Below are 55,913 nucleotides of genomic sequence, written 5' to 3' on the forward strand. Positions count from 1 at the left end.
ATTGGTTCCATGCAGGCTCGTTTTGGTCGACGGCAATGTGACCAATCGCAATCATAAAATCTACATAAAAATGAAAACAATCTTCACTGGTGAGAAATTTGATCCGATTTGCGTGCAATCGCCGCCTATGGCGAGGTTGTGCGAGTCTTTGACGCAATAAAATTGCTTAATCCAAAACAAAGGCGGGTTCCGTCGGATAGCGCATGGTCCTATGCAAACGACCGCGATGACCGATCCAATTCGCTGGATGATACCGCGAACAGCGGGCTGAATGGCATGATCCGGCCTGCGGAATCGGCATTGCATAGTACCAAAAACATACCTATCAGAGGGGCGTGTCCGCATCGTCCGCCTCCGCCATCGTTCGTTCGTCCGCCCCGGTTAGCGGCGGTACGGCCTTTTCCGAGCGGGTCGGGCAGTTGCGCGGCGATGCCCACGCGCCGCTCTATGTCCAGTTGCAGCAGCTGGTGCGCAGCGCGATCGAGCGGCGGATCCTGTTGCAGGACGACGCCATCCCGCCCGAGCGCGATCTGGCCGCCGAATATGCCGTATCGCGGATCACCGTGCGCAAGGCGATCGAGGGGCTGGCGAACGAGGGGCTGGTGGTGCGTCGGCGGGGCGCGGGCACCTTCGTCGCGGCGCGGGTCGACAAGAGCTTTTCGAAACTGTCGTCCTTCTCGGAGGATATGGTCGCGCGCGGACGGGTGCCGAGCAGCGCATGGGTGGCGAAGTCGGCCGGGCTGGTGACGCCCGAGGAATCGATGTCGCTCGGCCTGTCGCCCGGTACGCCGGTCTATCGGTTCCAGCGCATGCGCTTTGCCGACGATGTGCGGATGGCGGTCGAATATTCGGCGATCGCCGGCCATTGCCTGCCCAGCGTCGATGCGGTCGGCGAGTCGCTCTATGCCGCGCTGGAGGTCACCGGCTGTCGCCCGGTGCGTGCGCTGCAACGGTTGCGCGCCATGGCGTTTCCCGCCGAACAGGCGAAGCGGCTGGGCGTCGAGGTCGGCCATGCCGGGCTGTTCATCGAACGGCGCGGCTTCCTGGCCGATGGCGACACGGTCGAATTCACCCAATCCTATTATCGTGGCGACGCGTACGACGTCGTCGCCGAACTGAACGCAAGCTGATCCGGCGCCGGCCGGGTCCAAGAGGGGGTTCATGACGTCTATCGCCGAAGCCGGGCCGAAGCCGGTCGCAGCCGGGCACACCGCCATGCACCGCGAGGCGGGGGAGGGCGGCGCAGCGGTCGCCCGCTTCCTGTCGCGCAACGCCGACACGCTCGCCGCGCTGGGGCAATCGCTGCGCGCCGACCCGCCGGCGCTGGTCGTGACCTGTGCGCGCGGATCGTCGGACCATGCCGCGACCTATGGCAAATATCTGGTCGAGACATTGTGCGGCGTTCCGGTCGCCTCGGCGGCGCCGTCGGTCGCGTCGGTCTATGCGACGCGGATGGAGCGGATGAACGCGCTGGTGATCGCGGTGTCGCAATCGGGCCGCAGCCCCGACCTGCTGCGCACCGTCGAAAGCTACAAGGCAGCCGGCGCGCGCGTGGTGGCGCTGGTGAATGTCGAGGATTCGCCGCTCGCAGCCCTTGCCGACACGGTGCTGCCGCTGTCGGCGGGGGCGGAGACCTCGGTCGCGGCAACCAAGTCATTCATCACCTCGCTCGCCGGCCTTGCCGCCATCGCCGCGCATTGGAGCGAGGATGCGGCGCTGCTGGCGGCGCTCGATAACCTGCCTGCTCAGTTGGAAGCGGCGTTCGACCTCGACTGGAGCGCAGTCGCCGATACGCTGGTCGATGCGCGCAATCTGTTCGTGATCGGGCGCGGCTACAGCTTCGGCGTGGCGCAGGAGGCGGCGCTGAAGATGAAGGAAACCTCCGCGCTGCATGCCGAGGCATTCAGCAGCGCCGAGGTCCGCCACGGGCCGATGGCGATCATAAACGACGGCTTTCCGCTGCTGGGCTTTGCCACCTCCGACGATGCCGGCGACGATGTCCGGGCGGCGGCGGCGGAGTTTGCCGGGCGTGGTGCGGCGGTGCATCTGGCCGACGCGGCGAGCGACGACAGCCATCCGCCGGCGATCCGCAGCCATCCCGCGATCGAGCCGATCCTGATGATCCAGAGCTTCTATCGCATGGTCAACATGGTGTCGTTGCGGCGCGGGCTGAACCCCGATCAGCCGCCGCACCTGCGCAAGGTAACGGAAACCCGATGAGCAGTTTCGTTGTTCGCGGCGGCCGCGTGCTCGCCGATCATTGTACGCAGGACAGCTGCGCGTTCCGCGTCGAGAACGGCGTCATCGCCGACTTCCATGCCGGTGCCGACGCGGAGGTCATCGACCTCGACGGCGGCTGGCTGGTGCCGGGTTACGTGGATACGCAGGTCAATGGCGGGGGCGGCGTTCTCTTCAACGACCATCCGACGGTCGAGGGCATTCGTGCGATCGGTGCGGCGCATGCGAAGTACGGCACCACCGCCTTCCTGCCGACGCTGATCAGCGATTCGCTGGATATCGTTGCCGCCGGTCTCGACGCGGTCGATGCCGCGATCGAACAGGGGGTGCCGGGCGTCGTCGGCATCCATGTCGAGGGGCCGTTCCTGAACCCGGCGCGCAAGGGGATTCACGACGACAAGCATTTCCGCGCACTGGACGATGCGGCGATCGACCTGCTGACGCGCCCCCGCAAGGGCGTGGTGATGGTCACGCTGGCGCCCGAGCGCAACGACGTTGCCGCGATCGAGCGGCTGGTCGCGGCGGGCGTGATCGTCAGCATTGGCCATAGCGATGCGAGCTACGAACAGGCGCGCGCGGCGATCGATGCCGGTGCGCGCGGCGTCACCCATCTCTACAATGCCATGTCGCCCTTGAAGCATCGCGATCCCGGCGTGGTCGGCGCGGTGCTGGAGGACCGGAATATCTATGCCGGACTGATCGTTGACGGCGCGCATCTGCACCCGGCGGCGATCCGCGTGGCGCTGGCGGCGCGGCCGATCGACCGGTTCATGCTGGTGACCGACGCGATGCCGACCGTCGGCGCGGCGTCGAAGGAATTCGTGCTCAACGGCCAGCCGATCCATGTCGAGAACGGCGTGTGCGTCGATGCCAACGGCACGCTGGCCGGCTGTGACCTCGATATGGCCACCGCGGTCAGGAACACGGTCGAACTGGGTGTCGCGTTCGAGGATGCGGTGGCGATGGCGTCGGCAAACCCGGCCGCCTTCCTGCGCCTGTCGCACCGCATCGGCAGCATCGATGTCGGCCACAGCGCCGATTTCGTCTGGCTCGCCGCCGACCTGAGCGTGCGCGGCACGTGGATCGCGGGCAACCGCATCGTCTGATGATCCGGCCCGGTGAGCGCAGCAGGCGCGGCCGGGCCCTTGACCCAAGGGGGCATTGATGACCGCCATCCAGCTGACCGCGCCGCTTCACGGGTGGGCGGCCGCGCTCGACGATGTGCCCGATGCAGTGTTCGCGGGACGCATGCTGGGCGACGGTGCGGCGATCGATCCGCTGGGCACCACGCTGCATGCGCCCTGCGATGGACAGGTGCTGACGCTGCACGCCGGCGGCCATGCCATCACCCTGCGCGGGGAGGGCGGGGTCGAGCTGCTGATGCATATCGGCATCGACACCGTGCAGCTGGGCGGCAGCGGCTTTACCGCGAAGGTCGCGGTCGGCGACATGGTGACGCGCGGCCAGCCGCTGATCGACTTCGACCTCGACGCCTTGGTGCAGGCCGCGCCGTCGCTGATGACGCCGATCATCGTCACCAATGGCGACGCGTTCCGGATCGTCGATCGCACCGGGGGCCGCGCGGTCGCGGTCGGCGATCCGCTGCTGACGCTGGAGCCGCTGGGTGCGGTAGCGGTCGATACGCAGGCGTCGGGCGGCGAGCGGGTCGTCGCCGATGTCCGCGTGCCGCTGGCACACGGCATCCATGCCCGCCCGGCCGCGCGGATCGGCGAGGTCGCGAAGGGCTTCGCCGCGACCTGCTGGCTGGCGAAGAACGGCACGGAGGCCCGGACATCGGGCGCGGTCGGCCTGCTGGGCCTCGGCATCCGCCATGGCGATACGATCAGCGTCATCGCCAGCGGACCGGATGCGGCACAGGCGGTGACCGCGCTGGTCGACCTGATCGAGGGCGGCATGGGCGAGGGCGTGGGCGAAGTGCCCGCCGCACCGATCGCCGCCCCGCCGCCCGCCCAGCCCGTCGACCTGCCAGAGGGGCAGCTGGCCGGAACGCTCGCCGCGCCGGGCTTCGCCATCGGCACAGCGCGCTGGCTGCGCGTCGCCGACATTGCCGTGCCGGTCGACGGACAGGGGCCGGGCGTGGAGGCTGCGCGGCTCGACAGCGCGCTGGCGGCGGTGCGCGACCGGTTATCGGCGGAGGACGGCACGCATGCGGGCGCGACGATCCGTGCGGCGCATATCGCGTTCCTCGACGATCCCGAACTGCGCAAGGCCGCCGACCGCGACGTGGGCGCCGGGCGCGACGCCGGCCACGCATGGCGACAGGCGACCCGCGCACAGGCCGAGGTGCTGCGTAGCCTCGGCGATGCGCGGCTGGCCGAACGGGCCGACGATCTGCTCGACCTCGAACGGCAGGTGCTGCGCGAACTGACCGGGGCGGCGGACGATGCGTTGGCGTTCGCGCCGGGCACGATCCTGCTCGCCGACGACCTTTTGCCGTCGCAGGTGATGGCGCTCGATCCCGCCTGCGTGGTCGGCCTGGTGGTCGAGCGGGGCGGCCCGACCTCCCATGTTGCGATCCTTGCGGCGACGATGGGCCTGCCCGCGCTGGTCGCGGTGGGTGCGCCGCTGAACGAGGTGGCGGACGGGGCGACGCTGATCCTAGATGCCGACAATGGCGTCCTGCACGTCGCACCCGACGACGCGACGCTGGCGGAGGCGCGGACGCGGATGGAGCGCCGCGCCGCCGATCGCGCCGCCGCGCTCGCCCAGGCGGCCGAGCATTGCGTCACCGCCGATGGCGTCCGCATCGAAGCCTTTGCCAATCTGGGATCGGTCGAGGATGCGGTCGTCGCCATGGCGAACGGCGCGGAAGGATCGGGGCTGCTGCGCACCGAATTCCTGTTTCTCGAGCGCGATACCGCCCCCGACGCCGCCGAACAGGCCGCACTCTATGGCAACATCGCCGCCACACTGGAGGGGCGGCCGCTGATCGTGCGGCTGCTCGACGTCGGCGGCGACAAGCCGGCCTCCTATCTGCCGATCGCGCCGGAGGAAAATCCGGCGCTCGGCCTGCGCGGCATCCGCGTCGCGTTGGCCATGCCGGACATCCTTGAGGCACAGCTGCGCGGCATCCTGTCGGTGCAGCCGGTCGGGCAATGCCGGATCATGGTGCCGATGGTCGCCAGCGTCGACGAGATTACCGCCGTCCGTGCGGTCGTCGACCGGCTGCGCGTCGAGATGGACATTACGGAGCGGGTCGAGGTCGGCATCATGGTCGAAACCCCGGCGGCGGCGGTCACGTCGGCGACGTTGGCCGCCCATGCCGATTTCCTGTCGATCGGCACCAACGACCTGACCCAATATGCGCTGGCCATGGATCGCGGCAATCCGGCGGTCGCCGGCGGTGTCGACGGCCTCCACCCGGCGGTGCTGCAACTGATCGCGCATACGACCGACGGGGCGAAGCGTCACGGCCGCTGGGTCGGTGTCTGCGGCGGGCTTGCCTCCGACCGGTTGGCGGTGCCGTTGCTGATCGGCCTCGGCATCACCGAATTGTCGGCTTCCCCGCGCTTCGTCCCCGAATTGAAGGCGCTGGTCCGCCGGCTCGATACCGCCGCCTGCCACCGCCTTGCCCTCCGCGCGCTGGCGGCATCGTCGCCGCGTGAGGTCCGCGCCATGGCCCGCGAATTTTGTCAGGAGCTTGCCGCATGAGGTCCGTCGTCGAAGCGTTGCAACCCATCGGCCGCGCGCTGATGCTGCCGATCGCGGTCCTGCCGGTGGCGGGGCTGCTGCTGCGGCTGGGCCAGCCCGACCTGCTCGACATCGGCCTGCTTGCGGCGGCGGGCGATGCGCTCTTCAACAATCTGGGGCTGTTGTTCGCGATCGGCGTCGCTTGCGGCATCGCGCGCGACGGCAACGGCGCGGCGTGTCTTGCCGGGGTCGTCTGCTATCTGGTCGTCAAGAATGGCGGGCCGGTGTTCCTGACCGTGCCGCCGGAGATCACGCGCGGCTTCGACGAAGCGACCGCCGCGACCCTGTCCGCGGCGTGGAAGGTAAAGGCCTTCGCCAAGCTCGACGTGCCGATCGGCATCGTCTCCGGCCTGATCGGCGGCAGTTTCTACAACCGGTTCGCGACGATCAAGGTGCCGGAATATCTCGCCTTCTTCGGCGGTCGCCGTTTCGTGCCGATCGTCAGCGGGCTGGCCGGCATCGCCATCGCCGTGCTGGTGGGGCTGAGCTTTGCGGGGATCAGCGCGGCGCTCGACCTGACCAGTCGCGCCCTGGTGGCATCGGGCAGCATCGGGCTGTTCGGGTTCGGCCTGCTCAACCGGCTGCTGCTGGTGACCGGGCTGCACCATATCCTCAACAATGTCGCATGGTTCGTACTGGGCGACTTCAACGGCACCACCGGCGACCTGCGGCGCTTCTTTGCCGGCGACCCCAATGCCGGTGCGTTCATGGCCGGGTTTTTCCCGATCATGATGTTCGGCCTGCCCGCCGCATGCCTCGCCATGTACCGCTCGGCATTGCCCGACCGGCGCAAGGCGGTGGGCGGCATGCTGCTCAGCCTAGCGTTAACAAGTTTCCTGACCGGTGTGACTGAGCCGATCGAATTCTCCTTCATGTTCCTCGCCCCCGTGCTCTACGCGATCCATGCGGTGCTGACCGGCGTGTCGATGGCGGTGATGGATGCGCTGGGCGTGCGGCTGGGCTTCGGCTTTTCGGCCGGGCTGTTCGACTATGTGCTGAATTATGGAAAGGCGACGCAGCCGCTGCTGCTGCTGCCGATCGGCGCGGTCTATTTCGCGGTCTATTATGGCGTGTTCCGCTTCTTCATCGTCCGGTTCGACCTGAAGACGCCGGGGCGTGACGCCAGCGCCGCGCCGATGGGCGGGGCGCCGGCCGAGGGGGGCGTTCGGGGACGGGCGTTCCTGGCGGCACTGGGCGGCAGCGCGAACCTCGCCAGCATCGGCGCCTGCACGACGCGGCTGCGACTGGTGGTCGCCGATCAGGCATTGGTCGACGAAGCTGCGCTCAAGTCGCTCGGCGCGATGGGCGTGATCCGACCGTCGGACCGGGCGGTGCAGGTGATCGTCGGCCCGATCGCCGATCAGGTGGCGGAGGAAATCCGCGCGGCCGGGGCGGGCGCGCCGATGGCTGCCGTCGCTTTCCCGTCTTCCGAATCGGCGGGGGCCACGGCCGACCTGCCGCCGGCGCTCGTCGCCGCATTGGGCGGGGCAGGGGCGATCCGCGAAGCCCGGACGCTGGCCGGCCGGGTACGCGTCGAACTGCGGGACGCACGCCCGGTCGATGTCGCGACCCTGCCGGGGGTGCGCGGCGCGGCGCAGTTGACCCCGACCACGCTGCACCTGCTGGTTTGAGAACGTTCCCGGTGTGTTGCTCAAATAGCACGCCGGGCAAGCAATACGATCGGCATGGATGAAAAACGGTTTCAGATGATATTGACCTGACTGCTCGCTGGCGGAAAACTGTCTCACAGGTGAAATAATCGCGCCTTGTGACGCGGCACCGACAGGGGGACTACATGAAGCCGATCACCATGCTGCTGACGACATCGTGTCTCGCGACCATGCTGGCGGGAACCGCCCATGCCCAGGTCGTGCCGGTCGAGGCGCTGCCCGACACCAACGCCGCATCTACCACGACCGACGAGGATGCGGACAAGGCGATCGTCGTCACCGGCACGCGCATCGTGCGCCCGAACAACAAATCGGCTGCGCCGATCGCCACCGTCACGTCGCAGGAGATCCAGGCGCAGGGCGCGACCACGATCGAGGAGGTGCTGAACCGCCTGCCGCAGGTCGCGCCGAACGCCGAACAGAATTATGCGGAATCGAGCGGCCGCCAGCGGATCAAGCTGCGCAGCCTCGGCTTCGAACGCACGCTGACGCTGGTCGACGGCCTGCGCCTCGGCATCCAGAACGGCATGGACGTCGGCATCATCCCGGCCTCGCTGGTCGAACGGATCGACGTGCTGAGCGGTGGTGCGTCGTCGGTCTACGGGTCGGACGCGGTGTCGGGCGTCGTCAATTTCATCCTGAAAAAGAATTTCGACGGGGTGGAATTGAACGGCAATTACAGCTTCTACAACCACCAGAACCGCGAAAACCCGGTGACCGACGCGGCGCGTCGCGCCTTTTTCCAGACGCCGCTCGGCATGACGAACGACGGCGCCCGGATGGACGTCACGATGACGGCGGGCAAGTCGTTCCTCGACAACCGCGTCAACCTTACCGGCTTCTTCAGCTACCGCCAGTCGGACCTGCTGCCGCAGGGCGCACGGTCGTGGTCGGCATGCGAAGTGACCCAGCCGACCAAGGACTCGGCGCTCACCTGCACGCGCAGCCAGTATACGCAGGTCGGCACGATCATTCCCGGCAGCGGGGCGAATGCGGGGCGGGTGCTGGTCAACAATCCTAACGGGTCGGGCAATCTTATTCCCTGGGGATCGGTCGCCGGGGCGGCCGCCAATCCATTCGACGAATTCGCCGCGCAGCGTGAGTTCAACCGCATCAACGCCGGCGGCTTCCTGACGATCGACCTGTCGGAGGCGGCCGAAATCTATTCGACCTTCCTCGCCTATCGCGACCGGTCGCAGAACCCGACGCCGCTGCGCGTCTATCCCTCGGGCATCTACGGTTCGACGCCCTATCAGGTGAATTGCAACAACCCGTTCCTGTCGGCGTCGCAGGGGCAGACCCTGTGCGGCGGCGCGGCCGGCACCAACACGCTGGTGCCGTTCAACCTGCTCTATCGCTTCGACGGACTGCCGCCGGCGTACAACAAGTTCGAGAACCTCGGCTACCGCGTCACCGGCGGCATTCGCGGCAAGGTGCTGAAGGCGTGGAACTACGACATTGCCGGCGTCTATTCCGCCAACCGGTCGACCGACAGCTACCCGCCCTTCCCGAACGAGGACCGGCTGCGCCAGTCGCTGATCGTCGATAACGTGGGCGGCGTGCCGACCTGCCGGACCGGGGGCGCCGCCTGCGTGCCGTTCAACCCGTTCCGGCCGTACAACAACGCCGCAGCCTTCGTCGATTCGGTCTATGAAAGCGTCGACGGTCGCCAGATCAGCAAGCCCAGCATGTGGCAGGTGCTCGGCACGGTGTCGGGCGATCTCGGCGAATATGGCATCAAGTCGCCGTTCGCCGATCAGGGGGTGGCGATCGCCGCCGGCGTCGAGTTCCGCGCCGAACGCTTCATCTCGACCGCCGATGCGCAGTTCCGCCTGACCAATGGCGGCACCGACGCGCGCTTCACCCAGAATGTCGTCGAAGGCAACGTCGAAGCGCAGCTGCCGCTGGTCGAGGACCAGAGCTGGACCCAATTGCTGCAGGTCAACCTCGGCTATCGCAAGTCGAAGTACAACCGGCTCGACGGCGCGTTCGACACGTGGAAGGTCGAGGGCCTGTGGGCGCCGATCGACGACATCACCCTGCGCGGATCGATCAACAAGGCGCAGGCCGCGCCGTCGCTGATCCAGGCGGTGCAGGCGAGCAACATCAACTATGTGACGGTCGGATCGCGCAACGATCCGTGCGCCACCACCCCCGATCCGCAGAATCCGGGTCGCTTCCTGGCGCCGACCGCCAGCATCGAAGCGTGCCGTGCGACCGGCCTGCCCGACAATCTGTACGGCAGCCAGACGCTGAACTGCCCGGACGCGCTGTGCACGATCCGCAACGGCGGGTTCAACCTGACGCCGGAAACCGCGTACACCAAGACGTTCGGCGTCGTGCTGCGTCCGCGCTTCCTGCCGGGGCTGACCGTCTCGATCGACCGGTTCCTGATCGATCTGAACGATTCGATCAGCTATTTCAGCGCGGGCGATTTCGTGAACGGCTGCGTACAGACGCAGAACCCCTATTATTGCCGCGGCATCGTGCGCAATCCGGGCAGCTACACGCTGTTCAGTCCGGCGGCGAGCAACCCGACGACCGGGTTCATCATCCAGGGCACCAGCAACGGGTATAAGAGCGACTCGCACGGCTGGGATTTCCAGGGGCAGTATGCGCTGAACCTCGACACGGCCGGACGGCTCGACCTGAGCTTCAACGGGACGCTGATGACGTCGATCGGCAGCCAGGAATCGCCGACCGTCACCGCACGCCAGTGCGTCGGCTATTATGGTCCGTTCTGCGGCGAAGGCTTCCCGAAATGGGTGCACGGCCTGCGCACGACCTGGTCGACGCAGGACAATGTCGTGAACATCTCGCTCAACTGGCGCCATCAGGGGCCGATGACGATCACGTTCAATGCGGACGCGGACACCGGCATTCCGTACGGCCCGGCGAACCGTCGTTCGACCTACAACCGGATCGAGGCCTATGATTATTTCGATCTGGCGACGACGTTCAACGTGGCCAAGCGCTTCGTCCTGCGCCTCGCGGTCAACAACCTGTTCGACCGCGATCCGCCGCTGATCCCGAACTCGCGGTCGGAGCTGGGGCTGCTGCGCAACAACACGGTGTTCCGCTACGACCTGCTGGGTCGTCAGATCGTGGCCGGCGCGACCGTCCGCTTCTGATCCCGGCGAACGGACAGGAAAATAGGCCCGCTCCCATGATGGGGGCGGGCCGTTTTCGGTTCAGCCCTTTCGCAGGCTGGCCGATGGCAGCACGGTGCTGCGCCCGTCGTCGCCGGTGACGGCATAGGTGAAGCCGGGCAGGATCGCGAAGGCGCCGACCTGTCCGTTCCGGTCCATCGCAAGGAAGCCGACCTGTACCCCGTCGAGCGCCGACCCGCGTAAGCGGGCGATATGCTCGACTGCCTCGCGACACGCGTTCATCGGCGTCATGCCCGCGCGCAGCGACGATACGACGCGGGCGGTGCCGGCGATACGGGTGACTTCCTCACCCAGGCCGGTGGCGGTGGCTGCACCCACGCCCGCCTCGACGAACAGGCCGCTGCCGACCTGCGGGGAATCACCCACCCGGCCGTGCAGCTTGAACGCCATGCCCGATGTCGTGCAGGCACCCGCCAGCTCGCCGTTTGGCGCGCGGGCGATCATGCCGATCGTGTCATGGTCGAGCGGCCCGCCCAGCGGCGCGCGCGCATTCTCGCTATTGGCGACGGGCTGGTATTTCGATGTCTTCAGCCATTTGCGCCATTCGGCCTCGGCCTCCGGCGTCAGCAGCTTTTCGGCGGTGAAGCCATTGGCCAGCGCGAACTGCCGTGCGCCGTCCCCGACCAGGAAGGTGTGCGGCGTGCGCTCCATTACCGCGCGCGCGACCGAGATCGGGTGGGCGATGTCCTCCATCGCCGCGACCGCGCCGACATGGCCCTTGTCGTCCATGATGACCGCGTCCAGCGTCACCCGGCCGTCGCGGTCGGGATAGCCACCCTTGCCGACCGAATGGTTGGTCAGGTCGGCCTCGGGCACTTTCGCGCCGGCCTCCAGCGCGTCGATCAGGCTGCCGCCGCTCCTGAACCGCGCGACCGCCGCATCGTTGGCGGCGGCGCCGAAGTCCCAGGTCGAGGCGACCCGCAGCGTCGAGGTCGCGCGGGGCTGCGCGGGCAGGCGGGCCGCGCCGGTCGCGGCGGCGAGGCCGGCGATGGCGGTGCGGCGGGTGATGGTCGGCATGAAGCGCCCTCTTTTCACTGGTGATGCGCGGTTGTGCGCACTCCCGGCGAAACGGGCAAGGGGATCAGACGGCGATCTCGCGCAGCACCGCGTCGAGCACCGGAATCCCCGCCGGGGTCAGCGCCAGCCGGTCGCCGTCGCGGACCAGCAACCCCTGTCGCGCCAAGAGCGATACCGCATCCGGCCGCACGACCGCATCGATCGGACGCTGGCCCAGGCGCGCGATCCGGGCGAGATCGACGCCCTCGCGCATCCTGAGGCCCATCACCAGCGCCTCGGTCACGCGCTCGTCGGGGGTCAGCGCATCCTCCCGCTCGATCCCGTGACCGTTGCGCTCGACCGCGGCGATCCAGTTCTCCGGCTTCTTGCGGCGCACGGTTGCGAGGCCGGAGCGCCGCCCATGCGCGCCGGGACCGATCCCGGCATAGTCGCGATAGCGCCAATAGGTCAGGTTGTGGCGGCTCTCCGCCCCCGGCCGGGCATGGTTCGACACCTCGTACAGCGGCAGGCCGGCGGCAGCGGTCATCGCCTGCGTCGTTTCGAACAGGTCGGCGGACAGGTCGGCATCGGGCAGCGTCAACTGCCCCTTGGCCGCCAGCGTCGCGAAGCGGGTGCCCGGCTCGATGGTCAGCTGGTAGAGCGACAGATGCTCGGTCCCGAACGACAGCGCGCGGGCGAGTTCCGCCTCCCATGCGGGCAGCGACTGGCCCGGCCGGGCATAGATCAGGTCGAAGCTGACCCGTGCGAAATGTCGCTGCGCCACGCCCAGCGCCGCCAGCGCTTCGTCGACGCCATGGGCGCGTTCGAGGAACGCCAGCGCATCGTCGTGCAGCGCCTGCACGCCCAGCGACACGCGATTGACCCCGGCGGCGGCGATGTCGGCAAAGCGCGCCGCTTCGACCGAGGACGGGTTCGCCTCCAGCGTGATTTCGATTTCGTCGGTCGGCGGCCAATAGCCGCACGCCGCCTCGATCACCGCCGCCACCGTCGCAGGCGGCATCAGCGACGGGGTGCCGCCCCCGAAGAAGATCGATGCCAGCCGCCGGCCGGGCAGGGCGGCCGCCTCATGCGCCAGATCGGCCAGCAGCGCCTGCATCCATGCCGCCTGGTCCACGCTCTCGCGAACATGGCTGTTGAAGTCGCAATAGGGGCATTTCGACACGCAGAACGGCCAATGGACGTACAGTGCGAGGGGTGCTTGGTCGGGCTGCATCGCCGTCCCATATGGGCGCGATGCGAGCGATACAAATGCTGATGGCGGCGCTGTTGCTCGGCGCCTGTTCCGCCGGACCCAATCACGTGCCCGAGCGGGTGGTCGAACCCCGTGCGTTCGACGGCAGCGCGCCGCGCGGGCCGGCGCTGCTGCGCCAGGCGATGGAGGCCGGGCATCGCGCCGCGCGGGCGCAGGCGGGCCTGCCGCCGCTTGCCTGGGACCCGGCGCTGGCGCGCGATGCGCAGGCCTATGCCGACACGCTCGCCACGACCCGCCGTTTCGAACATTCGCCGCAACCGCGCGGGGTGCCCGAACAGGGCGAGAATCTGTGGACCGGCACGCGCGGCGCCTATCGCTATGCAGAAATGGTCGGGCATTGGGTCGCGGAAAAGCGCGACTATGTCCCCGGCATCCTGCCGGCGGTGTCGCGCACCGGCCGGTTCGAGGATGTCGGCCATTATACCCAGATCATGTGGCGCGCGACCCAGCGGTTCGGCTGTGCCGAGGCGAGCAGCGCGAAGGACGACTATATCGTCTGCCGCTATGTCCCGGCCGGCAATTATGTCGGGCAGCGCGCCTTCTGATCCGCGTCAGGGATTGCGGACGACCGCCAGCTTGTTGCCCGCCGGATCGCGGAGATAGGCGGCATACCAGTTGGGGCCGTAGGCGGGGCGTGGCCCCGGCGGACCTTCGTCGCTGCCGCCCTGTGCCATCGCGGCGGCGTGGAAGGCGTGAACCTCCTCCCGGCTGTCGACGAAGAAGCCGATCATCGCGCCGTTGCCGGGCGTGGCGGGGCCGCCGTCGAACGGCGTGGCGGCCCACAGGACGAAGCCTTCCCCGCTGCCGCCCTTCGAATAGCCGCGCCAGCCGGGGAAATCGGCATGGCTGCTCCACCCGATCGTGGCCAGCACCGCGTCGTAGAATGCATGGGACACCGCCGGGTCGACCACGCCGACCGTCGCATATACGCTCATCGTCCATCCTCCCGTTATTATGCGGGCAGGATAGACTTGTTACGCGAACGTATCAAGAACGAATGTGGATCATCCGCGCGCGCCGGCGATCATCTTCGCGGCGATATGGCGTACCGCATCGTCATTCTTGTCGCCGCCATGGGTCGGGTCGCCCAGCTTGTCGAGGCTGGCCTCCAGCGAGTCGAGCAGGCCCGGATGCTGCTGTTCGACATAGCGCATCGTCCAGAACAGGAGATGCTCGACCGCGATCTCGCGGTGGCGGGTTTCGGTGATCGCGTCGGACATCGGATTTCCTTTCGGGGCGTCCAATGTTCGGGGCGGGGCGGGCGTTCCAGCCTTGCGGTAATCAGGCTGTTTGTACCCCCGCGCAGGCGGGGGTCCAGAGCCATGGACGTCGTCCTCTGTTACCCTGGACCCCCGCCTGCGCAGGGGTACGGTTCGGATGACATCAAAACACCGCCTTCACCAGCTGCGCGAACGCATCGGCGCGGTGGCTGATCGCATGCTTGTGGTCGGGATCGATCTCGCCATAGCTCTGGTCCATGCCGTCCTGGACGAACATCGGGTCGTAGCCGAAGCCATGGTCCCCGCGCGGCGGCCATACCAGCTGTCCGTCGACGCGGCCCTCGAACCATTCGACGTGCCCGTCGGGCCATGCCAGCGCCAGCGCGCAGACGAAATGCGCGGCGCGGCTGTGCTCCGGCCCGGTCGCCTGCATCCGTTCCTCGACCAGCCGCATCGCCGCGTCGAAATCCTTCGACGGGCCGGCCCAGCGGGCGGAAAAGATGCCCGGATCGCCGTTCAGCGCCTCGACGCACAGGCCGCTATCGTCGGCGAGCGCGGGCAGGCCCGACAGGTCGGCGGCCTGCAACGCCTTCAGCTCGGCATTGGCGACGAAGGTCGTGCCGGTTTCCTCCGGTTCGGGCAGGTCGAGTTCGCCGGCCGAAATCGGGGTGACGCCGTACGGGCCGAGCAGTGCCGCGATCTCGCGGATCTTGCCCGGATTGTGGCTGGCGATGACGAGCTTGCCGGGGGTCAGCTTGCGGATCGCCTGCGGCTCCTTGCCCTCGCCGCTCATCGACCGGTCGCCCGCAGTTGTTCGGCGAAAATGCGCCCGCAGCCGATGCGGGCGAGGCGCAGCAGACGCAGCAGCGCCTCCTCGTCATAGCACGCCCCTTCGGCGGTCGCCTGTACCTCGGCGATGTTGTTGTCGCTGGTCAGCACGAAGTTCGCATCGGCATCGGCGGCCGAATCCTCGATATAGTCGAGGTCGAGCACCGGCGTGCCCTGATGAATGCCGCAGCTGACCGCGGCGACCTGGCGGCTGATCGGATCGACTTCCAGCTTGCCTTCGCGCAGGAGGCCATCGACCGCGAGGCGCAGCGCCACCCATGCGCCGGAGATCGAGGCGGTGCGGGTGCCGCCATCGGCCTGGATCACGTCGCAGTCGAGCGTGATCTGCCGTTCGCCCAGCGCCTTCAGGTCGACGACCGCGCGCAGCGAACGCCCGATCAGCCGCTGGATCTCCTGCGTGCGGCCCGACTGCTTGCCCTTGGCCGCCTCACGGCTGCCGCGGGTATGGGTGGCGCGGGGCAGCATGCCGTATTCGGCCGTGACCCAGCCTTCGCCCTTGCCGCGCAGCCACGGCGGTAGCCGCTCTTCCAGCGAGGCGGTGACCAGCACCTTGGTATCGCCGAAGCCGATCAGGCACGAACCCTCCGCATGGCGGGTGAAGTTCGTTTCGATCGTGATGGCACGCATTTCGTCGGGGGTGCGGCCGGATGGGCGCATGGGAGTCTCCTGAAATTTCCTCAGCCCTAGCCGTCCGTTCATCGCCGCGCCAGCCACGGCGCGTTAGGCAAAGGGAACGGGGTCGCAACGAATGGCCCCGGAACAGGGAGCGACTGATGCGAAAAATGGCGCTGGCGATACTGCCGATGCTGGGCGGGTGCGTGATGGCGGGCGGCAATACGACCACCCAAACGGCCCCGGTGGCGATCGAGCGCGAGACGATCAGCTATGAAACCTCGCGCTGTTTTGGGACCTGTCCGGTCTACCGCGTTACGGTCCAGCCCGATGGGACCGGTGTGTTCGAAGGGCGCCAGTTCACGAAGGTCGTCGGCACCCGCAACTTCCGCGCCACCCCGGCGCAATATCGTGCCTTCGCCGCGAAGCTGCAGCCCTATCGTCCGCAAGGCGAGCAACTGATCCAGCCGGGCCAGCCGGGATGCGGGCAGGTGGCGACCGACATGCCCTCGGTCGATATCCGCTGGAACGAGCCCTCGGGCGCGTCGCAGCATCTGTCGCTCTATTATGGTTGCCGGATGCACGATCAGGCGATGAACGAAGCGCTGCGCTCGGCCCCGAACGAGCTGCCGATCCGCGAGTTCATCGAGGCGCCGTAAGCTCCTCCCCATGAATGGGGAGGAACCGGGTTCCGCTCGCGGCTTCGTCGCCCTACATTCCCCCCATGGCCCAACCGATCCATGAACTGACCGACCGCGCACGCGACGTGTTTCGGATCGTGGTCGACAGCTATCTCGCCACCGGGGCGCCGGTCGGATCGCGCACCATCGCGCAGCTTTCGGGTTTGAACCTCTCCCCCGCCTCGATCCGCGGCGTGATGCAGGACCTCGAGGAGGCCGGGCTGCTCGCCGCGCCGCATGTCAGTGCGGGACGGATGCCGACCGAAACGGGCCTCCGCCTGTTCGTCGACGGCATGATGCATGCGATGGAGCCATCGGCGCAGGAGCGCGCGACCATCGCCGCGCAGGCGGACAGTGCGGGGCCGGTCGAGGAAGCGCTGGCCGGCACCGCCGCTGCGCTCTCCGGCCTGTCGGCGAGTGCCGGCGTCGTGCTGGTGCCCAAGCGCGAGCCGGTGCTGCGGCAGGTATCGTTCGTGCCGCTGTCGGGCACGCGCGCTCTGGCGGTGCTGGTCGGTGCCGACGGTTCGGTCGAGAACCGCGTGCTGGAAACGCCGGGTGCCAGTCCGGCCGCGCTGGTCGAGGCGGGCAACTACCTGACCGCACGGCTGTCGGGTTTGACGCTCAGCGAGGCGCGATCCCGCATCCTGCGCGAGATCGGGCAGGAACGCGCCGAACTGGATGCCGCCGCCCGTGCGCTGGTCGAACGCGGGCTCGTCATGTGGAGCGAGGATGGCGATCACCGCCCGGTGCTGATCGTGCGCGGGCAGGCGCGGCTGATCGACGATGCCGCCAGCCACGACCTCGACCGGGTGCGCCAGCTGCTGGATGAACTGGAGGGCAAGGAAGAGATCGCCCGGCTGCTCGAATCGGCGCAGGATGGCGATGCCGCACGCATCTTCATCGGGTCCGAGAACAAACTATTCGCATTGACCGGATCGTCGGTGATCGCCAAGCCGGTCCGCGCGCTGGACGGGCGCGTCGTCGGCGTCGTCGGCGTGATCGGGCCTGTCCGGTTGAACTATGCCCGTGTCGTGCCCATGGTGGATTTCACCGCAGCGACGCTCGCGCGCCTGCTGGGCTGACCAGACGAAGAAGAGACCGGAATGAACGACATCCCCGCCAACGACGATACGAACGACCTGCGCGAAGCCACCGCAGAGGCCGCCCCCGAAGTCGCCGAAGCGGATCGCCATGCCGAACTGGAGGCGAAGCTCGCCGATGCGCAGGCCGAGGTGCTCTATGCCCGTGCCGACCTGCAGAATGTCCGCCGCCGCGCCGAAAAGGAAGTGGCCGACGCCCGCGCCTATGCCGCGACCGCGTTCTCGCGCGACATCCTGTCGGTCGCCGACAATCTGTCGCGCGCCTTGTCGGCGATCCCCGACGACCTGCGCGGCGACGACCGGCTGAAGGGCCTGATCACCGGCTTGGAAGCGACTGGCCGCGAGCTGGAAAGCGTGTTCGGCCGTCACGGCATTACCAAGCTGGTATCGGTCGGCGAACCGCTCGACCCGAACAAACATCAGGCGATGTTCGAAGTGCCGTCGGCCGATGCGAAGCCCGGCACGGTCGTGCAGGAAATCCAGACCGGCTACATGATCCGCGACCGGCTGCTGCGCCCGGCGCTGGTCGGCGTGGCCAAGGCGCCGGAGGGCGGGGCCTGAACGACTCGGTCCAGCCCGACCTCGCCACCCCGCCGCGGTTCGAACGCATCGTCCATCCCGAGGCGATCGTCGACCGCGGCGCGTTGAATGCGGCACTTTCGGCACTTTCCGGCGAGGGACAGGACGGCGTGGCGCTGCGGCGCGCGGCGACCGCGGTACTGCGCGACGCCATGGCGCAGGGCCGTGCGGAGATCGAGCGGCGGCTGCGCGCCAATCCCAGCCACGGGCTGGAGACGGCGGCCGCCTATGCCTATCTGACCGATGCGATCCTCGTCGCGCTGATCGGCTTCATCGTCGAGCGCGTCCATCCCAACCACAACCCGACTGCCGCCGAGCGGATGACGCTGATCGCGGTCGGCGGCTATGGCCGGGGTGAGATGGCGCCGCATTCGGACGTCGATATCGGCGTGCTGACCCCGTGGAAGCAGACGCCCTGGTCGGAACAGGTCATCGAATCCACCCTGTACGCGCTATGGGACCTGGGGCTGAAGGTCGGCCATTCGTCGCGCTCGCTCGACGAAATGGTGCGGCAGGCCAAGGGCGACGTGACCGTGCGCACCGCATTGGTCGAGGGGCGCTATGTCTGGGGCGACACCGCGCTCTATGCGGAGGCGGCGCAGCGCTTCAAGACCGAGGTGCAGGAAGGGACCGCTCGCACCTTCATCGCCGAGAAACTGGCCGAACGCGACGCGCGGCACAAGAAGCTGGGCGACACGCGCTATGTCGTCGAACCCAATGTGAAGGAAGGGAAGGGGGGCTTGCGTGACCTGCACGCCCTCTTCTGGATCGGCAAATATGCCTATAACGTCCGCCGCGCCGCCGATCTGGTGCCCGCCGGACTGCTCAGCGCGCCGGAGCTTCGCAAGTTCAACCGGGCCGAGGATTTCCTGTGGGCGGTGCGCTGTCACCTGCACCTTATTACCGGGCGTGCGGAGGAGCGGCTGACCTTCGACGTGCAGACCGAGATCGCGACGCGGATGCGCTATAGCGACCGGGTCGGCAAGTCGCGCGTCGAACGCTTCATGCAATATTATTTCCTGCAGGCGAAGCGAGTCGGCGACCTGACCGGCATGTTCCTCAGCCATCTCGACGAAACCTATGCCGCGCGGGGCAGCCGGTTCGGCTTTCCCCGGCTGCGGCGTCGTCCGCGCCGGCTGCACGGCTTCGTGCTGGATCGGGGGCGGCTGGCGCTGCCCAAGGATGATTTCTTCGCCGAGGACCCGGTTCGCCTGATCGAGATCTTTGCGCTGGCCGATCTGCACGGGCTGGAAATCCATCCGTTGGCGATGCGCGCGGCGTCGCGGGATGCACGACTGGCGGCGCAGGTCCGCTCGCACCCGCGCGCCAACCAGCTGTTCCTCGACGTGCTGACCTCCCCGCGCGATCCCGAGCTGGTGCTGCGCTGGATGAACGAATGCGGCGTGTTCGGCCGCTTCATTCCCGATTTCGGCCGCATCGTCGCGCAGATGCAGTTCGACATGTACCACCATTATACGGTGGACGAGCATACCATCCGCATGATCGGGCTGCTGTCGCAGGTCGAGCGCGGCATCTGTCGCGAAGAGCATCCGCTGGCGACCGCGCTGTTCGGTGGCATCGTCCAGCGCCGCGCGCTGTTCGTCGCGGTGCTGTGCCACGACATCGCCAAGGGGCGCGGTGGCGACCATTCGATCCTGGGCGCGGAGGTCGCCGAGCGGCTGTGCCCACGGCTCGGCCTGACCCCGGCCGAGACCGAGACGGTCGCGTGGCTGGTGCGCTATCACCTGCTGATGTCGGCGACCGCGTTCAAGCGCGATCTGTCGGATTTCAAGACGATCCTCGACTTCACCAGCATCGTCCAGTCGCCGCAGCGGCTGCGCATGCTGCTGGTGCTGACCGTGGTCGATATCCGCGCGGTCGGGCCGGGGACGTGGAACGGGTGGAAGCGGCAGTTGCTCACCACCCTGTTCGAAACCGCCGAGGAGGTGCTGCGCCTCGGCCATAAGCAGCGCGGCCGGGACGAACGCATCGCCGAGAAGCAGGAAACCCTGCGCCGGACGCTGGGTTGGGACAAGGACACGCTGGCCGCCTATGTCCGGCATCTCCCCCCGGCCTATTGGATCGCCGAGCCGGACGACGTCATCGCCGCCAATGCGCGCATGGTCGACCAGTCGGGCGACACCCGCCTGACGATCGATACCAGCGTCGACGAGGATCGCGGCGCGACGCTGGTGACGGTCCATGCCGCCGACCATCCGGGGCTGTTCTATCGCATCGCCGGCGCGATCCATGCGGCGGGTGGCAACATCATCGACGCGCGCATCCACACGACCCGCACCGGCATGGCGCTCGACAATTTCCTCGTCCAGAATCCGCTCGGCGGGCCGTTCGACGAAGCCGGGCAGTTGCAGCGGCTCAAGACCGCGATCGCCGACGCGCTGGCCAACCGCATGAAGCTGAACGACCGGCTGGCGGCCAAGCCGCTGTCGCGGCCGCGTGCCGAGGCGTTCCCGATCGAACCGAACGTGTTGATCGACAATGCGGCGTCGAACCGCTTCACCGTGATCGAGGTCAATGCCCGCGACCGGCCGGCACTGCTCCATCACCTGGCACAGGCGCTGTTCCAGTCGAAGGTGACGCTGCATTCGGCGCATGTCGCGACCTATGGCGAGCGTGCGGTCGATACCTTCTATGTCACCGACCTGACCGGCGACCGCATCACGGGCCAGCTGCGGCTGAAATCGCTTGAGCGGCGAATGCTGGACGCGGCGGCGGGCAAGGAATTTGCCGGCTTCGTGTAATTCCTTGTAGGTCGGTATGGATTAGGCTAGCTTCCGTCGCATGGACTTCCTGATCCTGCTGTTCCTTGCAGCTGCCGTCGTGATGGTGATCGCTGCCATCGCCGCTACCGCCAACCCTCGGACCCGGCGTCGAACCGATGGGGGTGTCGACGGAACAGGATGGTTCGATTTTGGGGACAGCGGCGGGTCATCGGACTGCGGCAGCAGCGATGGCGGCGGTTGCGATGGCGGGGGCGGCGGCGACTGACCCGTCGCCGCATCCCAATCACGCTCTCTGACGGACCCGAGCGCCGCAGGACAACTCGGCGCGGATCGCCGCCACTTCCTCCAGCAACCGGTTGATCTGTGCTTCGGCGCGCAGGTTGGTTTCATAATCCATCCGCGCCTCCAGCCGGTCCTTCGCCGCCTGCCGGTTCTGGCTCATCATGATGATCGGCGCCTGCAACGCTGCCAGCATCGACAGCATCAGGTTGAGGAAGATGAACGGGAACGGGTCGAACGCCCCCGTGCCGAGGATGATGGTGTTGAGCACCGACCATCCGACTAGGAACAGGCAGAAGGCGGTGATGAAGCCCCACGACCCACCGATCGCCGCGACGCGGTCGGCCAGGCGTTCGCCCAGCGTCATCGTATCGTCGAACGCGGTGTTGGGATCGCGCACCGAACCGGTGCGGCGGAAGGGTTCGGTCAGGAACCGGATGGTGGTGTTCATGCTATGCACCTCGCGCGATGCGACCGGCCGCGCCGGCCGATCCCCCGCGAGGCGCCCCAACGATCAGGCGATACGCGGTGACGGCCGGTGCGGCTCGGTCGATCGACTGGAATCGTTGTTGGACATGGACCCTGTCTCGGGACGTTGGCGGAAAGGGACGGTCGGATCGTCCGAGCGCGCGGATGCGCCTGTCGGGCGAGTCGGTCAAGGCGGAGAAACATGAAAAAGCCGTCATGTTCGCGGAGGGAACATGACGGCTTTTGGTGTCGGCAAACTTGCCCTGTTCGTCACTCCCGCGGAGGCGGGAGTCCATGAACGCTATCATCGCGGCTCCTGCCGAACCGTTGGCGTGTATGGATTCCCGCCTTCGCGAGAATGACGAGTGGAGAAACGTGCCCCGCCGTTACTTCGGTGCCAGCACCATCAGCATCTGGCGGCCTTCCATGCGCGGATAGGCTTCGACCTTGGCGATTTCCTGCGTCGCTTCGGCGACACGCTGCAACACCGCCATGCCGAGCTGGCCGTGGCTCAGCTCACGACCGCGGAAGCGCATCGTGACCTTCACCTTGTCGCCCTCGGTGATGAACTGCTCGACCTTCTTCATCTTCGTATCATAGTCATGATCGTCGATGTTCGGACGCATCTTGATCTCCTTGATCTCCTGCGTCTTCTGGGTCTTGCGGGCGAGGTTCGCCTTCTTCTGCGCCTCGTACTTGAACTTGCCCACGTCGAGGAACTTCGCGACGGGCGGGTCGGCGTTCGGCGACACTTCGACCAGATCGAGCCCGACCTCGGCCGCCTGCGCGATCGCTTCGCGCGTGTACATGACACCCAGATTCTCGCCCTCGTGATCGATCACGCGGACCTTCGGGCTCTGGATGAACTCATTGAATCGGGGGCCGTTCATCGGCGGCGGCGCATTCGGGCGACGCATCATGGGCGGACGGATAGGTGCTGCTCCTGTAGTTGTCGAAAGTCCTATATAATCAATCTTGCGCGGTTACGAAAGGTTCCGCGCAAGATCGGGGGCAAGTGCCTCTGCCTTCAGCATCGCGACCAGCTTGTCGAGGCCGATGACCTGCTGCCCCTGGCTGCCGAGGCGACGCAGCGCCACGGTGCGCTCCTCCGCCTCGCGCTTGCCGACGACGACCAGCGCCGGAACCTTGGCGAGCGAATGTTCGCGCACCTTGTAGTTGATCTTTTCGTTGCGCAGATCGGTTTCGACGCGGATTCCGGCGGCCTTGAGCGCTGCGGCGACCTCGTTCGCGTAATCGTCGGCGTCCGAAACGATCGTCGCGACCACCGCCTGCACCGGCGACAGCCACATCGGCATTCGCCCGGCATGATGTTCGATCAGGATGCCGAGGAAGCGTTCGAACGTGCCGAGGATCGCGCGGTGGAGCATCACCGGGCGGTGGCGGTTGCCGTCCTCACCCACATAGGTCGCATCGAGTCGTTCGGGCAGCACGCGGTCCGACTGGATCGTGCCGACCTGCCACGTCCGCCCGATCGCGTCGGTCAGGTGGAATTCCAGCTTCGGCGCATAGAAGGCGCCTTCACCCGGCAGTTCCTCGAACTTGTCCTTGATGTCCTGCGACAGGTTCGACGACAGCACCGCCTCGCGCAGCTCCGCCTCGGCCTTGTCCCACATCGCGTCCGACCCGAAGCGCTTCTCGGGGCGCAGCGCCAGCTTCACCGCATAATCGGTGAAGCCCAGATCCTGATAGACCGAGTCGAGCAGTTCGCAGAAGTCGCGGACTTCCTCGATCAGCTGGTCCTCACGACAGAAGATGTGCGCGTCGTCCTGCGTGAACTGGCGGACGCGCATGATGCCGTGCAGCGCGCCATGCGGTTCGTTGCGGTGGCAGCAGCCGAATTCGGCCATGCGGATTGGCAGGTCGCGATACGACTTGATCCCCTGGCGAAAGATCAGGACGTGCGCCGGGCAGTTCATCGGCTTCAACGCCATCATGTCGGCATCGGCGCTGACGATCGCGCCCTCGTCCTCGGTATTCGGGATTTCGTCGGGCACCACGAACATATTCTCGCGATATTTGCCCCAATGGCCCGACTGTTCCCATTGCCGCGCATCCATCAACTGCGGCGTCTTCACTTCCTGATAGTCGTGGGCGTCCAGCCGGCGGCGCATATACGCCTCCAGCTGCCGCCACATCATATAGCCGTTGGGGTGCCAGAACACCGACCCCTGCGCTTCGGACTGGAGGTGGAACAGGTCCATCTCCGCGCCCAGCTTGCGATGGTCGCGCTTGGCCGCTTCCTCCAGCCGGGTGAGATGCGCGTCGAGCTGCTTCTTCGACAGCCAGCCGGTGCCGTAGATGCGGCTGAGCATCGCATTCTTCTGGTCGCCGCGCCAATAGGCGCCCGACACGCGGGTCAACTTGAACGCCGCCGGATCGAGCTTGGCCGTCGATTCGAGGTGCGGACCGCGACACATGTCGAGCCATTCGCCCTGGCGATAGATGGTCAGTTCCTCGCCCTCGGGCAGTTCGGCGGCCCATTCGGCCTTGAACGTCTCGCCCTGTGCGGTCCAGCGGTCGATCAGCTGCTGGCGCGTGACGACCTCGCGTTCGAACTTTTCGCCCTTCGCGATGATCTTGCGCATCTCCGCCTCGATCAGCGGCAGGTCCTCGTCGGTGAACATGCCGCGGCCGGGGGCAGGGGCGAAGTCGTAATAGAAGCCGTCGTCTGTCGCCGGACCGAAGGTGATCTGCGTGCCCGGATACAGCGTCTGCACCGCTTCGGCGAGGACGTGGGCGAAGTCATGGCGGTGGAGTTCCAGCGCGTCCGCTTCGTCCTTCGCCGTCACGAGCGCCAGCGAGGCGTCGCCGTCGAACGGCCGGTTCAGGTCGCGCACCTGCCCGTCGACCCGCGCGGCGATCGCCGCCTTGCGCAAGCCCGGCGAGATCGCGGCGGCGATGTCTGCGGGAGTAGTGCCCGGCATCACCTCACGGACGGCACCGTCGGGAAGGGTGATGCGGAACATTGCGGACATGAAGGAACACCTGGAATGTCGGAGGATAAACGCCTGTCGGTTAGCCGCTGGGCGCGGGGAGGGCAAGGACACGCGCTTGTCCGTTGCCGACGTCGTCCTTCCGGCGAAGGCAGGAATCCATGGATGCGGGCCGGCCGCGTAGAGTCGTGAACACCCGACACAATGGATTCCGGCCTTCGCCGGAATGACGACCAGGGTGGGCGGTGCTACTCCACCGCCGCGCCTGAGTCGGTATAGGTGATCCGGATCCGCACCCAGCTGCCGATCAGCGGCTTGCCGCCGACGCGCGGGGGCAGGATGCGGAACTGCCACGCCGCCTGCCGCACCGCGCCGGCCAACCCCGATCCGCGCGCCGACTGGCCGATCTCCCGGCAGTCGGTCACCTGGTTGTTGGGGATGGTGCGGCAGGCGACCTCGCCCCAGCCGGGTCGTGCGTTGCGGGGGAGATAGGTCGACAGCTCGGCATGGGTCGGGCGGCGATACCAGTCGGCGGCGTAGAGCCGCTCGCCACCGCCGCTGCCGCCGCCGGCATCGGTATCCGCATCGCCGTCGCCGCTGTCACCCGCCGCATCGCTGCGTCCGGCGCCTTCGCCGATGCTGCGGGTGCCGGGCGTGATCGCGGCACGGGCGAACTCGCGGCCGGTCATTGGAATGACCTTCGACCAGACATCGTTCGACGGCGTGGCTGGCACGGGGGGTGGGGGCGTTACGTCGGGCGGCGGCGCGACGGCGGTGACCGGCGGGGCGGTGCTGGCGCTACCGGCAGCCGCCTTGCGCTGTACCTGCCTGGCGGGCGCGGCAGCCGGGGCGACCTGATCGGCGGGCAGCATGTCGACGATCAGCGGCGATTTCTCGCCGGGCGGCGGAGACATCATCGTCGGTGCGATGCGCAGCAACAGCCACAGGATAGCGACATGGATCGCCACCACCAGCGCCAGCGTGGCGATGCGGCGCTGCAGCGGAACCGGGCGACGCGCGGAGAACCGTTCCTGATACATTGTCGACGCCACGCGCCGCCCCTAGCGCACAAGGCAGCCGAGCGCGATGGGAAAGACGCGAGGTTTGCGATGTCAGGAAGGTGGAGCGGGTGAAGGGAATCGAACCCTCGTCGTAAGCTTGGGAAGCTTCTGCTCTACCATTGAGCTACACCCGCTCGGGCAGCGCTGCCCTTAGCCAATGGATCGCACGGGCGCAAGCGTTCCCATGGGCGTCGGCTGTGGTATCGGAAGCGCATGACGACCGCGCGAACCACCCAGGACGCCGTGCCCGGCACGATCCGCCATGTCGCGATCATCGGCGCCGGATTTTCCGGCACGCTGCTGGCGATCAACCTGCTGCGGCACGACGGGCCGGCGGCGACGCTGATCGAGCGCGGCGATGCGGCGGGGCTCGGGGTCGCCTATGGCACAAGGCAGAGCGACCATCTGCTGAACGTGCGCGCCGCGAACATGAGCGCCTTTCCCGACCGGCCGGACCACTTCGTCCGCTGGCTCGCCGAGCGCGATACGGGGGCCAGCGGCGCGGATTTCGTGCCGCGCGCCCTGTACGGCAGCTATCTGCGCGAGACGCTGGCGGCGGCGCAGGCAGCCGCGCCGGGCCGGCTGACCGTGGTGGATGGCGAGGCGGTCGGCATCGACGGCGCGACGGTGGTGCTCGGGGACGGTCGCGTCGTCACCCCGGACGCGGCGGTGCTGGCGGTCGGCAATCTCGCGCCGCAGGTGCCGCCGGGGCTGCGCGGCATCGCCCATCTGCCGGCCTATGTGGGCAATCCCTGGGCAGCGGGGGCGACCGCCGGCCTCACCGACGACGACACGGTCCTGCTGATCGGTACGGGGCTGACCATGGTGGATGTCGCGCTGTCGCTGGAGGCGCAGGGCTTTGGCGGACGGATCGTCGCGCTGTCGCGGCGCGGACTGCTGCCGCATCGCCATGCGCCGGCGGCCCTGCCTGAGCAGCCGTTGACCGAGCGCCCCCGCCCGCCGCTATCGGCGCTGGTCCGGTCGGTTCGCGACCGTGGCGCGGCGATCGGCTGGCACAGCGCGATCGACGAGCTGCGCCCCTTTACCCAGGGGATATGGGCGGCGGCCGATCCGGTCGAGCGGCGGCGCTTCCTGCGCCATTTGCGGCCATGGTGGGACATCCATCGCCACCGGCTGGCCCCGGCGGTCGCCGACCGGATCGACGCGATGGTGGCGAGCGGGCGGCTGACGCTGCTCGCCGGCAAGAGTTGCGATGCGCATGAAGCCGAGTGCGGCATCGCGGTCGAATGGCGGCCACGCGGCGAGGACACCCGGCAGCGCATCGTCGCGACCCGCGTCATTTCGTGCATCGGGCCGCAGGGCGATGTCGCCCGCACCGACGACCCGCTGCTGTCGGCGCTGGTCGCGGACGGGCGCATCCGCCCCGACAGCGAACATCTCGGCATCGATGTCGAGGTCACCGGCCGCGTGTTGCACGACAATGGCGACAGCGACGACCGGCTGTTCGCGATCGGGCCAATGACGCGCGGCGCGTTCTGGGAAATCGTCGCCGTGCCCGATCTGCGGCGGCAGGTGTGGGACGTCGCGCGCTATCTGTCGAACGCGCACTGGGTCGGCGGCGAGGGGCTGTAACGCCGCATTGGGGCGATCCTAGAAATGCTTCGTTGTGGGGGCAGGCCGGCCACCCGAAGTGATCGTCCATGCAACAAGCCCGCAAAATCCTGCCGTCCTTCGGCATTCAGGTCGCGATCGGCATGGTCGCGGGTGTCGTACTGGGACTGCTTGCCGCCGAGATGGGGGGTGCCGATGGTGCGATCGGCACGCTGCTGCACACGGTCGGGCAGATTTTCGTCCAGCTGCTGAAAGTGCTGGTGCCGGCGCTGGTCTTCACCGCCATCGTCGGGTCGATCGCGGCGCTGCGCGATCTGCCCAATGCGGCGCGGCTGGTCGGGCAGACTTTGCTCTGGTTCGCGCTGACCGCGCTGATCGCGGTGTCGATCGGCATCGTCCTGGCGCTGGCGCTCCAGCCCGGCCGGCACAGCGATGTCGCGCTGGCCAGCGCTGTGCAGCCCGGCACGGTGGGCACATGGCTCGATTTTCTGAAAGGGCTGGTGCCCGCCAATCTGCTCGGCCTGACCGCGTCGACCAAGATGGCGGACGGCGGTGCGACCACCATGCTCGGCTTCAATGTGCTGCAGATCATCGTCGTCGCCATCGCGGTCGGGGCCGCGGCGGTGCGGGTCGGCGCGGCGGGGGAGCCGTTCCTTGCCTTCAACACCTCGGCGCTGATGATCCTGCGGCGGCTGCTGCGCTGGGTGATCGCGTTGACGCCGATCGGGTCGGCCGCGCTGATCGGCGATGCGATCGTCCGCTATGGCTGGGGCACGCTGTCGTCGCTCGGTGCCTTTGCCGCGACCGTCTATATCGGCCTCGGCATCGTGCTGTTCGTCGTCTATCCGACGCTGCTGGCGCTGCATCGCATCTCGCCGATCTGGTTCTTCCGCCGGGCATGGCCCGCGATCCAGCTGGGCTTCGTCACCCGTTCCTCGGTCGGCACGTTGCCGGTGACGCAGGAGCGGACCGAACAGGCGCTGGGCGTACCCGCTGCCTATGCCGCCTTTGCTGTGCCGTTGGGGTCGACGACCAAGATGGACGGGTGTGCCGCGATCTATCCGGCGGTGTCGGCGATCTTCGTCGCGCAGTTCTTCGGCTTGGCCCTGCATGCCGGCGATTATGCGCTGATCGTGATGGTGTCGGTGCTGGGGTCTGCGGCGACGGCCGGGCTGACCGGCGCGACCGTCATGCTGACCCTGACGCTGACGACACTCGGCCTGCCGTTGGAGGGGGCGGGGCTGTTGCTGGCGATCGACCCGATCCTCGACATGGGCCGCACCGCCGTCAACGTCGCCGGTCAGATGCTGGTGCCGACCATCGTCGCCAAGCGGGAAGGGCTGCTCGCCGCGCCCGCCGACGCCCCGGCGGAAGTGGCGTTAGGGTAGCAGCAGCGACGCGTCGCCATAGGAATAGAAACGATATTCCCCGGCGATGGCATGGACATAGGCGGCGAGCATCCGCTCCCGCCCCATCAGCGCCGATACCAGCATGAACAGCGTCGATTTGGGCAGGTGAAAATTGGTCATCAGCCCGTCGATCCCACGAAAGCGGTAGCCGGGGGTGATGAAGATCGCCGTATCGCCTTCGAACGGCTGTACCTGCCCCTCAGCGTCGGTGGCACTTTCGATCAGACGCAGGCTGGTGGTGCCGACCGCGATCACCCGGCCGCCGGCGGCACGCACTGCGTTCAGCCGGTCGGCGGTGGGGGCGTCGATCCGGCCCCATTCGGCATGCATCTGGTGGTCGTCGGTATCGTCCGCCTTGACCGGCAGGAAGGTGCCCGCCCCGACATGCAGCGTCAGCGTGGAATGGGCGATCCCTGCCGCTTCGATCGCCGCCATCAGTTCGGGCGTGAAGTGCAGCGCTGCGGTGGGGGCGGCGACGGCGCCGGCTTCGCGCGCGAACAGCGTCTGGTAATCCTGGGCATCGCGTTCGTCGGCCCCGCCGCGCTTCGACGCGATATAGGGAGGCAGCGGCATGCGCCCGGCGCGCTCGAGCAGCAGTTCGACCGGTTCGTCGCCGGCAAAGTCCAGCGCGAAGCTGCCATCCTCGCCCTTGTCGCTGGCTGTCGCCGTCACGCCTGCGCCGAAATCGATCGTGTCACCGTCGCGCAGCCGCCGTCCGTTGCGCACGAACGCCCGCCACCTGCGCGGCCCCTCGCGCTTGTGCAGCGTCGCGCCGATCGCCGCATCGCCACGCTTGCCCTCCAGCTGCGCCGGAATCACCCGCGTGTCGTTGAAGACGAGGAGGTCGCCCGCGCGCAGGCACGACGGCAGGTCGCGAACGCCGCAGTCCCGCGTCGCATCGCCATCCAGCACCAGCATCCGCGCCGCATCACGCGGCGCGGCCGGGCGTAGCGCGATCCGGTCGGTCGGCAGGTCGAAGTCGAACAGGTCGACGTGCATGGGTCGGGAAACTTGTTTTAGCGGGCGCGGGCCGGTTGCGGGCGCTTCGCTGCCGGGGCCGGCTTGCGCGGCGCGGTCGCGGGCAGCGGGGCGACGGTTTCGGGCAGCGCGACCGGGGCGGCGGCCTGGTACGGCGGCGGATTGTCGCTGGCGATATAGGCGTGGACGATGCGCGACGGGTTCGCCGGCGGCTCGCCGCGTTCGATCGCATCGACATATTGCATGCCGTCGATCACCCGGCCGAACACGGTGTACTTCTTGTCCAGCGAGAATTTCGGGGCGAACATGATGTAGAACTGGCTGTTCGCGCTGTTCTCGTCATTCGCCCGCGCCGCCGCCACCGCGCCGCGGACATGAGGGAGGTAGTTGAACTCCTTTTCCACGTTCGGCAGCTTCGACCCGCCGGTGCCGTCTCCGTCCGGATCGCCACCCTGCGCCATGAAGCCGTCGATCACCCGGTGAAAGGCGAGGCCGTCGTAGAATTTCTCGCGGGTCAGCGTCTTGATGCGCGCGACCATCTTCGGCGCGACGTCGGGACGCAGCCAGATCGTCACCCTTCCGCCGGTCGACAGGTCGAGAATCCACAGGTTCCGCGTGTCGGTGGTCGATGGCGGCGGCTCGCGCCCGGGCACGTCGATCACCTGCGCCAGCGCGGGCAGGGCAAAGAACGAGGCGATGACAGCGAGCAAAAGGGCAAGACGACGCATGAACTTCCCGAAACGCGCGAGGGACCCGAAGGGCATGAATGGCGCCGCATAGACCATGTCGTCGCTTGCGCCAATCTGAACATGACGGGCCCGTTCCGCGCCGAAACGGCAAAAGGGATTGGCAAACGCCCGAACCCCCGGCTATCACCCGTGCGACTGGACGGAAAACCGATCGGTCCGGCGTCGCCTCAATACGAAGGCGACCGGAGAGGGGCAGGGCGCGATAAGCGCCCGACGACAAGGGCTGTTGAATGGCGACTGACGAAGATCAGCACGTTTCCGCAGGTGGCACGACGCCGCCGCCGGAGGGTCCGGAAGATCCGCGGAGGCGCGATTACTTGGCCATCGGCGCAGTGGCATTTGCCGGGGTCGGCGCGGGGGTGATCGCGATCCCGCTGGTCCGCCAGATGTCGCCCGCTGCCGATACGCTGGCGCTGTCGACGACCGAAATTGACCTGTCGGCGATCGAGCCGGGACAGGCGATCAAGGCGACGTTCCGCAAGCAGCCGCTGTTCGTGCGCAACCTGACGCCCAAGGAAATCGCCGAGGCCAATGCCGTCTCGATCGCCGATCTGCGCGATCCGCAGACGCTGGAGGAGCGGACCAAGACCGGCAAGAACAACTGGCTGATCACGCTGGGCGTCTGCACCCATCTGGGCTGCGTGCCGCTGGGCGCCGGCGAAGGTGAGAACAAGGGACCGTTCGGCGGCTATTTCTGCCCGTGCCACGGGTCGGCCTATGACACCGCCGGGCGCATCCGCTCCGGCCCCGCGCCGCAGAACCTGCACGTTCCCGAATATACCTTCACGTCCGACACCGTCGTGACGGTTGGCTGAGGAGAGAGACGATGAGCTTCCCCTGGGCCAAGCATTACGAACCGAAGCAGCCGCTGATGCGCTGGCTGGACGAGAAGCTGCCGCTTCCCCGTCTGGTCTATAATGCGGTCGGCGCCGGCTATCCGGTGCCGCGCAACCTCAACTATTTCTGGAACTTCGGCGTGCTCGCCGGCGCGGCGCTGGCGGTGCAGATCATCACCGGCATCGTGCTGGCGATGCATTATGCGGCGAACGGCGCGGTCGCGTTCGATTCAATCGAACGCATCATGCGCGACGTGCCGTCGGGCTGGTTCATCCGTTATGCCCACGCCAACGGCGCGTCGATGTTCTTCATCGTGGTGTACACGCACATCGCGCGCGGCATCTATTACGGGTCGTACAAGGCGCCGCGCGAGATGGTGTGGCTGCTGGGCGTCGTCATCTTCCTGCTGATGATGGCAACCGCGTTCATGGGCTATGTGCTCCCCTGGGGGCAGATGAGCTTCTGGGGGGCGCAGGTCATCACCGGCTTCTTCTCGGCGATACCGGGGGTGGGCGAGACGATCCGCGTGTGGCTGCTGGGCGGCTATGCGCCGGACAATGCCGCGCTCAACCGCTTCTTCTCGCTCCACTATCTGCTGCCGTTCGTGATCGCCGGCGTCATCGTCCTGCACATCTGGGCGTTGCATATCCCCGGCTCGAACAACCCCACCGGCGTTGAGGTGAAGGGGCCGCAGGATACCGTGCCCTTCCACCCCTATTACACCGCCAAGGACGGCGCGGGGCTGGGCGTGTTCCTGCTGGTGTTCGCCGCGCTGATCTTCTTCGCGCCGAACCTGCTGGGGCATCCGGACAATTACATTCCGGCCAACCCGCTCTCCACGCCGGCGCATATCGTGCCCGAATGGTATTTCCTGCCCTTCTACGCGATCCTGAAGGCGTTCACCGTCGACTTCATCTTCCCGGCGAAGCTGTGGGGCGTGCTGGCGATGTTCGGCTCGATCCTGCTGCTGTTCTTCCTGCCGTGGCTGGACAAGTCGCCGGTCAAGTCGGCCAATTATCGCCCGACCTACCGCATCTTCCTGATCGTGCTGCTCGTCGACGTGCTGGTGCTCGGCTATCTGGGCGGGGCGGAAGCGACGCCGACCACGGTGCTGCTCAGCCAGATCGCCGCGGGATATTATTTCGCGCACTTCCTGGTCGTGCTGCCGATCGTGTCGGCGATGGAGCGTCCGCGTCCCTTGCCCAATTCGATCACCGAAGCGGTGCTGAAGGGCGAGGGCGGCACGTCGCCCGCGCAGACCGCCGCCCATGGTCACGCCACCCCGGCCGCGGCCGAGTAAGGGAACAACGATGCTCTCCTTCGCTTCCCGCTTTCTCGGACGCAACCTGAACCTCGTCGTCGGCGCAGGTTTCCTGTTCGCGCTGCTGCTCGGCATCTTCTCGACCGTCAGTGGCATGATCCATGACGAGCCGGTCCACTCGGCCGAACACGAGTTCCACCTGAAGCCACGCGATGCCGGGCTGCAATCGGCGGGCCTGTTCGGCACGTTCGACAAGCAGCAGCTGCAGCGCGGGTTCCAGGTCTACAAGGAAGTCTGTTCGGCCTGCCACTCGATCCGGCTGGTGTCGTTCCGCGATCTGGAACAGCTCGGCTATGACGAGGGCCAGGTAAAGACGATCGCCACCGACTGGCAGATCGAACAGCCGAGCGTGAACCCGGAAACGGGTGAACCAGCGACGCGCAAGAACCTGCCGTCCGACCGCTTCCCGCTAGTCTTCGCCAACGACGTCGCCGCGCGTGCCGCCAACAACAATGCGGTGCCGCCCGACCTGTCGCTGATGACCAAGGCGCGCCACGACGGGTCGGACTATGTCTATTCGCTGCTGACCGGCTATGGCCCGCAGCCGGCGGAACTGCTCAAGAAGTTCCCCGATGCGAAGACGCCCGCGGGGCTGCACTTCAACCGTTATTTCGCCACGCTCAACCTCGCGATGGCGCCGCCGCTGACCGGGACCGATCAGGTCCAGTATCAGGACGGCACCCGTGCGACGGTGGACCAGATGGCGAAGGACGTGTCGGCGTTCCTGACCTGGACCGCCGAGCCGAACCTCGAAACGCGCCATGCGGCCGGGGCGGCGGTGGTGATCTTCCTGCTGATCTTCACCGCGCTGGCCTTTGGTGCCTATCGCAACATCTGGCGGGACATGAAGCATTGATCGGGACGGATGGCGTCGGACGGCATGAGATCGCCCGACGCATCCGGACCATCGCCGACTTTCCGAAGCCCGGCATCCAGTTTCGCGACATTACGACGCTGATCCTCGACCCTGAGGGGTTGCGGTTGGCGGTCGACGGGATGGTCGGTGCCGTCCAGGGCCCGATCGATCTGGTCGCGGGGATCGAGGCGCGCGGGTTCGTGTTCGCTCCCGCCGTGGCGCTGGCGCTGGGGGCCGGCGTGGTACTGATCCGCAAGGACGGCAAATTGCCCGGCGCGACCATCGCCGAGGATTATGCGCTGGAATATGGCACCGACCGGATCGCGATCCACGCCGATGCCTGCACACCGGGGGCACGCGTGCTGCTGGTCGATGACCTGATCGCGACCGGCGGGACGGCGCGGGCGGCGGTGCGGTTGCTGCGCAAGGCGAGCGCTACGGTCGAGCAGGCCTGTTTCGCGATCGACCTGCCCGATCTGGGCGGGGCGGATGCGTTGCGGGCGGATGGTATCACGGTTTCGGCGCTGGTGGCGTTTCCCGGGCATTGAGGCTGGGGCCGGTCGTTAGGTCTTGTTCGTCACCCCGGACGTGATCCGGGGTCCCGCTGTTTCACCGGCGTTCGAAGAAGAAGCGGGACCCCGGATCAAGTCCGGGGTGACGGTTTGAGCTATGTCGCCTCAGATCAGAGCGGACTGGGCAGTGGGCGATCCTGCGTGCTCGGACCGTCGGCAGCAGCAGCGCAGTGCCGAAAGCCTTCCATTCCTCATAACGCCCCGCATTCCCTCCCAAATCCCGGACAGCCGCCGTTCAGGCCGCGACAGGCACGGTGCCCATCGGACAGGAACCGGCGATCCGTGCCGACCGTTGGATTCCATCATCATCGGCGCCGAGGCCACGCCCGTCGCCTGCGGGAGCAATCGGATGTTGCAGCGGCTGCGCGCGATCGTGCTGACCTTGGCGGCGGGGGCGGGCGTTTCCGCCTGTGCCTATGGCGATTTCGGCTATGGCGGGGTGGGGGTCGGCTATGGCTCGCCCGGCTATTATGGCGGCGGCTATGGCGGATATTATGACGGCTATGCCGGCGGATTCGGCGATCCCTATTGGGGGTGGTTCGGCGACTATTATTATCCGGGCACCGGCTACTACGTCTATGACCGCTATCGCCGGCCGTTCCGATGGAACGATCGCCAGCGCTATTACTGGCAGCAGCGGCGCGGGGCATGGCGCGGCGGCTGGGGCGACGGGCGTCCGCGTTGGGACGGCTGGGATCGGCCGGGCTGGAACGGGCAGCGGCCCGGCTTCGACAATCGTCCCGGCTTCCAGCATGTCCCGCGTGGCAGCAGCCAGTCGCCGATTCCCGGACGTCCGGATGGGTGGCGCGGCAACCGTCGGCCGGGGTTCGACGGGCGTCCGGGCTTCCAGAACGTGCCGCGCGGCAGCAGCCAGTCGCCGCTACCCGACCGGCCGGGCGGCTGGCGCGACCGGCCCGATGCCGGGCAGGATCGCCGGCCCGGCTTTGACGGTCGCCCCGGCTTTCGCAACGTACCGCGTGGCAGCAGCCAGTCGGCCTTTCCGGGCCGCGCGGAGCGACCCGCGGCGGGTGCGGTGCGCGGCTTCGATCGGCCCGAGGGCGTCCGGCCCGGCGGCGGACGCTTTCGCGGGCCCGAAGGTCGCGGACCGGGACGGCGTTCGCCCCGTCCGCAATAATCGGTCAGCCGGCAGATTGGGCGGCGCGCGTCGCGATCAGGGCCTGTGAGATGAACGTCATCACGACCTGATCGTCCTGGTTGCGCACCGTCACCCGGCTGGCGACGCTGCCCATCTCCGGGCGGCTGGAGGAGGGGCGGGTGGTCAGCACCTCGGTTTCGCAGCTGAGCGTGTCGCCGGGATAGACCGGGCGCCGCCAGCGCAGTTCGTCGATCCCGGCGGCACCCAGGCTGGCGACCGGATCGACCTTCCACTGTTCGACCAGCATCGCCATGGTCATGGCGCAGCTGTGCCAGCCGCTGGCGGCCAGTCGTCCGAAATGGGTCTGTGCCGCCGCTTCGTCGGAAAGGTGAAAGGGCTGCGGATCATATTGGCGGGCGAAGTCGATCACCGCCCCCCGCGTGACGGGGTAGGAACCGAAGCGGGCGGTATCGCCGACGGCGATGTCTTCGAAATAGCGCATGGCACCAGTTTCAACGCGAAACCAGTCGCCGGCAAGCCCCTACCGCAATGCCGCCGATCCGATTCCCGCATCACCATCGAGCGTCGGGTCGGGGGCGATGCCCAGCACCTGGCGCAGCAAAGGATGGATCGCGGTGTTGCGGAAGGGGGGCAGCTTGACGCCGGAGCGAAAGGCCGGGCCGCCGGCCACGAACAGGGCCTGCATATCGGGCGCGGCATCGTCATAGCCATGCGCGCCGCCCTTTACGGGACGCGTCGGGGTCGTCGGGGCGATCGTCCAGCCGATGTCGGCGAGGCACAGGAACGACGCGACACGGGGGTTGGTGCCGTAGCGCAGTCGCGCCGGAATCGCCGCCTTGGGCCAGCATTGCATATGCGGGTGCGGGTGCGACAGCGCGGTCGCCAGCGCGCCTTCCTGTCCGGGCAGCGGTTCGATCGCGGCATAGGGGCCAGTTTCGATCAGGCGATAGCTGCCGGCCGGTGCGATCCGGTCGAAGGGGATCACCCGGCTGGTATCGATCGCCGCCATGCCGTGATCGGCGACGACGATCAGGTTCGCCGGCTGGCCCAGCGCAGCCAGTTCGCGCTGCAGCCGGCCGATCTGCGCGTCGACGGCATGCATCGCCGCATCGGTTTCGGGCGCACCGGGGCCATGGTCGTGCCCGGCGACGTCGACATCGTCGAAATAGAGGGTGACGAAGCGCGGACGGGTTGCCGCCGGGCGGCGGAGCCAGTCGACCACCGCATCGACGCGCTGCCCGGCGTTGATCGCCGGATTGAACGCCTGCCAGTCCGAGGCGAAGGCGCCGCCGGCATAGACGCCATGATCGGGCTTGCCGCTGCCGCCCCACGCGACCTCGCTGCCCGGCCAGAACATCGTCGCGCTGCGGATGCCGGCCTGTTCCGCCGCGATCCAGATCGGCCTGGCGGCGTTCCACCAGAAGGGGTCGGTGGACTCCATGGTGAACTGCTCGCCCGGACGGCGGGGGTCTTCCATCTTGTTGCCGACGATTCCGCTCTTGTCGGGGCGGACGCCGGTGGCGATCGTCCAGAAATTGGGGAAGGTCTTGGTCGGGAAGGACGGCTGCATCGACGCCGACACGCCGCCTGCCGCCAGTGCCGACAAATTGGGCGCGATGGTCGGGGTCAGATAGTCGGGCCGCGCACCGTCGACGCCGATCAGGATCGTGACCGGCGTGCGGGCCTCCGCGACGGGAGCAGCAGGTGCGGCAGCGACCGGCGCGCGCGGGGTGGCGCACCCGCCCGACAGGGCGAGTGCGGCGAACAGGGTCGGGATACGCATCGCGACGACTGCTAACGCGTTAAGATGACGGCGCTATGAACGGTCAGACGTTGAAGCGGAACAGCATCACGTCGCCGTCCTGCACGACATATTCCTTGCCCTCCGCCCGCAGCTTGCCTGCGTCGCGCGCGCCGCTTTCACCCTTGCAGGCGACATAATCGGCATAGGCGATGGTTTCGGCCCGGATGAAGCCGCGTTCGAAATCGCTGTGGATCTCGCCCGCCGCCTGCGGGGCCTTGGCACCGACCGACACGGTCCAGGCGCGCGCTTCCTTGGGGCCGACGGTGAAGAAGGTCAGCAGCTGGAGCAGCGAATAGCCGGCGCGGATCACGCGGGCGAGGCCGGTTTCCTTGAGCCCCAGGTCGGACAGGAATTCGGCGCGGTCGGCCGGTTCCATCGTGGCGATCTCCGCCTCGATTGCCGCCGACACGACGACCGCCTGAGCGCCCTCTGCCTTCGCCTTTTCGAAGACCTTGGCCGACAGGTCGTTGCCCTCGGCGGCGTCCTCTTCGTTGACGTTGCAGACATAGAGGACCGGCTTGGCGGTCAGCAGCTGCGCCTGGGCGAAGAGGCGTTCCTCCTCCTCGTCCTTGATCTCGGTCAGGCGCGCGGGCTTGCCATCGCGCAGCAGGTCGAGCGCACGGCCGAGCACGGCGGCGGCGACCTTCGCTTCCTTGTCGCCCTGCTGCCCCTTCTTGGTCAGGTTGGGCACGCGCTTTTCGAGGCTTTCGAGGTCGGAGAGCATCAGCTCGGTCTCGACCGTGTCGGCGTCGGCGATCGGATCGACCCGGTCGTCGACATGCTGGATGTCGTCATTCTCGAAGCAGCGCAGGACGTGGACGATCGCGTCCACCTCGCGGATATTGCCGAGGAACTGGTTGCCGAGCCCTTCGCCCTTCGACGCGCCGCGCACCAGGCCGGCGATGTCGACAAAGGCGAGCTGCGTCTCGATCTTCTTGGCCGAACCGGCGATCTCGGCCAGCTGGTCGAGCCGGGGATCGGGGACCGCGACGTTACCGACATTCGGTTCGATCGTGCAGAAGGGATAGTTGGCCGCCTGTGCCGCCTGAGTCTGCGTCAGCGCGTTGAACAGGGTGGACTTGCCGACATTCGGCAGCCCGACGATACCGCAGCGAAAACCCACGTGATGCTATCCCGGAGACGATGGAAAGCCTGCGCCTTAGCGGGTGGCGACCAGCTTTGCAAAAGCTACCACCGATAGTTGAAGCTGACGCTGATCCGTTCGCCCTTGCCGGCGTGCGGCATGACCTCGTGCCGCAGCCAGCTTTCCCACAATAGCAGCGTGCCGGGTTCGGGCGCGACGGTTTCGAACGTGCCGGGGCGGGTGGGGGCGGCCATCAGCATGGGAAGGCGGGGGTCCTCGAACCGAATGCCGCCCGCGCCTTCGGGAACGGCGACATAGACGGTGCCCGACACGACGCTGTGCGGGTGGAGGTGGCCCGAATGGCCGCCGCCGGGCTTCAGCAGGTTCACCCACAGGCTGTCGAGCTTCAGCTTGCGGCCCGCCAGTTCCATGCCGCAGGCGGCGGCGAATTTGGCGACATGGCGGTCGAGCACGCGCTTCAGGTCGGCGAAGACCGGATCGCGGAGCGGCAGGTCGTTCAGGGAGGCGTAGGAGGTATAGCCGCGATAGCCATGCTCCTTCGACCAGCGGCGCCCGGCCATGTCCTCCTCCGCCAGCGCGCGGACCGAGGCGTCGAGATCGTCGACCAGCGCGGCGTCGGCGAGGCTGGCTTCGTAGAGATGGGTCGGGAAGAGGGTGCGGACGGTCATGGCGGCGGCTTGGCGGATCGGTGGCGTTTTGGGAAGGGTCAGCGGCGATGCTGCGACAGGAACGCCCAGAGCGCGTCGTTGTCGACGACCCAGCTATGCCCGCCGCCGACGGTGATGCGGCCGGCGACATCGGCACCGTCGCGGCAGCCGGTATAGCGTTCCTCATAGACTTTCGGCGCGACCCAGCGGGTGGTGGGGGCGGCGGTGCAGCCGTTGAGCGTCGCCCAGCGCATCTCGGCGGCGTGCATGGTGTAGGACCAATATTTGGCGCCGCCGCCCTGGATCGGGTTGGTGGTGTCGGCATCGCCGGCGAAGGCGATGACCGGCAGCGGGCGCGACGGGCGACAGGTCGCGGGATCGGGGTGGGTGGGATCGCTGGCCAGCGGATTGCCCGCGCGCAGGCCGACGACCGGGGCGATGGCGGCAAAGCGGTCGGCGGCGACGCAGCCGAGCCACGAGGTCATTCGCCCGCCCCCGACAGGCCGGTGGCATAGACGCGGGCGGGATCGGCGCAGCCCGCCTTGGCCAGCTGGTCGATCAGCGCGCCGATGAACTTCACGTCGTCGGGGGCGTCGGGGCCGGGGATGGTGCCGGCGACGGTGGGAACGCCAGGAATGTTCCAGACGAAGCCCTGGTCATGGGGGATGCCGGCATCGGGCGCGGCGACGATGAAGCCGTGCTTGTCCGCTGCCTCGGCTAGGTTCGAGTCGCGCAGCATCGCCGCGCCGGTGCCGCCGCTGCCGTGGAGCAGGATGACGAGCGGTGCCGGCCGCGCCGGATCGAAGCCCGGCGGCAGGTGGAGCAGCACCGAGCGCATGCCGTCGTTGATCGTGATCCGTTGCGACTGGTTCGCAGGACCGGCGGTGCAGCGCGGCGCGGCCAGTGCGGCGGTGCCGGTCAGCAGCAGGAACAGGAAGGCGAGCAGTTGCAAGGGTTTGGCCATGGAATGCTTCCTATCGGGCAGGGGCGGCGCGGCGCAAGGCGTGGCCAAAGTTCACTAAGTTCACACTAGTGGCGTGTTCGCGGGGTCGTCGGTTCGGTAGTACGGATGGGGCAAAGTTCACTAAGTTCACACTCGCACGATAGTTTGCGTTGCGTTCGATCCGGTGCGTGGCGGTACGCGGGACATGGCTTGGACCGGGCGAGCATGACGATGGCGGAGGGCGTAGGAAAGCCAGTTTTCTTGCCCGCGAACATCTGAAGCATTCCCCTGTTACGTACCCCCGCGCAGGCGGGGGTCCAGGGCGACACACGCAACCCGTCGTTTTGCTTGGCTCTGGACCCCCGCCCGCGCGGGGTACGGCAGGCTTCTGTCGTCGACCGCGACTTTCAAAGAGGCATCCGCAAGCGGGAGTAGCTGTTCCCGCCTTTTTGGACCGCCTAGCGCAGCGGCAGGAACAGGTCGGTGATCGCATCATGCTCGGCGACTTCCGGGGCGAAGCGGACCCGCTGGCAGAAAAGGGGGAAGTCGCGGAGTTCCTCGCCGCTGATGGGGAGCCAGTCGCGATAGAGGTGGAGCGCGGGGGCTTCGAGGTCGTCGGCGCGGCCGGCGATGCGGATCACGGCGCAGCGACCGCCGGGGATCAGGCCGGTGGTAATGCCGTCTGCCATCGGAAACGCGCGTTCAGTGGCGACGCACAGGTCGATACGGACCGGGCCGGCGTGGGGGTCGTGCGGGTCGCCGTGGAAGACGTTGAAGGTCGCGGCGTCGGACGGCGGCAGGCGGTTCGCGCGGCGCCACGCGATGAAGCGGCGGATGCTGTCGCCGATGCTCGCCATGTCGCCCTCGTGCGACAGACAGGCGATCGGCGTGTCGGGAAAGTCGCGAATGGTGACGTCATAGGTCGGCATGGATCGGTTCCTCGCATGATCCAGCGGCAGAAGCGCCGCGCGCCACGGTGCCCAGTCAGGCACGGAACGGAAAGAGGACGGCGACTGGCCGAAATGCCGCCGAAAGGCGCGGGCAAAGGCATCGGGCGCGTCGTACCCCGCATCCAGCGCGACATCGGTCACGCGGTCGGCGTGGAACGCCAGCCGGTGGGACGCGCGCTGCAACCGGGCAAGCTGGACATAGCGATGGACCGGCAGTCCGAAGGTCGCAACGAACTGGCGATGGAAGTGATATTTGGAAAAGGCCGCGACCGCGCTGATGCTGGCGAGGTCGAGTTCGTCGTCCAGATGCCGGTCGATATGGTCGAGCGCGCGCTGCATCCGGTCGTGATAGGGGGTGGTCGGCGTCATGTCCGTGTCCTGTGTGGCACGGGTGGTATGCGCGGGGGAAGGGTGGCGGCGCTCGACCGATCTTGCGGTATTGCCGACCTCCAGCGTCACCCCAGCGCAGGCTGGGGTATCCCGGTTGGTTGGCGTTGTGTGTCTTCACGGGGAGACCCAGCCTGCGCTGGGGTGACGCTTGGGCGGGGACAGGGGAATGGGGAGGCCGGAAGGGGAGCTCTACCCCATCCGCCGCGCCACCTCGTTCATGAAGCGCACGTCGTCGTTCGCCGCCAGCCACGGCGCCTCCGCCGCGACGGCGCCGAGCAGGTCGGTCAGGTCGTCCAGCTCGGCCTTGGCGAAATTGCCGAGCACATAGGGCGTTACCCGGTCCTTGTGCCCCGGATGGCCGATGCCGAGGCGGATGCGGCGGAAGTCGGGGCCGATATGCGCGTCGGTCGAGCGCAGGCCATTATGGCCGGCATGGCCGCCGCCGATCTTTACCTTGAGCTTGAACGGGGCGAGGTCGAGTTCGTCGTGGAAGACGGTCACGTCCTGCGGCGTGAGCTTGTAGAAGCGCATCGCTTCGCCGACCGAACGGCCGCTTTCGTTCATCCAGGTGCCGGGTTTGAGCAGCAGGATCTTTTCCGATCCGATCCGCCCTTCCTGTATCCAGCCCTGGAACGCGCGTTTGGGCGCGGCGAAGCCATGGACCTCCGCGATCGCGTCGACCGCCATGAAGCCGATATTGTGGCGATGCATCGCATATTGCGGGCCGGGATTACCCAGGCCGGTCCAGAGCTGCATTGAGGGCGTCCTTTGGTGGCGGGTGGGTGCGGAACGCCTGTAGCCATAACCGTCATTCCCGCGAAGGCGGGAATCCATTGCCGCTGGCGTTTGCGATGGAGCTACAGGCGTTGCGTTTATGGGTTCCCGCCTGCGCGGGAACGACGATGGGGGGCCTTTGCTTCGCCACTATCGTCATTCCGGCGGAGGCCGGAATCCATTGTGTCGGGTGTTCGCGATCGAAGCGCGACGTGGCCGTGTCCATGGATCCCGGCCTTCGCCGGGATGACGTGTGGGCAGGAGGTGGGGGGCGCCGCTGGGATGACGTGTGGGCGGAAAAAACGCACCCCAAACGCAAAGGGAGCGGGACGGCATTGCCATCCCACTCCCCATCAGCAGCACAAAGGCGGGGCGGATCAGCCCTCGGCCTTGTCCTCGCCCTCGGCGTCTTCGCCTTCCGCAGCGGCTTCGGCCGACTGCGCTTCGGCAACTTCGGCGTCGAGCGCCTCGTCCTCGGCGGTCAGCGTGGTCGGCGGGGTGATCGTCGCGACGGTCACGGCGTCTTCCGATGCGGTCGCTTCGGCACCGTTCGGCAGGTCGATGTCCGACAGGTGGATCGAGTCACCGACTTCGCGGCCGGTCAGGTCGACGACGATCTCGGTCGGGATGTTCGACGCTTCGACGGTCAGTTCGATTTCATGGGTCACGACGTTCAGCACGCCGCCGTCCCGCTTGATGCCGGGGGCGTCGTCTTCGTTGGTGAAGGTCACCGGCACGGCGACGGTCACGGTCGCGTTCTTGGCGATGCGCAGGAAGTCGACATGGATCGGCTGGTCGGTGACGACGTCGAACGCGACGTCCTTGGCCAGGGTGCGAACCTTCTTGCCGCCGACATCGACCATGATGACCGAGTTCATGAAGTGGCCGGTCATCAGCGCCTTCATGAGTTCGCGGGCGTTCAGGTGAATGCCCTCCGGGTCCTGCTTGTTGCCATAGATCACGGCGGGGACGCGGCCATCGCGACGCAGGGCGCGGGAGGCTCCCTTGCCTACCCGATCGCGCGTCTCGGCCGACAGATTCAGCGTGTCGCTCATCATGTCTTCCTTGAGTACGTATTGATGTGTCTTGCGCGGCCGGGCCTCCAGGGATGACCCCGGCACGAACAAGCGCGGGCGCATAGGGGAGTTTGGGGGGAAAGGCAAGGTTGGGTGCCCCGTTTCCTCCACCCCCGTTTGCTTCGAGCGGAGGTTCGAGCCTGTCGAGAACCGTAGTCGAGAAGGGGGTGCCCCAAGCGGGGCGTTCTCGACGGACGCTTCTCGACAGGCTCGAAGCTGCTCGAACCGAACGGGGTGGGGTGCTATTGCACCCGCATCACTTCCAAACCCATCTTCCGCAACCGATCCTGCACGCTGCCCGGCCCGGTCAGATGCCCCGCGCCGACCGCGACGAAGCGCGTACCCGGCTGGCGCATCCACCTGGCGATGGTGCGCGCCCAGGCGGCGTTGCGCCGGTCGAGCAGCGCGGCGCGCACCGCCGGACCGGCTTGCGTCATATCCTCGCCCAGCAGCCGGTCGAGCGTCGCGACGTCGCCACGGCCCCAGGTGGCGACGACCCGGTCCATCGCCGGCACCGGATCGCGCTCGGCGAGGGTGCGCTCCAGCATCGTGCGCTGGGCGGCCTGCGGCAGGGCGGCGAAGAGGCCAAGTTGCTGGCCGAGCGTTTCGAATGCGGTGACCGGCTTGCCGGTTCGATCGGCGAGTTTCGTCAGCAGCGTCTCGGGGGCGGGCTCGCTGCGGTAGCCGGCCTGCGCCAGCGGTTGCGCGGCGAGGACCGTCGCGGCGAACCACGGGTCGGTCCTGTCGAAGGCATTGCGGGGGAAGCCCAGCTCGGCCGCCCGCGCGCGCAGGCTGCGGTCGAGGGCCGGGGGCAGCGGGGCGGGGCGGGGCGGCGTGACCTGTACTACCGCCGCGCTCATGTCGTCGGGCGTGGGTTCGGGGATTTCGAGGACCAGCGTGTCGCTGTCGGCAAAGGCGTCCGCCACCGCGCCGGTCAGCCACGGCGTTCCCGGCCGCAATTGATGCACCGTGCCGAACAGCCAGATCACCGTATCGGCATCGCGCGCGACCCAGAGCGCCGGCATGAGTATCGGCGGGGCCGCGACCGGGCTGGCGAGCGACAGCCAGCCGAACAGTGCGGCGACGATCCGCGCGATCATCCGCGCAGGTGCTGGACGATGCGGGTCGCGACCAGCGCGGCGATGGCGACGGCCCAGCCGATCATCGCCGGATTGGGCAGCGCCAGCGGTTTCGCCGCGAGCGACAGGACCGGCAGCGCGACCAGCGCGGCGATTCCTGTGACGGCCGCCGCCTCCGTCATCTGCCGCCGCTCGACCTCATCGGCATTGCGCCAGATCCGCAGGTTGAAGACGAGCGCGCCGAGCAGCGCGATGCCGATGGCGATATAGCCGGCATGGTCGCGGGTGCGGATCGCGCGCGCAGGGTCGGCGACCTCGCTATACCCCTCGACGATGCCCAGCACGAAGGTCGTGACCAGCGGTGCCAGCGCGACGACGGCGATGGCTGCCGCGACCCAGATCCATCGCCGCCGGCGGCGCTGTCGTTCGCGGGCGGCGCCCCAATCCTCAACCATCGACGTCATCCTCGAAAATCTGTTCGATCGGCAGGCCGAACAACCGGCTCATGCGGAAGGCGAGCGGGAGCGACGGGTCGTGCTTGCCGGTTTCGATCGCATTCACCGCCTGACGCGATACGTCGAGCCGCCCGGCCAGTTCGGCCTGGCTCCAGTCGCGTTCGGCGCGCAGAATCTTGAGCCGGTTCTTCACGAACCGCTCACCGCCACGATAGCGATACCGCCGCATCGCCGAGTTGGGCGGCGAAGGAAATGCCGCTGGTCGGCGCGGGGGGCGGTGTGGGCCGTTCGTTGCGGTCGGCGGCCATTGCGGCGACGGCTGCGCACAGCGCGACGACGAACAGCGTGTAGCCTTGGGTGTCGGGGCGGGGCATCGCAGTGACCTTCCATGTCAACGATCAGCGACAATGTGTCGTGTTTACCTGACTATGTATCCGCCGATTCGTGCTTTGTGTCAATGCTACCTGACACGATGTCGGTTTAACCTGACATGCGGTTCGCTTGACCGGCGATCGGCGATGCGGCTAGGCGCGGGGCATTCCTGCATTCAAAGGCGAAACCATGGCCGCCCCGCTCAGCTTCCAGAAAATGATCCTGACGCTCCACGATTACTGGAGCGACAAGGGCTGCGTCATCCTGCAACCCTATGACATGCGGATGGGGGCGGGGACGTTCCACCCGGCGACGACGCTGCGCGCGCTGGGGCCGGAGCCGTGGAACGCGGCGTTCGTCCAGCCGTCGCGCCGGCCGACCGACGGGCGCTATGGCGAGAACCCCAACCGGCTGCAGCATTATTACCAGTATCAGGTGATTTTGAAGCCGTCGCCGCCGAACCTGCAGGAGCTGTATCTGGGGTCGCTGGCGGCGATCGGGATCGACTTCACGCAGCACGACATCCGCTTCGTCGAGGACGATTGGGAATCGCCGACGCTGGGCGCATGGGGGCTGGGCTGGGAAGTATGGTGCGACGGGATGGAAGTCACCCAGTTCACCTATTTCCAACAGATGGGCGGGTTCGACTGCAAGCCGGTCGCGGGCGAGCTGACCTACGGCCTTGAACGGCTGGCGATGTACATCCAGGATAAGGACAGCGTGTACGACCTGGCGTTCAATGACGCTGCTGAGGGGAGGGGGGGCGTCACCTATGGCGACGTGTTCCTCGAAAACGAGCGCCAGATGTCGAAGTGGAATTTCGAGGTCGCCGATACCGATGGCCTGTTCGACCTGTTCAAAAAGGCGGCGGCCGAGTGCGAGAATGCACTGGCCAACGACGTGCCGATCGCGGCCTATGAACAGGCGATCGAGGCGAGCCATGTGTTCAACCTGCTGAACGCGCGCGGCGTGATCTCCGTCGCCGAGCGGCAGGCCTATATCGGCCGCGTGCGTGATCTGGCGAAGGCCAGCTGCGCGAAGTTCATCGAGACGCAGACGCCGACATGGCAGGCAAAGTATCCGGGGTGGGTGGCATGACCGATTTTCTGCTCGAACTGCGCAGCGAGGAAATCCCGGCGCGGATGCAGGCCAAGGCCCGTGAGGATCTGGCCAAGCTGTTCGTCGGGGAACTGGCGAAGGCCGGGATCGCCGCGCCGCGGATCACGACCTATGCCACGCCGCGTCGCTTGACGCTGATCGCGTATGACTTGCCCGAGGCTACCGAGCCGGTGCGCGAGGAAGTGAAGGGGCCGCGCGCCTCCGCCCCGCCGCAGGCGCTGGAAGGGTTTCTGCGCAAGACCGGGCTGACGCGCGAGGCGCTGACCGAGCGCGACGGCGTGTTGTTCGCGGTGACCGAAGTGCCAGGGCGCGAGACGGCGCAGGTGCTGGCGGCGGCGATCCCGGCGATCGTGCGTGGGTTCCCCTGGCCCAAGTCGATGCGCTGGGGCGCGGCGTCGCTCAGCCCGGAGTCCCCGCGTTGGGTGCGGCCGTTGCAGGGGATCGTCGCGCTGTTCGGTGGCGCGGTGGTGCCGTGCGAGGTCGCCGGTGTCACGAGCGGTGCGGAGACGATGGGGCATCGCTTCCATCACGGGGGGCCGGTGACGATCGCGTCGGCGGAGAGCTATGTCGAGACGCTGCGCGATGCCCATGTCATCGTCGACCAGAATGAGCGCGCGGCGATCATCGCGGTCGGCGCCAAGATGGCGGCGCAGGGTGCCGGGCTGACCTTGGTCGAGGATGAAGGGCTGCTGGCGGAGAATGCCGGGCTGACCGAATGGCCGGTGCCGTTGCTGGGGCGGTTCGACGAGGCGTTTCTCAGCGTTCCGCCCGAGGTCATCCAGCTGACCGCGCGGGTGAACCAGAAGTACTTCGTTTGCCGCGACGCGGAGGGCAAGCTGGCGAACGCGTTCGTCTGCACCGCCAATATCGATGCGGCGGACGGCGGCGAGCGGATCGTCGCGGGCAATGCTAAGGTGCTGGCGGCGCGGCTGTCGGATGCGAAATTCTTCTACGAAACCGATCTGAAGACGCGGCTGGAGGACCAGCTGCCCAAGCTCGAGAAGATCGTGTTTCATGAGAAGCTGGGCACGGTCGCCGACAAGGTCGAGCGGGTGGCGAAGCTGGCGCGGTGGCTGGTTGAAAGCGGCGTAGTAAAGCCCTCTCCCCTTCAGAGGAGAGGGTTGGGAGAGGGGGCTTCCACCGAAGCCTCGGCTCCTGCGGACAGCCCCCTCTCCCCGGCCAGTTCCGAGTCAACAGCGCCCCGCGCTGTTGAGGTTGTGCCGGGGGCACAACCGACCCGGAACTCCCCTGAAGGGGAGAGGGAGACGTTGGCCGATATGGCCGAACGCGCCGCGCGGCTGGCCAAGGCCGATCTGGTCACCGGCATGGTCGGCGAGTTCCCCGAATTGCAGGGGCTGATGGGCGGCTATTATGCCGCCGCGCAGGGCGAGCCGGCGGAAGTCGCCGAGGCGGTGCGCGATCACTACAAGCCGGTCGGGCAGGGGGATGACGTTCCGACCGCGCCGGTGACGGTTGCGGTGGCGCTAGCGGATAAGCTGGATACGATTGCCGGATTTTTCAGTCGTGGGATGAGGCCGAGTGGATCGAAAGATCCATTCGCTCTGCGCCGCTCCGGTATCGCAATTATCGCTTTGCTGACCCAAAACAAGCTGCGGGTGAATTTGAATGAGATACTCAATACAGCTTTAACTCAGTATATCATTGCTGGCGCCGTAAAGTCGGTTCCAGCCAACAGCGTTCGACTCAATGATGACGGTAAGATGATTCCGCCGGGACCTCTTGTCGGAAGCGAAGACGGTACCGCTGCGCAACTGTATCATGTTGGAGGGCGGTATATCGAGGTGGCGTTGAGTGCGTCAGACGCCAAAAAATTTAACGAGGATGTTGAAGTAGCTGGTCGACTTTTCGACAGCATTGATGAAATTATCGACTTCTTCGCCGACCGCCTGAAAGTCCAACAGCGCGAGGCGGGCGTCCGCCACGACCTGATCGACGCCGTCTTCGCGCTGGGCGGCGAGGACGATCTCGTCCGCCTGCTCGCCCGCGTCCATGCGTTGCAGGCGTTCGTCACGACCGAGGACGGGGCGAACCTGCTCGCGGGGTATAAGCGCGCGGCGAATATCCTGAAGAAGGAAGCGCCCGGCGCCAGCAAGCATATCCCCGAAACCGGCGAGGAAGATCCGCTTGCCATGGTCGAGGACCCCGACTTCGCGCCGGTCGTCGCCGAACTGGCGCGGACCGAGCGCGAGGCGCGCGACTATGATCGCGAGCCGGCCGAAGCGGCGCTGATCGCGGCGCTCGATGCAGCCGAGCCGCAGGCGGAAAAGGCGGTCGAGGCGGAGGATTTCGCCGGGGCGATGGCGGCGCTTGCGACGCTGCGCGCGCCGATCGACGCCTTCTTCACCGACGTCACGGTCAACGATGCCGACCCGCACAAGCGCACCGCGCGGTTGGCGCTGCTGGCACGGGTGCGCGATGCGGTGCACCGGGTCGCCGATTTTTCGAAAATCGAGGGCTGACCTATCGGTTTAACCCGTTTAACGGGGTGGGGAGCGGAGGGTGATTCGTCACACTCCGATGCTAACCCCGTGGCCGTCGGCCCGGATGGAAGGGAACGAGCATGACGCAGTATGTCTATCGGTTCGGCGGCGGGGTTTCGGACGGAGGGTCGGGCGACAAGACGCTGCTGGGCGGCAAGGGCGCGAACCTGGCGGAGATGGCGTCGATCGGGCTGCCGGTGCCGCCGGGCTTCACCATCGCGACGACGATGTGCACCCGCTATTACGAGGATGGCGAGACCTTCCCTGATTCGCTGCGTGACGAAGTCGCCACCGGCATCGCGCATATCGAGGGGATCACCGGCAAGCGCTTCGGCGACGAAGCCGACCCGCTGCTGGTGTCGGTCCGCTCAGGCGCGCGGGTGTCGATGCCGGGGATGATGGACACGGTGCTGAACCTGGGTCTCAACGACCGGACGGTCGAGGGGCTGGCGGCGGTGTCGGACGATGCGCGCTTCGCCTGGGACAGCTATCGCCGCTTCATCCAGATGTATTCGGACGTGGTGCTCGAACTCGACCATGGCCGGTTCGAGGAAGCGCTGGAGATCGCGAAGGAAGATCGCGGCTATTATCTCGACACCGACCTGACCGCCGACGACTGGCGTGCGTTGGTCGCCCAGTACAAGGACATCGTCGTCGAGCTGTGGGGCAAGCCGTTCCCGCAGGACGTGCACGACCAGTTGTGGGGCGCGATCGGCGCGGTGTTCGGATCGTGGCAGGCGGACCGCGCCAAGGTCTATCGCCGGTTGAACGACATTCCCGGCGACTGGGGCACGGCGGTCAACGTGCAGGCGATGGTGTTCGGCAATATGGGCGACACGTCGGCGACCGGCGTGGCCTTCACCCGCGATCCCTCGACCGGCGCCAACGCCTATTACGGCGAATTCCTGATCAACGCGCAGGGCGAGGACGTGGTCGCGGGTATCCGCACGCCGCAATATCTGACCACCGCGGCGCGGGCGGCGGCGAATGCCAAGCCGCTGTCGATGGAAGAGGCGATGCCCGACGCCTATGCCGAGCTGGCGGCGGTGTTCGACCGGCTGGAGCGGCATTACCGCGACATGCAGGACATCGAATTCACGGTGCAGCAGGGCAAATTGTGGATGCTGCAGACCCGGTCGGGCAAGCGCACTGCGAAGGCGGCGCTGAAGATCGCGGTCGACATGGCCGAGGAAGGGCTGATCAGCCGCGAGGAGGCGATCGCGCGGGTCGATCCGCAGGCATTGGACCAGCTGCTCCACCCGACGCTCGACCCGAAGGCGGCGCGCGACGTGCTGACCAAGGGGCTGCCCGCCTCGCCGGGGGCGGCGAGCGGCATCGCGGTGTTCGACAGCGACACCGCCGAGCGGCGCTCGAACGCCGGTGACGCGGTGATCCTGATCCGTACCGAGACCAGCCCGGAAGACATTCACGGCATGCATGCGGCGCGCGGCATCCTGACCGCACGCGGCGGCATGACCAGCCACGCCGCCGTCGTGGCGCGCGGCATGGGCCGTCCCTGCGTGTCGGGCGCAGGGTCGATCTCGATCGATGCCAAGGCAGGCGTGATGAAGGTCGGTTCGCGCGAAATCCGCGAGGGCGATATCGTCACCATCGACGGCGCGACCGGCGAGGTGATGGCAGGCGCGGTCGCGACGGTGCAGCCCGAACTGGCTGGCGATTTCGGCACGCTGATGGAATGGGCCGATGGCGTTCGTCGCCTCAAGGTGCGGACCAATGCCGAAACGCCGCTCGATTGCCGCACCGCGCGCGATTTCGGGGCGGAGGGGATTGGCCTCTGCCGCACCGAGCACATGTTCTTCGAACAGTCGCGGATCACCGCCGTGCGGCAGATGATTCTGGCCGAGGACGAGGCCGGGCGTCGCGTGGCGCTCGACAAGCTGCTGCCCGAACAGCGCAGCGACTTCGTCGAGATTTTCGAGGTGATGGTCGGCCTGCCGTGCACCATCCGCCTGCTCGACCCGCCGCTGCACGAATTCCTGCCGCATGAGGAAGCCGAGTTCGCCGAAGTGGCGCAGGCGGCGGGGATCGAGGTCGAACAGCTCAAGCGCCGCGCGGCCGAGCTGCACGAATTCAACCCGATGCTGGGCCATCGCGGTTGCCGGCTGGGCGTGACCTATCCGGAAATCTACGAGATGCAGGCGCGGGCGATCTTCGAAGCGGCGGTGATCGTCGCGGAGAAGTCGGGCGAGGCGCCGATCCCCGAGGTGATGATCCCGCTGGTCGGCACCAAGCGCGAGCTGGAGCTGATGAAGACGGTGATCGACAAGGCGGCGGAAGCCGTGTTCGCCGACAAGGGCCGCCGAATCGAGTATCTGGTCGGCACGATGATCGAACTGCCGCGCGCCGCGCTCAAGGCCGGGGAGATCGCCGAGGCCGGGCAGTTCTTCTCGTTCGGGACCAACGACCTGACGCAGACGACGCTGGGCGTCAGCCGCGACGATGCCAGCCGGTTCCTGGGCGCCTATGTCGAAAAGGGCATCTATGCCCGCGATCCGTTCGTCTCGATCGATGTCGAGGGCGTGGGCGAGCTGATCGAGCTGGCCGCCGAGCGGGGGCGCAAGACCCGGAGCGACATCAAGCTCGGCATCTGCGGCGAACATGGCGGCGATCCGGCGTCGATCGCCTTCTGCGAAAAGGTCGGGTTGGACTATGTGTCGGCCAGCCCCTATCGCGTGCCGATCGCCCGGTTGGCGGCGGCACAGGCCGCATTGAAGAAGTGAGAAGCGTGATGACGAACGATGCGGCACGGGTGACGAAGGACGGGTTCGACCGTGTCGGTCCGTTCCACCCGGCGTTCGTCTGGGGCGCGGTGATCGTGTTCGACCTGCTCGTCGTGCTCGCGCTGCTGCTGGCGGTCACCAAGATCGGCGACAAGGTCGAGGATGTGGTGTTCCCCGGCGGCCCGGAATGGGTGACGTTCTGATCGCTGCCCGCCCCGGCGCAAACCGGGGCGGGGTGCAGCCTCAATAGGCGGCGGTGAAGCGGGCGCGCGGGTGGCGATGCGCCTCCAGCTCGTCGACCATCGCGATGGCATAATCGGCGAAGCTGATCCGGCTGACCCCGGCATCGTCGGTGACCAGCGTATCGGTGCCGAGCCGATAGCGGCCGGTGCGCTCGCCCGGCTCGATCAGCGCGGCGGGCGAGAAGAAGGTCCAGTCGATATCCTCGACCGAGCGCAGCGCGTCGAGAAAGGCGATGCCACCCATCGCGAACTCGCGCCATTCGGCCGGGAAGTCGGGCGAATCGATCAGCCGCACGCCGGGCGCGACCTCCAGGCTGGCCGCGCCGCCGGTGACCAGCAGCCGTCCGACGCCCGCCTGGCGGAGCGCTGCGAGCAACGTGTCGGCGGTGACGTCGAAATGCAGTGCGCTGATGACCGCGTCGGCGCCGGCGATCAGCGGGCCGAGTACCACGGGATCATGCGCGTCGCCCGCCAGCCGGGTCACGCCGGGCAGGTCCGGGATCGCATCGGGCTTGCGGGCGATCGCGCGGACGCTGTGGCCGCGACGGGCCAGCTCCCGCGTGATCTCCGAACCGGCATTGCCGCTTGCGCCCAGTACCGCAACATCCATCGTCAGTCTCCTGTGGTATCCAATGGTGACCACGTGCTATGGGGAAACCGATGACGCAAGACGGCACTTTTCCGATACGAGGTAACCCGGTGGAAACCGCGTGGCTGAAGGGCGACGTGTTCGCCGCCGATTGCCCGACACGGCTGTTGCTCGACCGGATCGGCGACAAATGGAGCGTGCTGGTGCTGCTGTTGCTGGGCGAGGAGCCGTATCGCTTCAACGAACTGAAACGGCGGATCGCCGGTGTGTCGCAGAAGATGCTGAGCCAGACGCTGCGCATGCTGGAGCGCGACGGGCTGGTGACGCGGCATGTCGTCGCGACCAAGCCGGTCAGCGTCAGCTATGCGATCACGCCGCTGGGCGGCGAATTGATCGATGCGCTGCGGGCGTTGATGACGTGGTCGGAAGCGCGGATCGGGACGGTGCTGTCGGCGCAGCGAGCCTTTGATGCGCGGGAAGGTGCAGCGGGCTAGGCCGGATCGTCAAGGAAACGTCACCCCGCGACAAGCCCGGAGTGACCATAGCCCGATCAGCCCCAGCGGCTGCGATGGTCGTCGTCGCGGCCTTCGCGCAGCATTGCCGCCTGTTCGCGCCAATGTTCGGCGTCGATCGTGCCCGGACGAAGGCGCAGATCCTCCTCGAGCGCGCGTTCGTCGGCTTCGGTCAGCTGCTCGATCGCACGATAGGTCTTGATCCCGCGCTGGCCGAGTGCCCGTTCGAGGTCGGCATCGATGCCGCGAATGCGCGACAGATTGTCGCCGCCCCAGCCGAAGAAACCGCCGCCGCTGCTGCTGGCCGCGGCCGCGCCGGTGGCGGCCGTCGCGGCGGTCGCGGTGGCGGTGCTGCGTTCCTTGGCCAGCCGGTCGCGTTCGGCCTCCACTTCGCGCAGGCGTTCGTCGCGGGCCTTCAGGTCGGCGGCGACTTCGGCGCGATAGGCCTTGTGCGCGGCTTCCTCGTCGCGATAGCGCTGCTTCCATTTCTTGCCGCCCGAAGACGATGCGAGGCCGAAGAACCAGCCGGCAAGCAGCAACAGTGCGAGGACCGCGAACTGGGTCGGCGTCTGGAACAGCATCGTGCAAGCCCCTTTGATTGGTTACGGGGCGATAACGGACGGGGCGGGGCGGCGTTCCCGCCGGCCCCCGATGCCTATTTGCCGAACGCGTCGCTGATGCTGCACGCCGCCGGCCCCAGGATGACGACGAACAGGGTGGGGAGGATGAAGAGGATCAGCGGCACGGTCATGATCGCGGGAAGGCGCGCGGCCTTTTCCTCGGCGCGCATCATGCGTTCGTTGCGGAATTCCGCCGACAGCACGCGCAGCGCGGAGGCGAGCGGGGTGCCGTATTTCTCGGTCTGGATCATGGTCGTGACCACGCCCTTCACTGCGTCGAGGTTGATGCGCATCGCGAGGTTTTCGAACGCCTGACGCCGTTCGGTCAGGAAGCCCAGCTCGATCGCGGTCAGCGAGAATTCCTCGCCCAGTTCGGGATAGGCGCGGCCCAGTTCGCGCGCGACGCGGGTGAAGGCGGCGTCGACCGTCAGGCCGGCTTCGGCGCAGATCACCAGCAGGTCCAGCGCGTCGGGAAGCCCCTTGCGGATCGCGTCCGACCGTTTGGTGATCTTGTTCTTCAGATAGATGTCGGGCGCCTTGTAGCTGAGGATGAAGGTGCCCGCGACCAGGCCATAGGCTTTCAGCGGCGACCAGTCGGCGAAGGTGTCGGTGCCATAGACGATGTAGAGCATCGGCAGGCCGAACACGATCGGCAGCACCAGCCGCCCGAAGATGACCGCGACCGCCCAGTCCTTCGACCGGATGCCCGCCTGCATCAGTTTCAGCTGCGCGACCTTCAGCTGCGAATCCTGCAGCACCTTCATCGACGACAACAGCCCGCGGATGCGGTCGGTCGCGTCGTTCTTCTGCACCAGCTTCGCACGACGCTTGCTGGTCGATGCGGTGATGCCGGCCTTCAGCTGTTCGCGGCGGTCGTTCAGCGCCTTGACCCGGCGGGTCATCGGGTCGCGCGAGGTCGTTGCGATATAGATCGCCAGCATCACCGACAGGACGGCGACCGCCGACAGGATCGTCGCGACATTGACGACGTCGAAGCCGAAGAAGGTGGGGTTGGGCGCGGCGGCTATCATCGCATCAGATCTCGAAATTGACCATCTTGGCCATGATGAAGGCGCCGATCCCCATCCACAGCAGCCCGCCCATGCCCGCGATCATCAGCCGCGGATCCACGAAAAAATTCTGCATATAGGTGTCGTTGATGACCCAGATCATGCCGAACACGATGAAGGGCAGCGACCCGACGATATAGGCGGACGCCTTGGATTCCGACGACATCGCCTTGATCTTCAGCTTCATCTGCATCCGCTTGCGCAGCACGTCGGCGAGGTTCGCGAGCGTTTCGGCAAGGTTGCCGCCGGTTTCGCGCTGGATGGCGATGGTGATGATGAAGAACTGGAACTCGGGCGTGCCGAGCCGGTCGCCGGTTTCCTGCAGCGCGGCGTCGAGCGAGCGGCCGATCTTCATCCGGTCGCTGACCAGGCGGAATTCCTCGCCGACCGGGCCGTCGACTTCCTGACCGACGACGGTCATCGTCTCGGTGATCGGCAGACCGGAGCGGAGACCCCGGACCAGCAATTCGATCGCGTCGGGGAATTTGGCGGTGAAGCGCGCGATGCGTTTCTTGATGACGAAGCCCACCGCGAAATGCGGCAGGCCCATGCCGGCAGCCAGCGCCAGCAGCAGCGCGAGGACCAGCGGAAAGCCGCGCAGCAGCAGCAGGGCGAAGACCGCGACGATGATGCCGAGCGACACCTTGCCATATTGGGCAAGGGTCCAGTTGCGGCCGGTCTTTTGCAAACGCAGCTTCAATTGTTCGACATTGGGCAGGAAACGCGCGGCGGTGCGATCGGCCTTGCTGGTGCTCCGGTTGCCGATGCGGCGCATCTGCGCTTCCATCGCGGTCGCGCTGGCGGCGGAGGCATGACGCTCGCGCACCGCCAGCAACCGCCGGTTGCGCGCCCGCTCGCCCGACGGTCCGGACAGGGCGAGCACCAGCAGCACCAGCGTCATCGCCGCGCCGGTGGCGAGCAGGAGGAGGGGGAGCAGGTCCATCGCCGTGGGTCCTGCGCCTATTTCTTGGCCCGGGCGGGCAGGCGAGCACGCAGCCCGGCGAGCTTGCCGATCAGCGAGGTGCCGCCCTTTGCCCCCTTGCCCTTCGCCGCGCCCTTGCCGTCGTCATCCTCGTCGGCGTCGTGCAGCTGGCACAGGTGCCGCGACAGGTCGATCAGCGGGGCCAGCGCGCGATTGCCCTTGCCCGCTTCGGCCAGCGGCTTGCCGAGCTTGGCCGCCTGCGCCGCAAGCTTGCCGTCCCAGGCGATGGCGAAGTCGAGCTTGCGTTCGATCGATCCTTCGAAGTCCTTGCGGCTGATTTCCTGGTTCGCGACCGGTTGCAGCTTGTTGCCGACCAGGATGACGGTGACGTGCGGCGCGTTGGAACGGAACCACGACAGCAACCGGATCGTGTCGCGCGCGGCGGCGAGCGTCAGTTCGGTGACGATCACGGCGGTCTGCACTTCCTCCACCAGATGCGGATAGGCAACCAGCATGCCGCGCGGCAGGTCGACGATCGTCGTTTCGAACGCGGCGCGCATCTCCTCCTGCAACTGGTAGAAGGCGGTGCCGTCGGTCTGGATCGGCGCGTTGATCGGCGCTTCAGCCGACAGCACGCACAGCCGTTCGCCGGCACGCACCATGGCGCGTTCGATGAACAACCCGTCGATGCGGCTCGGATTCTCGATCGCATCGGTCAGCCCGCGACCGGGTTCGAGGTCGAGGCCCAATGCCCCCGTGCCGAAATGGACGTCGAGGTCGAGCAGCGCCGTGCTGCGCTTTTCCTGTTCGCCGCTGAGCCATGCCAGCGAGGTGGCGATGGTCGAGGCGCCCGCGCCGCCGCGCGTGCCGATGATCGCGACCGCGCAGTGCGGGCGTTCGGCACTAGCCTCCGCCGCCTTGGGCGCATGGAGCAGGGCATGGGCCTGCGCGATCGATTCGCGCACCATGTCGGGGTTGAGCGGCTTG

Annotated in this window: 54 protein-coding genes and 1 tRNA gene (1 of these 55 cut by a window edge); 24 read left to right on the forward strand and 31 right to left on the reverse strand. The window is 67.4% G+C overall.

Annotated elements, in window-relative coordinates; all coding sequences use genetic code 11:
* Nucleotides 1-419 precede the first annotated feature (419 nt).
* The 6 genes from PPZ50_RS06170 to PPZ50_RS06195 all read left to right on the forward strand — a co-directional run bounded on the left by PPZ50_RS06170 (nt 420) and on the right by PPZ50_RS06195 (nt 10,750).
* Complete coding sequence (locus PPZ50_RS06170) at nt 420-1,130, forward strand: GntR family transcriptional regulator (RefSeq protein ID WP_232308055.1); 711 nt, start codon at nt 420-422, stop codon at nt 1,128-1,130.
* Nucleotides 1,131-1,161: 31 nt separating this feature from the next.
* On the forward strand, nt 1,162-2,220 hold the full coding sequence (locus tag PPZ50_RS06175; RefSeq protein ID WP_066693599.1) for an SIS domain-containing protein: 1,059 nt from the start codon (nt 1,162-1,164) through the stop codon (nt 2,218-2,220).
* Nucleotides 2,217-3,344: an N-acetylglucosamine-6-phosphate deacetylase gene (gene nagA, locus PPZ50_RS06180; protein WP_066693596.1), complete on the forward strand. Its 1,128-nt coding sequence runs from the start codon at nt 2,217-2,219 to the stop codon at nt 3,342-3,344. The genes PPZ50_RS06175 and nagA overlap by 4 nt, the downstream gene beginning before the upstream one ends.
* Nucleotides 3,345-3,402: 58 nt before the next feature.
* A complete protein-coding gene (ptsP, locus tag PPZ50_RS06185) occupies nt 3,403-5,910 on the forward strand; it encodes a phosphoenolpyruvate--protein phosphotransferase (protein ID WP_066693593.1) in 2,508 nt (835 codons plus the stop codon).
* A complete protein-coding gene (gene nagE / locus PPZ50_RS06190; protein WP_066693588.1) occupies nt 5,907-7,580 on the forward strand; it encodes an N-acetylglucosamine-specific PTS transporter subunit IIBC in 1,674 nt (557 codons plus the stop codon). Before ptsP ends, nagE begins: the two co-directional genes overlap by 4 nt.
* 164 nt (nt 7,581-7,744) lie before the next feature.
* Nucleotides 7,745-10,750, forward strand: a complete 3,006-nt coding sequence (locus tag PPZ50_RS06195) for a TonB-dependent receptor domain-containing protein (RefSeq protein ID WP_232308051.1) — start codon at nt 7,745-7,747, stop codon at nt 10,748-10,750.
* Between the two features lie 60 nt (nt 10,751-10,810).
* On the opposite strand, the gene PPZ50_RS06200 is transcribed toward PPZ50_RS06195, so the two are convergent.
* Nucleotides 10,811-11,806 (reverse strand): N(4)-(beta-N-acetylglucosaminyl)-L-asparaginase, encoded by a 996-nt coding sequence (locus tag PPZ50_RS06200; RefSeq protein ID WP_066693586.1) that lies wholly within the window; start codon nt 11,804-11,806, stop codon nt 10,811-10,813.
* Between the two features lie 64 nt (nt 11,807-11,870).
* Nucleotides 11,871-13,019 carry a radical SAM family heme chaperone HemW gene (gene hemW, locus PPZ50_RS06205; protein ID WP_066693584.1) on the reverse strand — a complete coding sequence of 383 codons (1,149 nt, stop codon included), beginning with the start codon at nt 13,017-13,019 and terminating at the stop codon, nt 11,871-11,873.
* A 20-nt stretch (nt 13,020-13,039) separates the two neighbouring features.
* Between hemW and PPZ50_RS06210 the strand changes: the two genes are divergently transcribed.
* Nucleotides 13,040-13,603: a CAP domain-containing protein gene (locus PPZ50_RS06210; protein WP_332307360.1), complete on the forward strand. Its 564-nt coding sequence runs from the start codon at nt 13,040-13,042 to the stop codon at nt 13,601-13,603.
* A 6-nt stretch (nt 13,604-13,609) separates the two neighbouring features.
* Here the strand turns inward: PPZ50_RS06210 and PPZ50_RS06215 are convergent, their stop codons facing one another.
* The 4 genes from PPZ50_RS06215 to rph form a co-directional block, all read right to left on the reverse strand.
* Nucleotides 13,610-13,993: a VOC family protein gene (locus PPZ50_RS06215; RefSeq protein WP_066693580.1), complete on the reverse strand. Its 384-nt coding sequence runs from the start codon at nt 13,991-13,993 to the stop codon at nt 13,610-13,612.
* A gap of 69 nt (nt 13,994-14,062) precedes the next feature.
* Nucleotides 14,063-14,278 (reverse strand): hypothetical protein, encoded by a 216-nt coding sequence (locus tag PPZ50_RS06220; protein ID WP_198158613.1) that lies wholly within the window; start codon nt 14,276-14,278, stop codon nt 14,063-14,065.
* A 163-nt stretch (nt 14,279-14,441) separates the two neighbouring features.
* Nucleotides 14,442-15,071: an RdgB/HAM1 family non-canonical purine NTP pyrophosphatase gene (rdgB, locus tag PPZ50_RS06225; protein WP_066693578.1), complete on the reverse strand. Its 630-nt coding sequence runs from the start codon at nt 15,069-15,071 to the stop codon at nt 14,442-14,444.
* Complete coding sequence (rph, locus tag PPZ50_RS06230; RefSeq protein WP_066693575.1) at nt 15,068-15,784, reverse strand: ribonuclease PH; 717 nt, start codon at nt 15,782-15,784, stop codon at nt 15,068-15,070. Before rph ends, rdgB begins: the two co-directional genes overlap by 4 nt.
* A 116-nt stretch (nt 15,785-15,900) precedes the next feature.
* On the opposite strand from rph, the gene PPZ50_RS06235 reads away from it, so the two are divergent.
* From PPZ50_RS06235 to PPZ50_RS06255, 5 genes are all read left to right on the forward strand, one after another.
* Nucleotides 15,901-16,398, forward strand: coding sequence for a DUF6438 domain-containing protein (locus PPZ50_RS06235; RefSeq protein ID WP_084401791.1), 498 nt, complete (start codon nt 15,901-15,903; stop codon nt 16,396-16,398).
* Nucleotides 16,399-16,463: 65 nt separating this feature from the next.
* Entirely contained in the window at nt 16,464-17,501 is a 1,038-nt protein-coding gene (hrcA, locus tag PPZ50_RS06240) for a heat-inducible transcriptional repressor HrcA (RefSeq protein WP_066693566.1), read from the forward strand.
* Nucleotides 17,502-17,522: 21 nt separating this feature from the next.
* Nucleotides 17,523-18,080, forward strand: coding sequence for a nucleotide exchange factor GrpE (locus PPZ50_RS06245; RefSeq protein WP_066693564.1), 558 nt, complete (start codon nt 17,523-17,525; stop codon nt 18,078-18,080).
* A gap of 83 nt (nt 18,081-18,163) precedes the next feature.
* Nucleotides 18,164-20,860 carry a [protein-PII] uridylyltransferase gene (locus PPZ50_RS06250; RefSeq protein ID WP_232308050.1) on the forward strand — a complete coding sequence of 899 codons (2,697 nt, stop codon included), beginning with the start codon at nt 18,164-18,166 and terminating at the stop codon, nt 20,858-20,860.
* 40 nt (nt 20,861-20,900) lie between these two features.
* Complete coding sequence (locus tag PPZ50_RS06255; RefSeq protein ID WP_066693560.1) at nt 20,901-21,107, forward strand: hypothetical protein; 207 nt, start codon at nt 20,901-20,903, stop codon at nt 21,105-21,107.
* Between the two features lie 18 nt (nt 21,108-21,125).
* Here PPZ50_RS06255 and PPZ50_RS06260 read toward each other — a convergent pair whose 3' ends face one another.
* From PPZ50_RS06260 to PPZ50_RS06280, 5 genes are all read right to left on the reverse strand, one after another.
* The gene (locus PPZ50_RS06260) at nt 21,126-21,572 is read right to left on the reverse strand and encodes a DUF1003 domain-containing protein (RefSeq protein ID WP_066693721.1); all 447 of its coding nucleotides are present in this window, start codon (nt 21,570-21,572) and stop codon (nt 21,126-21,128) included.
* A gap of 403 nt (nt 21,573-21,975) precedes the next feature.
* Entirely contained in the window at nt 21,976-22,509 is a 534-nt protein-coding gene (gene infC / locus PPZ50_RS06265; RefSeq protein ID WP_066693558.1) for a translation initiation factor IF-3, read from the reverse strand.
* A gap of 63 nt (nt 22,510-22,572) precedes the next feature.
* Entirely contained in the window at nt 22,573-24,585 is a 2,013-nt protein-coding gene (thrS, locus tag PPZ50_RS06270; RefSeq protein ID WP_066693555.1) for a threonine--tRNA ligase, read from the reverse strand.
* Nucleotides 24,586-24,791: 206 nt separating this feature from the next.
* Nucleotides 24,792-25,595, reverse strand: a complete 804-nt coding sequence (locus PPZ50_RS06275; protein ID WP_232308049.1) for a hypothetical protein — start codon at nt 25,593-25,595, stop codon at nt 24,792-24,794.
* A gap of 69 nt (nt 25,596-25,664) precedes the next feature.
* A tRNA-Gly gene (locus PPZ50_RS06280) sits at nt 25,665-25,738 on the reverse strand.
* 79 nt (nt 25,739-25,817) lie between these two features.
* Here PPZ50_RS06280 and PPZ50_RS06285 point away from each other — a divergent pair.
* A complete protein-coding gene (locus tag PPZ50_RS06285) occupies nt 25,818-27,197 on the forward strand; it encodes an FAD/NAD(P)-binding protein (protein WP_066690284.1) in 1,380 nt (459 codons plus the stop codon).
* Nucleotides 27,198-27,265: 68 nt separating this feature from the next.
* A complete protein-coding gene (locus PPZ50_RS06290) occupies nt 27,266-28,564 on the forward strand; it encodes a dicarboxylate/amino acid:cation symporter (protein WP_066690282.1) in 1,299 nt (432 codons plus the stop codon).
* Here the strand turns inward: PPZ50_RS06290 and queA are convergent.
* Nucleotides 28,556-29,584, reverse strand: coding sequence for a tRNA preQ1(34) S-adenosylmethionine ribosyltransferase-isomerase QueA (queA, locus tag PPZ50_RS06295; protein WP_066690279.1), 1,029 nt, complete (start codon nt 29,582-29,584; stop codon nt 28,556-28,558). The two genes, PPZ50_RS06290 and queA, sit on opposite strands and share 9 nt — an antisense overlap.
* A gap of 17 nt (nt 29,585-29,601) precedes the next feature.
* The gene (locus PPZ50_RS06300) at nt 29,602-30,291 is read right to left on the reverse strand and encodes a peptidylprolyl isomerase (protein WP_066690360.1); all 690 of its coding nucleotides are present in this window, start codon (nt 30,289-30,291) and stop codon (nt 29,602-29,604) included.
* A gap of 251 nt (nt 30,292-30,542) precedes the next feature.
* Between PPZ50_RS06300 and petA the strand changes: the two genes are divergently transcribed.
* The 5 genes from petA (at nt 30,543) to PPZ50_RS06325 (ending at nt 35,033) form a co-directional block, all read left to right on the forward strand.
* Nucleotides 30,543-31,127, forward strand: coding sequence for a ubiquinol-cytochrome c reductase iron-sulfur subunit (gene petA, locus PPZ50_RS06305; RefSeq protein ID WP_066690274.1), 585 nt, complete (start codon nt 30,543-30,545; stop codon nt 31,125-31,127).
* A gap of 11 nt (nt 31,128-31,138) precedes the next feature.
* Complete coding sequence (locus PPZ50_RS06310; protein ID WP_272815745.1) at nt 31,139-32,449, forward strand: cytochrome b; 1,311 nt, start codon at nt 31,139-31,141, stop codon at nt 32,447-32,449.
* A gap of 10 nt (nt 32,450-32,459) precedes the next feature.
* Entirely contained in the window at nt 32,460-33,326 is an 867-nt protein-coding gene (locus tag PPZ50_RS06315; protein ID WP_272815746.1) for a cytochrome c1, read from the forward strand.
* A complete protein-coding gene (locus PPZ50_RS06320) occupies nt 33,323-33,874 on the forward strand; it encodes an adenine phosphoribosyltransferase (RefSeq protein WP_272815747.1) in 552 nt (183 codons plus the stop codon). The genes PPZ50_RS06315 and PPZ50_RS06320 overlap by 4 nt, the downstream gene beginning before the upstream one ends.
* Nucleotides 33,875-34,247: 373 nt before the next feature.
* The gene (locus PPZ50_RS06325; RefSeq protein ID WP_157092730.1) at nt 34,248-35,033 is read left to right on the forward strand and encodes a peptidase; all 786 of its coding nucleotides are present in this window, start codon (nt 34,248-34,250) and stop codon (nt 35,031-35,033) included.
* A gap of 4 nt (nt 35,034-35,037) precedes the next feature.
* On the opposite strand, the gene PPZ50_RS06330 is transcribed toward PPZ50_RS06325, so the two are convergent.
* The 13 genes from PPZ50_RS06330 to PPZ50_RS06390 all read right to left on the reverse strand — a co-directional run bounded on the left by PPZ50_RS06330 (nt 35,038) and on the right by PPZ50_RS06390 (nt 44,612).
* Nucleotides 35,038-35,496 (reverse strand): MaoC family dehydratase, encoded by a 459-nt coding sequence (locus PPZ50_RS06330; protein WP_066690260.1) that lies wholly within the window; start codon nt 35,494-35,496, stop codon nt 35,038-35,040.
* A gap of 39 nt (nt 35,497-35,535) precedes the next feature.
* Nucleotides 35,536-36,798, reverse strand: coding sequence for an alkaline phosphatase family protein (locus PPZ50_RS06335; RefSeq protein WP_066690257.1), 1,263 nt, complete (start codon nt 36,796-36,798; stop codon nt 35,536-35,538).
* A gap of 43 nt (nt 36,799-36,841) precedes the next feature.
* On the reverse strand, nt 36,842-37,942 hold the full coding sequence (gene ychF / locus PPZ50_RS06340; RefSeq protein WP_066690254.1) for a redox-regulated ATPase YchF: 1,101 nt from the start codon (nt 37,940-37,942) through the stop codon (nt 36,842-36,844).
* 65 nt (nt 37,943-38,007) lie between these two features.
* Nucleotides 38,008-38,592, reverse strand: a complete 585-nt coding sequence (locus PPZ50_RS06345) for a TIGR02466 family protein (protein WP_066690252.1) — start codon at nt 38,590-38,592, stop codon at nt 38,008-38,010.
* Nucleotides 38,593-38,630: 38 nt separating this feature from the next.
* Nucleotides 38,631-39,056, reverse strand: a complete 426-nt coding sequence (locus PPZ50_RS06350) for a hypothetical protein (RefSeq protein ID WP_272815748.1) — start codon at nt 39,054-39,056, stop codon at nt 38,631-38,633.
* Nucleotides 39,053-39,535 (reverse strand): alpha/beta hydrolase family esterase, encoded by a 483-nt coding sequence (locus tag PPZ50_RS06355; protein ID WP_272815749.1) that lies wholly within the window; start codon nt 39,533-39,535, stop codon nt 39,053-39,055. The genes PPZ50_RS06350 and PPZ50_RS06355 overlap by 4 nt, the downstream gene beginning before the upstream one ends.
* Nucleotides 39,536-39,972: 437 nt before the next feature.
* On the reverse strand, nt 39,973-40,833 hold the full coding sequence (locus PPZ50_RS06360; protein ID WP_066690249.1) for an AraC family transcriptional regulator: 861 nt from the start codon (nt 40,831-40,833) through the stop codon (nt 39,973-39,975).
* Between the two features lie 210 nt (nt 40,834-41,043).
* Nucleotides 41,044-41,610 carry an aminoacyl-tRNA hydrolase gene (gene pth / locus PPZ50_RS06365; protein ID WP_066690243.1) on the reverse strand — a complete coding sequence of 189 codons (567 nt, stop codon included), beginning with the start codon at nt 41,608-41,610 and terminating at the stop codon, nt 41,044-41,046.
* Nucleotides 41,611-42,005: 395 nt separating this feature from the next.
* Nucleotides 42,006-42,683 (reverse strand): 50S ribosomal protein L25/general stress protein Ctc, encoded by a 678-nt coding sequence (locus PPZ50_RS06370; protein WP_066690349.1) that lies wholly within the window; start codon nt 42,681-42,683, stop codon nt 42,006-42,008.
* 263 nt (nt 42,684-42,946) lie between these two features.
* On the reverse strand, nt 42,947-43,804 hold the full coding sequence (locus PPZ50_RS06375) for a TraB/GumN family protein (RefSeq protein ID WP_066690242.1): 858 nt from the start codon (nt 43,802-43,804) through the stop codon (nt 42,947-42,949).
* On the reverse strand, nt 43,801-44,247 hold the full coding sequence (locus tag PPZ50_RS06380) for a hypothetical protein (protein WP_066690241.1): 447 nt from the start codon (nt 44,245-44,247) through the stop codon (nt 43,801-43,803). The genes PPZ50_RS06375 and PPZ50_RS06380 overlap by 4 nt, the downstream gene beginning before the upstream one ends.
* Complete coding sequence (locus tag PPZ50_RS06385) at nt 44,231-44,431, reverse strand: helix-turn-helix transcriptional regulator (protein WP_066690346.1); 201 nt, start codon at nt 44,429-44,431, stop codon at nt 44,231-44,233. Before PPZ50_RS06385 ends, PPZ50_RS06380 begins: the two co-directional genes overlap by 17 nt.
* A gap of 7 nt (nt 44,432-44,438) precedes the next feature.
* Nucleotides 44,439-44,612, reverse strand: a complete 174-nt coding sequence (locus PPZ50_RS06390) for a hypothetical protein (protein WP_157092729.1) — start codon at nt 44,610-44,612, stop codon at nt 44,439-44,441.
* 214 nt (nt 44,613-44,826) lie between these two features.
* On the opposite strand from PPZ50_RS06390, the gene PPZ50_RS06395 reads away from it, so the two are divergent.
* From PPZ50_RS06395 to PPZ50_RS06410, 4 genes are all read left to right on the forward strand, one after another.
* The gene (locus PPZ50_RS06395) at nt 44,827-45,708 is read left to right on the forward strand and encodes a glycine--tRNA ligase subunit alpha (RefSeq protein WP_066690343.1); all 882 of its coding nucleotides are present in this window, start codon (nt 44,827-44,829) and stop codon (nt 45,706-45,708) included.
* Nucleotides 45,705-48,209 (forward strand): glycine--tRNA ligase subunit beta, encoded by a 2,505-nt coding sequence (gene glyS / locus PPZ50_RS06400; RefSeq protein WP_066690238.1) that lies wholly within the window; start codon nt 45,705-45,707, stop codon nt 48,207-48,209. Before PPZ50_RS06395 ends, glyS begins: the two co-directional genes overlap by 4 nt.
* A gap of 101 nt (nt 48,210-48,310) precedes the next feature.
* On the forward strand, nt 48,311-50,971 hold the full coding sequence (ppdK, locus tag PPZ50_RS06405; protein WP_066690236.1) for a pyruvate, phosphate dikinase: 2,661 nt from the start codon (nt 48,311-48,313) through the stop codon (nt 50,969-50,971).
* An 8-nt stretch (nt 50,972-50,979) separates the two neighbouring features.
* Nucleotides 50,980-51,174: a hypothetical protein gene (locus PPZ50_RS06410; RefSeq protein ID WP_066690234.1), complete on the forward strand. Its 195-nt coding sequence runs from the start codon at nt 50,980-50,982 to the stop codon at nt 51,172-51,174.
* A 40-nt stretch (nt 51,175-51,214) separates the two neighbouring features.
* Here the strand turns inward: PPZ50_RS06410 and PPZ50_RS06415 are convergent, their stop codons facing one another.
* Nucleotides 51,215-51,823 (reverse strand): NAD(P)-dependent oxidoreductase, encoded by a 609-nt coding sequence (locus PPZ50_RS06415; protein WP_066690230.1) that lies wholly within the window; start codon nt 51,821-51,823, stop codon nt 51,215-51,217.
* Nucleotides 51,824-51,873: 50 nt separating this feature from the next.
* On the opposite strand from PPZ50_RS06415, the gene PPZ50_RS06420 reads away from it, so the two are divergent.
* Nucleotides 51,874-52,296 (forward strand): winged helix-turn-helix transcriptional regulator, encoded by a 423-nt coding sequence (locus PPZ50_RS06420; protein ID WP_066690228.1) that lies wholly within the window; start codon nt 51,874-51,876, stop codon nt 52,294-52,296.
* Between the two features lie 56 nt (nt 52,297-52,352).
* Here PPZ50_RS06420 and PPZ50_RS06425 read toward each other — a convergent pair whose 3' ends face one another.
* The 4 genes from PPZ50_RS06425 to PPZ50_RS06440 all read right to left on the reverse strand — a co-directional run.
* Nucleotides 52,353-52,895 (reverse strand): hypothetical protein, encoded by a 543-nt coding sequence (locus PPZ50_RS06425; protein WP_066690226.1) that lies wholly within the window; start codon nt 52,893-52,895, stop codon nt 52,353-52,355.
* A 74-nt stretch (nt 52,896-52,969) separates the two neighbouring features.
* Complete coding sequence (locus PPZ50_RS06430; RefSeq protein ID WP_066690224.1) at nt 52,970-53,965, reverse strand: type II secretion system F family protein; 996 nt, start codon at nt 53,963-53,965, stop codon at nt 52,970-52,972.
* Nucleotides 53,966-53,969: 4 nt separating this feature from the next.
* The gene (locus tag PPZ50_RS06435) at nt 53,970-54,947 is read right to left on the reverse strand and encodes a type II secretion system F family protein (RefSeq protein ID WP_066690222.1); all 978 of its coding nucleotides are present in this window, start codon (nt 54,945-54,947) and stop codon (nt 53,970-53,972) included.
* A gap of 17 nt (nt 54,948-54,964) precedes the next feature.
* On the reverse strand, nt 54,965-55,913 hold the 3' portion of the coding sequence (locus tag PPZ50_RS06440; protein WP_066690220.1) for an AAA family ATPase. It continues 347 nt past the right edge of the window; the window shows 949 of its 1,296 coding nt (coding positions 348-1,296); its start codon lies beyond the right edge, outside the window; it ends in the stop codon at nt 54,965-54,967.

The organism is Sphingomonas hankookensis (assembly GCF_028551275.1).
In the GTDB taxonomy this organism is placed as follows: domain Bacteria; phylum Pseudomonadota; class Alphaproteobacteria; order Sphingomonadales; family Sphingomonadaceae; genus Sphingomonas; species Sphingomonas hankookensis_A.

Bases quoted from the DNA above. Each gene is read 5' to 3' on its own strand.
- PPZ50_RS06175 (WP_066693599.1), top strand. From the start codon at position 1,162: ATGACGTCTATCGCCGAAGCCGGGCCGAAGCCGGTCGCAGCCGGGCAC.
- nagA (WP_066693596.1), top strand. From the start codon at position 2,217: ATGAGCAGTTTCGTTGTTCGCGGCGGCCGCGTGCTCGCCGATCATTGT.
- ptsP (WP_066693593.1), top strand. From the start codon at position 3,403: ATGACCGCCATCCAGCTGACCGCGCCGCTTCACGGGTGGGCGGCCGCG.
- nagE (WP_066693588.1), top strand. From the start codon at position 5,907: ATGAGGTCCGTCGTCGAAGCGTTGCAACCCATCGGCCGCGCGCTGATG.
- PPZ50_RS06195 (WP_232308051.1), top strand. From the start codon at position 7,745: ATGAAGCCGATCACCATGCTGCTGACGACATCGTGTCTCGCGACCATG.
- PPZ50_RS06200 (WP_066693586.1), bottom strand. From the start codon at position 11,806: ATGCCGACCATCACCCGCCGCACCGCCATCGCCGGCCTCGCCGCCGCG.
- hemW (WP_066693584.1), bottom strand. From the start codon at position 13,019: ATGCAGCCCGACCAAGCACCCCTCGCACTGTACGTCCATTGGCCGTTC.
- PPZ50_RS06210 (WP_332307360.1), top strand. From the start codon at position 13,040: ATGCGAGCGATACAAATGCTGATGGCGGCGCTGTTGCTCGGCGCCTGT.
- PPZ50_RS06215 (WP_066693580.1), bottom strand. From the start codon at position 13,993: ATGAGCGTATATGCGACGGTCGGCGTGGTCGACCCGGCGGTGTCCCAT.
- PPZ50_RS06220 (WP_198158613.1), bottom strand. From the start codon at position 14,278: ATGTCCGACGCGATCACCGAAACCCGCCACCGCGAGATCGCGGTCGAG.
- rdgB (WP_066693578.1), bottom strand. From the start codon at position 15,071: ATGAGCGGCGAGGGCAAGGAGCCGCAGGCGATCCGCAAGCTGACCCCC.
- rph (WP_066693575.1), bottom strand. From the start codon at position 15,784: ATGCGCCCATCCGGCCGCACCCCCGACGAAATGCGTGCCATCACGATC.
- PPZ50_RS06235 (WP_084401791.1), top strand. From the start codon at position 15,901: ATGCGAAAAATGGCGCTGGCGATACTGCCGATGCTGGGCGGGTGCGTG.
- hrcA (WP_066693566.1), top strand. From the start codon at position 16,464: ATGGCCCAACCGATCCATGAACTGACCGACCGCGCACGCGACGTGTTT.
- PPZ50_RS06245 (WP_066693564.1), top strand. From the start codon at position 17,523: ATGAACGACATCCCCGCCAACGACGATACGAACGACCTGCGCGAAGCC.
- PPZ50_RS06255 (WP_066693560.1), top strand. From the start codon at position 20,901: ATGGACTTCCTGATCCTGCTGTTCCTTGCAGCTGCCGTCGTGATGGTG.
- PPZ50_RS06260 (WP_066693721.1), bottom strand. From the start codon at position 21,572: ATGAACACCACCATCCGGTTCCTGACCGAACCCTTCCGCCGCACCGGT.
- infC (WP_066693558.1), bottom strand. From the start codon at position 22,509: ATGATGCGTCGCCCGAATGCGCCGCCGCCGATGAACGGCCCCCGATTC.
- thrS (WP_066693555.1), bottom strand. From the start codon at position 24,585: ATGTCCGCAATGTTCCGCATCACCCTTCCCGACGGTGCCGTCCGTGAG.
- PPZ50_RS06285 (WP_066690284.1), top strand. From the start codon at position 25,818: ATGACGACCGCGCGAACCACCCAGGACGCCGTGCCCGGCACGATCCGC.
- PPZ50_RS06290 (WP_066690282.1), top strand. From the start codon at position 27,266: ATGCAACAAGCCCGCAAAATCCTGCCGTCCTTCGGCATTCAGGTCGCG.
- queA (WP_066690279.1), bottom strand. From the start codon at position 29,584: ATGCACGTCGACCTGTTCGACTTCGACCTGCCGACCGACCGGATCGCG.
- PPZ50_RS06300 (WP_066690360.1), bottom strand. From the start codon at position 30,291: ATGCGTCGTCTTGCCCTTTTGCTCGCTGTCATCGCCTCGTTCTTTGCC.
- petA (WP_066690274.1), top strand. From the start codon at position 30,543: ATGGCGACTGACGAAGATCAGCACGTTTCCGCAGGTGGCACGACGCCG.
- PPZ50_RS06310 (WP_272815745.1), top strand. From the start codon at position 31,139: ATGAGCTTCCCCTGGGCCAAGCATTACGAACCGAAGCAGCCGCTGATG.
- PPZ50_RS06315 (WP_272815746.1), top strand. From the start codon at position 32,460: ATGCTCTCCTTCGCTTCCCGCTTTCTCGGACGCAACCTGAACCTCGTC.
- PPZ50_RS06325 (WP_157092730.1), top strand. From the start codon at position 34,248: ATGTTGCAGCGGCTGCGCGCGATCGTGCTGACCTTGGCGGCGGGGGCG.
- PPZ50_RS06330 (WP_066690260.1), bottom strand. From the start codon at position 35,496: ATGCGCTATTTCGAAGACATCGCCGTCGGCGATACCGCCCGCTTCGGT.
- PPZ50_RS06335 (WP_066690257.1), bottom strand. From the start codon at position 36,798: ATGCGTATCCCGACCCTGTTCGCCGCACTCGCCCTGTCGGGCGGGTGC.
- PPZ50_RS06345 (WP_066690252.1), bottom strand. From the start codon at position 38,592: ATGACCGTCCGCACCCTCTTCCCGACCCATCTCTACGAAGCCAGCCTC.
- PPZ50_RS06350 (WP_272815748.1), bottom strand. From the start codon at position 39,056: ATGACCTCGTGGCTCGGCTGCGTCGCCGCCGACCGCTTTGCCGCCATC.
- PPZ50_RS06355 (WP_272815749.1), bottom strand. From the start codon at position 39,535: ATGGCCAAACCCTTGCAACTGCTCGCCTTCCTGTTCCTGCTGCTGACC.
- PPZ50_RS06360 (WP_066690249.1), bottom strand. From the start codon at position 40,833: ATGACGCCGACCACCCCCTATCACGACCGGATGCAGCGCGCGCTCGAC.
- pth (WP_066690243.1), bottom strand. From the start codon at position 41,610: ATGCAGCTCTGGACCGGCCTGGGTAATCCCGGCCCGCAATATGCGATG.
- PPZ50_RS06370 (WP_066690349.1), bottom strand. From the start codon at position 42,683: ATGAGCGACACGCTGAATCTGTCGGCCGAGACGCGCGATCGGGTAGGC.
- PPZ50_RS06375 (WP_066690242.1), bottom strand. From the start codon at position 43,804: ATGATCGCGCGGATCGTCGCCGCACTGTTCGGCTGGCTGTCGCTCGCC.
- PPZ50_RS06380 (WP_066690241.1), bottom strand. From the start codon at position 44,247: ATGACGTCGATGGTTGAGGATTGGGGCGCCGCCCGCGAACGACAGCGC.
- PPZ50_RS06390 (WP_157092729.1), bottom strand. From the start codon at position 44,612: ATGCCCCGCCCCGACACCCAAGGCTACACGCTGTTCGTCGTCGCGCTG.
- PPZ50_RS06395 (WP_066690343.1), top strand. From the start codon at position 44,827: ATGATCCTGACGCTCCACGATTACTGGAGCGACAAGGGCTGCGTCATC.
- glyS (WP_066690238.1), top strand. From the start codon at position 45,705: ATGACCGATTTTCTGCTCGAACTGCGCAGCGAGGAAATCCCGGCGCGG.
- ppdK (WP_066690236.1), top strand. From the start codon at position 48,311: ATGACGCAGTATGTCTATCGGTTCGGCGGCGGGGTTTCGGACGGAGGG.
- PPZ50_RS06410 (WP_066690234.1), top strand. From the start codon at position 50,980: ATGACGAACGATGCGGCACGGGTGACGAAGGACGGGTTCGACCGTGTC.
- PPZ50_RS06415 (WP_066690230.1), bottom strand. From the start codon at position 51,823: ATGGATGTTGCGGTACTGGGCGCAAGCGGCAATGCCGGTTCGGAGATC.
- PPZ50_RS06420 (WP_066690228.1), top strand. From the start codon at position 51,874: ATGACGCAAGACGGCACTTTTCCGATACGAGGTAACCCGGTGGAAACC.
- PPZ50_RS06425 (WP_066690226.1), bottom strand. From the start codon at position 52,895: ATGCTGTTCCAGACGCCGACCCAGTTCGCGGTCCTCGCACTGTTGCTG.
- PPZ50_RS06430 (WP_066690224.1), bottom strand. From the start codon at position 53,965: ATGATAGCCGCCGCGCCCAACCCCACCTTCTTCGGCTTCGACGTCGTC.
- PPZ50_RS06435 (WP_066690222.1), bottom strand. From the start codon at position 54,947: ATGGACCTGCTCCCCCTCCTCCTGCTCGCCACCGGCGCGGCGATGACG.